The sequence below is a fragment of the Candidatus Erwinia haradaeae genome (assembly GCF_900698855.1).
Classification (GTDB): Bacteria; Pseudomonadota; Gammaproteobacteria; order Enterobacterales; family Enterobacteriaceae; genus Erwinia_E; species Erwinia_E haradaeae_F.
This window is the reverse complement of record NZ_LR217698.1, coordinates 884379-942049: the sequence shown is the minus strand read 5'-3', so window position 1 is coordinate 942049 and position 57671 is coordinate 884379. Positions and strand designations below refer to the sequence as shown.

Annotated in this window: 33 protein-coding genes, 5 tRNA genes, 1 other RNA gene and 2 pseudogenes; 18 read left to right on the top strand and 23 right to left on the bottom strand. The window is 28.6% G+C overall.

The window, feature by feature from the left end; genetic code table 11:
- The first annotated feature begins 262 nt into the window (after positions 1-262).
- The 3 genes from murI (at position 263) to HACICURT3053_RS02860 (ending at position 4159) form a co-directional block, all read left to right on the top strand.
- Positions 263-1087, top strand: coding sequence for a glutamate racemase (gene murI, locus HACICURT3053_RS02870; RefSeq protein ID WP_157992213.1), 825 nt, complete (start codon positions 263-265; stop codon positions 1085-1087).
- A gap of 448 nt (positions 1088-1535) precedes the next feature.
- Positions 1536-1611, top strand: a tRNA-Glu gene (locus HACICURT3053_RS02865).
- Between the two features lie 2472 nt (positions 1612-4083).
- Positions 4084-4159, top strand: a tRNA-Trp gene (locus HACICURT3053_RS02860).
- Positions 4160-4447: 288 nt separating this feature from the next.
- Here HACICURT3053_RS02860 and tsaB read toward each other — a convergent pair.
- Complete coding sequence (gene tsaB / locus HACICURT3053_RS02855; protein ID WP_157992212.1) at positions 4448-5143, bottom strand: tRNA (adenosine(37)-N6)-threonylcarbamoyltransferase complex dimerization subunit type 1 TsaB; 696 nt, start codon at positions 5141-5143, stop codon at positions 4448-4450.
- Between the two features lie 525 nt (positions 5144-5668).
- Between tsaB and msbA the strand changes: the two genes are divergently transcribed.
- On the top strand, positions 5669-7414 hold the full coding sequence (msbA, locus tag HACICURT3053_RS02850; RefSeq protein ID WP_157992211.1) for a lipid A ABC transporter ATP-binding protein/permease MsbA: 1746 nt from the start codon (positions 5669-5671) through the stop codon (positions 7412-7414).
- Positions 7383-8384, top strand: coding sequence for a tetraacyldisaccharide 4'-kinase (gene lpxK, locus HACICURT3053_RS02845; protein WP_157992210.1), 1002 nt, complete (start codon positions 7383-7385; stop codon positions 8382-8384). The genes msbA and lpxK overlap by 32 nt, the downstream gene beginning before the upstream one ends.
- A 2057-nt stretch (positions 8385-10441) precedes the next feature.
- Here lpxK and HACICURT3053_RS02840 read toward each other — a convergent pair.
- Positions 10442-10514, bottom strand: a tRNA-Ala gene (locus HACICURT3053_RS02840).
- Between the two features lie 1164 nt (positions 10515-11678).
- On the opposite strand from HACICURT3053_RS02840, the gene folA reads away from it, so the two are divergent.
- Positions 11679-12158, top strand: a complete 480-nt coding sequence (gene folA, locus HACICURT3053_RS02835; protein ID WP_232037564.1) for a type 3 dihydrofolate reductase — start codon at positions 11679-11681, stop codon at positions 12156-12158.
- An 839-nt stretch (positions 12159-12997) separates the two neighbouring features.
- On the opposite strand, the pseudogene metG reads toward folA, so the two are convergent.
- Positions 12998-14647, bottom strand: a pseudogene (gene metG / locus HACICURT3053_RS02830) (methionine--tRNA ligase); the annotation flags it as partial.
- Positions 14648-15742: 1095 nt separating this feature from the next.
- On the opposite strand from metG, the gene trpS reads away from it, so the two are divergent.
- The 4 genes from trpS to HACICURT3053_RS02810 all read left to right on the top strand — a co-directional run bounded on the left by trpS (position 15743) and on the right by HACICURT3053_RS02810 (position 19978).
- Complete coding sequence (gene trpS, locus HACICURT3053_RS02825) at positions 15743-16747, top strand: tryptophan--tRNA ligase (protein WP_157992207.1); 1005 nt, start codon at positions 15743-15745, stop codon at positions 16745-16747.
- 747 nt (positions 16748-17494) lie between these two features.
- Positions 17495-17731 (top strand): 50S ribosomal protein L28, encoded by a 237-nt coding sequence (gene rpmB, locus HACICURT3053_RS02820; protein WP_157992206.1) that lies wholly within the window; start codon positions 17495-17497, stop codon positions 17729-17731.
- A 14-nt stretch (positions 17732-17745) separates the two neighbouring features.
- Positions 17746-17913 carry a 50S ribosomal protein L33 gene (gene rpmG / locus HACICURT3053_RS02815; RefSeq protein WP_157992205.1) on the top strand — a complete coding sequence of 56 codons (168 nt, stop codon included), beginning with the start codon at positions 17746-17748 and terminating at the stop codon, positions 17911-17913.
- 1069 nt (positions 17914-18982) lie between these two features.
- Positions 18983-19978: a DNA polymerase III subunit delta' C-terminal domain-containing protein gene (locus tag HACICURT3053_RS02810; RefSeq protein ID WP_157992204.1), complete on the top strand. Its 996-nt coding sequence runs from the start codon at positions 18983-18985 to the stop codon at positions 19976-19978.
- A gap of 1636 nt (positions 19979-21614) precedes the next feature.
- On the opposite strand, the gene lptG is transcribed toward HACICURT3053_RS02810, so the two are convergent.
- From lptG to alaS, 4 genes are all read right to left on the bottom strand, one after another.
- A complete protein-coding gene (gene lptG / locus HACICURT3053_RS02805) occupies positions 21615-22694 on the bottom strand; it encodes an LPS export ABC transporter permease LptG (RefSeq protein ID WP_157992203.1) in 1080 nt (359 codons plus the stop codon).
- Positions 22695-22696: 2 nt separating this feature from the next.
- Positions 22697-23803 (bottom strand): LPS export ABC transporter permease LptF, encoded by a 1107-nt coding sequence (gene lptF / locus HACICURT3053_RS02800; protein WP_157992202.1) that lies wholly within the window; start codon positions 23801-23803, stop codon positions 22697-22699.
- Positions 23804-25075: 1272 nt separating this feature from the next.
- Positions 25076-25255 carry a carbon storage regulator CsrA gene (gene csrA, locus HACICURT3053_RS02795; RefSeq protein ID WP_157992201.1) on the bottom strand — a complete coding sequence of 60 codons (180 nt, stop codon included), beginning with the start codon at positions 25253-25255 and terminating at the stop codon, positions 25076-25078.
- Between the two features lie 440 nt (positions 25256-25695).
- A complete protein-coding gene (gene alaS, locus HACICURT3053_RS02790; RefSeq protein WP_157992200.1) occupies positions 25696-28326 on the bottom strand; it encodes an alanine--tRNA ligase in 2631 nt (876 codons plus the stop codon).
- Positions 28327-29902: 1576 nt separating this feature from the next.
- Between alaS and prfC the strand changes: the two genes are divergently transcribed.
- Complete coding sequence (prfC, locus tag HACICURT3053_RS02785; RefSeq protein WP_157992199.1) at positions 29903-31492, top strand: peptide chain release factor 3; 1590 nt, start codon at positions 29903-29905, stop codon at positions 31490-31492.
- 856 nt (positions 31493-32348) lie between these two features.
- On the opposite strand, the gene HACICURT3053_RS02780 is transcribed toward prfC, so the two are convergent.
- Together HACICURT3053_RS02780 and HACICURT3053_RS02775 are read right to left on the bottom strand one after the other, a co-directional pair.
- A complete protein-coding gene (locus HACICURT3053_RS02780; RefSeq protein ID WP_157992198.1) occupies positions 32349-32624 on the bottom strand; it encodes an RnfH family protein in 276 nt (91 codons plus the stop codon).
- Positions 32602-33048 carry an SRPBCC family protein gene (locus HACICURT3053_RS02775; protein WP_157992197.1) on the bottom strand — a complete coding sequence of 149 codons (447 nt, stop codon included), beginning with the start codon at positions 33046-33048 and terminating at the stop codon, positions 32602-32604. The genes HACICURT3053_RS02780 and HACICURT3053_RS02775 overlap by 23 nt, the downstream gene beginning before the upstream one ends.
- A gap of 968 nt (positions 33049-34016) precedes the next feature.
- Between HACICURT3053_RS02775 and smpB the strand changes: the two genes are divergently transcribed.
- From smpB to HACICURT3053_RS02750, 5 genes are all read left to right on the top strand, one after another.
- Positions 34017-34508: an SsrA-binding protein SmpB gene (gene smpB, locus HACICURT3053_RS02770; RefSeq protein ID WP_157992322.1), complete on the top strand. Its 492-nt coding sequence runs from the start codon at positions 34017-34019 to the stop codon at positions 34506-34508.
- 42 nt (positions 34509-34550) lie between these two features.
- Positions 34551-34931, top strand: a transfer-messenger RNA (tmRNA) gene (ssrA, locus tag HACICURT3053_RS02765).
- A 1860-nt stretch (positions 34932-36791) separates the two neighbouring features.
- Positions 36792-37640, top strand: coding sequence for a formyltetrahydrofolate deformylase (gene purU / locus HACICURT3053_RS02760; RefSeq protein WP_157992196.1), 849 nt, complete (start codon positions 36792-36794; stop codon positions 37638-37640).
- A 279-nt stretch (positions 37641-37919) separates the two neighbouring features.
- Positions 37920-37995: transfer RNA gene (locus HACICURT3053_RS02755), tRNA-Val, on the top strand.
- Positions 37996-38005: 10 nt separating this feature from the next.
- Positions 38006-38081 (top strand) — tRNA-Lys (locus HACICURT3053_RS02750).
- 1311 nt (positions 38082-39392) lie between these two features.
- Here HACICURT3053_RS02750 and HACICURT3053_RS02745 read toward each other — a convergent pair.
- From HACICURT3053_RS02745 to degP, 5 genes and pseudogenes are all read right to left on the bottom strand, one after another.
- Positions 39393-40555 (bottom strand): annotated as a pseudogene (locus HACICURT3053_RS02745) (glycosyltransferase family 4 protein).
- The gene (gene rfaC, locus HACICURT3053_RS02740; RefSeq protein WP_157992195.1) at positions 40552-41517 is read right to left on the bottom strand and encodes a lipopolysaccharide heptosyltransferase RfaC; all 966 of its coding nucleotides are present in this window, start codon (positions 41515-41517) and stop codon (positions 40552-40554) included. The pseudogene HACICURT3053_RS02745 and the gene rfaC overlap by 4 nt, the downstream one beginning before the upstream one ends.
- A 10-nt stretch (positions 41518-41527) precedes the next feature.
- A complete protein-coding gene (waaF, locus tag HACICURT3053_RS02735; protein WP_157992194.1) occupies positions 41528-42565 on the bottom strand; it encodes a lipopolysaccharide heptosyltransferase II in 1038 nt (345 codons plus the stop codon).
- A 12-nt stretch (positions 42566-42577) separates the two neighbouring features.
- A complete protein-coding gene (gene rfaD, locus HACICURT3053_RS02730) occupies positions 42578-43519 on the bottom strand; it encodes an ADP-glyceromanno-heptose 6-epimerase (RefSeq protein WP_157992193.1) in 942 nt (313 codons plus the stop codon).
- Positions 43520-43717: 198 nt separating this feature from the next.
- The gene (gene degP / locus HACICURT3053_RS02725) at positions 43718-45157 is read right to left on the bottom strand and encodes a serine endoprotease DegP (protein WP_157992192.1); all 1440 of its coding nucleotides are present in this window, start codon (positions 45155-45157) and stop codon (positions 43718-43720) included.
- A 1175-nt stretch (positions 45158-46332) separates the two neighbouring features.
- Here degP and queC point away from each other — a divergent pair.
- Positions 46333-47028 carry a 7-cyano-7-deazaguanine synthase QueC gene (gene queC / locus HACICURT3053_RS02720; protein WP_157992191.1) on the top strand — a complete coding sequence of 232 codons (696 nt, stop codon included), beginning with the start codon at positions 46333-46335 and terminating at the stop codon, positions 47026-47028.
- 536 nt (positions 47029-47564) lie between these two features.
- Here the strand turns inward: queC and HACICURT3053_RS02715 are convergent.
- Complete coding sequence (locus HACICURT3053_RS02715) at positions 47565-48344, bottom strand: inositol monophosphatase family protein (protein ID WP_157992190.1); 780 nt, start codon at positions 48342-48344, stop codon at positions 47565-47567.
- Between the two features lie 655 nt (positions 48345-48999).
- Between HACICURT3053_RS02715 and HACICURT3053_RS02710 the strand changes: the two genes are divergently transcribed.
- Entirely contained in the window at positions 49000-49218 is a 219-nt protein-coding gene (locus HACICURT3053_RS02710; protein ID WP_157992189.1) for a hypothetical protein, read from the top strand.
- A 351-nt stretch (positions 49219-49569) separates the two neighbouring features.
- Here HACICURT3053_RS02710 and kdsB read toward each other — a convergent pair whose 3' ends face one another.
- The 8 genes from kdsB to cyoB form a co-directional block, all read right to left on the bottom strand.
- Positions 49570-50316 carry a 3-deoxy-manno-octulosonate cytidylyltransferase gene (gene kdsB, locus HACICURT3053_RS02705; protein WP_157992188.1) on the bottom strand — a complete coding sequence of 249 codons (747 nt, stop codon included), beginning with the start codon at positions 50314-50316 and terminating at the stop codon, positions 49570-49572.
- Positions 50313-50498: a Trm112 family protein gene (locus HACICURT3053_RS02700; RefSeq protein ID WP_157992187.1), complete on the bottom strand. Its 186-nt coding sequence runs from the start codon at positions 50496-50498 to the stop codon at positions 50313-50315. The genes kdsB and HACICURT3053_RS02700 overlap by 4 nt, the downstream gene beginning before the upstream one ends.
- A gap of 132 nt (positions 50499-50630) precedes the next feature.
- Positions 50631-51569: a malate dehydrogenase gene (gene mdh, locus HACICURT3053_RS02695; protein WP_157992186.1), complete on the bottom strand. Its 939-nt coding sequence runs from the start codon at positions 51567-51569 to the stop codon at positions 50631-50633.
- 550 nt (positions 51570-52119) lie between these two features.
- Entirely contained in the window at positions 52120-53499 is a 1380-nt protein-coding gene (locus HACICURT3053_RS02690) for an MFS transporter (RefSeq protein WP_157992185.1), read from the bottom strand.
- Between the two features lie 170 nt (positions 53500-53669).
- The gene (gene cyoE / locus HACICURT3053_RS02685) at positions 53670-54521 is read right to left on the bottom strand and encodes a heme o synthase (protein WP_157992184.1); all 852 of its coding nucleotides are present in this window, start codon (positions 54519-54521) and stop codon (positions 53670-53672) included.
- 12 nt (positions 54522-54533) lie between these two features.
- A complete protein-coding gene (gene cyoD, locus HACICURT3053_RS02680) occupies positions 54534-54869 on the bottom strand; it encodes a cytochrome o ubiquinol oxidase subunit IV (RefSeq protein WP_157992183.1) in 336 nt (111 codons plus the stop codon).
- Complete coding sequence (gene cyoC / locus HACICURT3053_RS02675) at positions 54869-55456, bottom strand: cytochrome o ubiquinol oxidase subunit III (protein WP_157992182.1); 588 nt, start codon at positions 55454-55456, stop codon at positions 54869-54871. The genes cyoD and cyoC overlap by 1 nt, the downstream gene beginning before the upstream one ends.
- Entirely contained in the window at positions 55446-57437 is a 1992-nt protein-coding gene (cyoB, locus tag HACICURT3053_RS02670; protein WP_157992321.1) for a cytochrome o ubiquinol oxidase subunit I, read from the bottom strand. Before cyoB ends, cyoC begins: the two co-directional genes overlap by 11 nt.
- Between the last annotated feature and the right edge of the window lie 234 nt (positions 57438-57671).

Genomic DNA, 57671 nt, shown 5'->3' with positions numbered 1-57671 from the left:
GTTTTATCTTAATATAAATATATAAGATTAATATCTTTATAATAAATTATATGAATTATATGATGATCTTAATAGAATATGCAATAGCGGTACTTTTCATCGTGAGCAATGTTTGTTAGATTCGGTAATGAGAATCCTTTGATTCTGAGCGAATGTAGACAAGTTGATTTATTCTTTTTTCTTGTTTTAGGTTAGAGGTACATGATGAATATCATGCATAATATTAGGAGGTGATTCATAAGAATATTTTTGGTTACATATTATGAAACAAGATCAAATACCTTCTTTTAAAGAAGGTTCGACCGTTTTAATATTAGATTCCGGGGTAGGTGGTCTATCTATTTATAACGAAATTCGTATATTACTTCCAAATCTGCACTATATTTATTTTTTTGATAATATGGGGTTTCCTTATGGTGAAAAATCAGAACAGTTTATTATTGATCGTATTTTATCTATTGTTTTAGCAATAACCAATATATATTCTATAGCTTTGGTCGTGATTGCATGCAATTCGGCTAGTATTGTGACTTTACCTTCCATACGTTCTCGTTTTTTATTTCCAGTTGTCGGAGTAGTTCCCGCAATAAAGCCTGCTGTACAATTAAGTCGAAATAGTATTATTGGTTTACTAGCTACTCGCGGGACCATTGAGTGTAGTTATACGCATCAGTTAGTATCTCGATTTTCTGGAGAATGTCGTATTGAAATGTTAGCTGCTATGGAGTTAGTAGATTTAGTGGAAAATAAATTGCATGGTTTTCCGATTTCAATAGAAAAAATTAGATTGACTTTACAACCATGGCTGTCCATGTCTGAGTTACCTGATACGATAGTATTAGGATGTACGCATTTTGCTTTTATTTTAATGGAATTGAAACAAGTATTGCCTCAGGGAACGGTTTTTATTGATTCTGCGATGGCTGTAGCTCGTCGTACTGCGTGGTTTTTGGAGAACGGTTTATCTATACCAATTTCAGGAGCTCAGAATGTAGCTTTGTGTATGAAAATTACTTCTAAGAGTACCAGGTTGATACCTATTTTAAGAGATTTTGGATTTAAGACCCTTGGGACGCTGAAGATTTAGAGTTGGGTGTTTGGTACGAATGTAGTATGTAGAACATAGTTTTTTTAATTTTTTTAGATGTATTATTTATGGTAATAAGTTGATATCAAGAAAGACATCTGATATAGTTAGAATTTATAAAATTTTATGTATTATTTTAATACAAGAAGTAAATTGAATCTTTTAGATGGTAATAATGATTTTTTTCTAAAATAATTAATTATTATAAGAGATTAATTTTTAACTATGTGTTAAAATGATTGAATAAAGTAGAAGATTAGTGTTATAATGAATTATGATATTTATTTTTATATTTTTTGAGATTGTTAGGATAAGTTTAATATATAGAATATCATATATTATATTATATAAATAATATTATTAGTTATTTATTAGTTATAATGATGATTTATAGATGATGTACATCATATATTAATGAAGTTTTAAATCTATAATTAAGATAAAAAGAGTCCCCATCGTCTAGAGGTCTAGGACACTGCCCTTTCACGGCAGTAACAGGGGTTCAAATCCCCTTGGGGACACCAAGAACATAATTAGTAATACGTTATATTTTTGTGTTTAGAGGTAAAATCTAAACTAAGATTATAGTAGGTATTGGAAATAATGGTTATACTCTAATTTTTACGAAATGTCAGTAAAGTTGATTATTTTATTATAAAATAATGAGTTTATATATTCTTCTATCAATTTAATCATGAAATACTACATAAGTGAAATTTTGGATAAAGTTATATTTAAAATGATAAATGGCAGATTATGTACAATATTTATTTGATGTTGTAATTTTAGTTAAATTTTTTATATAAAATTACTATCAGATATTACGTATGAATAATATATAATATATTATTATATAATATAATACATCATTATAGTTTTAATTTTTTTAGAGCGGAGGTTAGAATTTCGTAGAGAAGTTCATTTTATGTAAGATTGTTATATTAATCATTTAAACATAAAATAATTAATCTATAAATATAGTCAAAGCTTATCTATTGTCTATAAAATTAGATTTTGGTCCGAAAGGTTCTTAAGTAATATTTGCTATTATTTTTATTTCATTTTTACTTCCTTTTTATAAATAAAATTTTGATCAAGTATTAATTGAAATACAATTAATAGGAATAAAATACATATATAGTTTAGATTTTAACTAATATGATTAATTATAAATCAAATCTTTATTTAAATTACTATTTATAGGATTTTTTTAAAAAAATTTATATATCAAATTGTATTGATTTTATTTGTTTTTAAAATATGTAAAATTGGTAAAATATATTATATATTAATTAGAATAATGAAAAATCTTGATCTATATTGGTTAATTTTATTTACAAATAAAAGGAAGAATAATTTTATAATAAAATATTAAAAATTAATTTATTTAAGTTTTTTTATTTAAAATCGCTATATAGCATAACTGCACTTTAATTTTGATATTTTAAATAATAAATAATTTATATTACATAATATAAATATAAGAATAAGTAATTAATTAAGATTATATAATGATGTTAATTATGAGAAAAAAAGTAGTTATTTTTTAATACAATATATTGAATTAATATGTTATTTTTAATTTAAAGTATTAGTGAATGCATCATAGTAGAATATCATGCTATAATTTAGTATTTATTTTTTATTTTGTAATATAATTTCACTTAGAAATACCTTAATTCATCTAACTACTAGATACACTATTTATATTCGATATGAAATGATATTTGAGATAAAAATTTCTTAATTATTATAGATTTTTATTAAAATATATATGATTTTTTAATAAGTAATAAATTTTACTATAGATACAAGGAGTTATTAGATGAGTGATAATTAACTATAGATATTAGTTTTTCGTATGATTTTCTAGTTTATTCGGTATTTTACGAAAAAAGAATATTAATAAATTTATACTATTCTAGTAGTATCTAAACAAGAATCGATTATATAGAAAGCACTGATTATTTTGATGTATTTATTTATTATTTTGTTGTATAATTCGTTATTTATGAACTTTAAAAGTTCATAACTTATCATATGATGCTATATAGATCTACAATAGATGTATTGGGTGTGAAAATATATTAATATCATTTTATTATAGTATATAGATTGTTTTATAGAATTAGTTTCATCTACCTATGTTAATGAGTATTTAATAGGTGTTTATTTTTTATATGAGAAGTTATAGTGACTATTAGAATGAATAGTGATGATAGTATATTTTAGTTTTATATAATCTTTATTTTTCTTCTAAAGAAGCGGTTCAATACATAAATTAAGATTTTTGATATCTTTTTTATTTATTGTTCAAAAATATTTTATTTCTTATTGTTTTGTTTATGATCTTATATTAACTAAGCGTTAAGATAATCTGGATATGTATTACTAACAAAAGTGGAAGATTTTTTTGAATTTTTTCCATTTTCCTAAATTACATTTATTTCTAGATGATTTTGATATAGAAATAAACAATAGGTTTAATTTATATTTTTATATAATATTTATTATATTATATTTTAGTATTATATTTGAATATACCTAAGAATTTAGGTGATTTCTTTTTAAGTTTGTATGTATATTAAATACATTAATAGCATATATTACATGTAATCTGGTATACGACTTTTATATTATTTTATCTTAATTTAAGATAAACTAAATCAGTTTGCATATTACTCTCTAGATAAGAGTACTCTTAATACCATTAGAGCATGATGAATTTTATGTCAATATACAAGGATTGGTCATAAAATTATTGATCATATTGTCAATTCATATTGAAAGATCTTGCTTAGATTAAAGATCTAAGATATATCACTTAATTTGATATGATTATATATCAGTATTAATACGCTGTTTTCAAAAAAAGGATATGATAATAATCATATTTTAGTACAATCTAATTTGTATTAGGAGAGTAAAATGTCTTTCTATTGTTTAGTGTCTAGAATGGATTAAATTTTGTTTATTAATTTAGCTGTTTGCGTTATAGGGGCGTAGTTCAATTGGCAGAGCATCGGTCTCCAAAACCGGAAGTTGGGAGTTCGAGTCTCCCCGCCCCTGCCATACTAAACTATACTAACTTGAAAGAATAAATTCTGTAATTATGTTTGGGAGATAGCCCTTTTCTTAACTAGAAGATATTTAAAATAAAATAGAGTAAATTATTTTCTATATTGGATTTATATACTTGTTTCAAAATAATATATTTCAGTTTATATGAAAGTTAGTTCATATTGTTTTTATTTTAGAGGCGGTATAGATTTGTATATGAAAATATATTGTATTGAATCTTAAGATAAAAATTAGTAATATTAATATTGATTGATATAGTAATGCGAATGCTTATTTTAATTAAGGAATTCTTATCATTTTATTATAGATCTCAGTGCTGCGTAAATATGTTGGAGCTACATCTTCTACTTTAGTATGGATACCTTTTGATAATATTTTCAGAGCTAGCGGTAAAATGTCTTTTGCATGTGGTAAAACAATTGTCGTTTTTATGAGATTGATTAATGAAAGTTGTGTTAACTCTGATCGCTGTATCCACTCTGAGCCTACACAGATCCATTTTTCAGTAAGGTTAGTTATCCGATTCAATATGGTTTCTATATTTAATATAGATTCAGTTTCTTTTCCGAGCCAAGAACCATGAAGGTTTCTTTGATATTCTGCCCAATAAATTTCACCTAGCTTTGCGTTCATGGCAACTAGAACGCGTTGAGCACCTAGTTCCCTCCAAGCTTGTTCTGCCATAATTTTAAGAGTTGAAATTCCTATTAATGGTATTTCAGAACCTAATGCTAGACCTTGCGCAATGCTTGTTCCAACACGTACACCAGTAAAGTTACCAGGTCCACAACTAAAAGCAATAGCGTCTATTTGTTTTAAAGTAATTTTTTCATGTTGTAATAGTTTCTGTATTAATGGAAGAATACGTTGTGCATGTTTTTCAGAACTTTGTTCAAAATAAAAACGCTCATTCTTGTTATTGAGTAGTGCAACTGAACAGGCTTCTACTGTTGTCTCAAGTGCTAATATACGCATTAATATGTTACCTTTTACCCTAAAATAGGTTTTTGTATTACGTCAATCAAGTTGTGTTATCTACTGATATCTCTGTATTGATTGGCTATGTTGCAGTGAGTTTTAGTATTTGATTAAATAGTTATACAAAGTTCTATCAATTTAATTTAATCTCGTAACAATAGCTATAAAAAATATATAATTCATATTAGCATGTCTTAAATCTTTAGGACTTATCTCATTTGTTATAATGCCCATAGTACTAATAACTTCCTTTTATAGGAAGTTAGAAGGAGTAATTATGTTAATAGACTGGTATTTGTAATCAGACCCTGTGTATAGAAATACGGTAAGATTTTTGAAGGATCAAGGATCTATCCTTTTCTTTTTTGGGTGTAAGGAGCAAGATGTTTAGGAAATAACTGTACCTTAATTATGTCCTTAGCCTAACAGAAATAATAACTTGCTAGTATCAGAAATAGTTTTGTATGACTAGAGATGCTGGTTAGAATAATTAGTTCTGTTTCAACTAACACTGGTTACATTATGTATCTAGATCAAAACTTTTCTACCTGGAGAACATTCCATCGGTTATGGCCGATCATTACACCATATAAATTAGGATTAATTGTTGCTTCTATTTCACTGATCTTTAATGCTGTGGGTGATACTTTAATGCTTTCGTTGTTAAAACCTTTACTTGATGATGGTTTTGGAAAAACAGGGCATAAAGTATTATCGTGGATGCCTTTAGTGATTATCGCCTTAATGTTATTACGAGGTGTAACTAGCTATATCTCTAGCTATTGTATTTCATGGGTTTCTGGTAATGTGGTTATGAAGATACGTCGTAGTTTGTTTAATCATATGATGGGCATGCCTGTATCTTTTTTTGATCAACAGTCTACTGGCGCTCTATTATCTCGTATTACTTATGATTCGGAGCATGTTGCTTCTTCTTCTTCTAGTGCTTTGGTTACGATAGTACGTGAAGGGGCCTCAATCATTGGGTTGTTCATACTTATGTTTTACTATAGTTGGCAGCTGTCTTTAATTCTGATTGTATTAGCGCCTATGGTATCATTGGCTATTCGTACTGTGTCTAAGCGTTTTCGTATTATTAGTAAAAATATGCAAAATATGATGGGTCAGGTCACAACAAGTGCTGAACAAATGCTAAAAGGTCATAAAGAAGTATTAATTTTTGGGGGTCAGGACATTGAAAATGAATGTTTTAATCGTGTTAGTAATTGTATGAGACAACAGGGTATGAAGATGGTTTCTGCTTCTTCTATCTCTGATCCAATTATTCAATTGATTGCTTCACTGGCATTGGCATTTGTTCTTTTTGTGGCTAGCTTTCCTAGTGTAACAGAGACTTTGACTGCTGGAACCATTACTGTAGTTTTTTCTTCAATGATAGGTTTAATGAGGCCTTTAAAGTCTTTAACAAATGTCAATTCTCATTTTCAGCGTGGTATGGCGGCTTGTCAAACTTTATTTTCGATTCTTGATAGTCAAAAAGAAATAGATCAGGGTCAATATAGTGTAGAGCGTGTTGTTGGTAGAATTGAATTTCGTAATGTGACTTTTAGTTATCCAGGTCGAGAATTTCCTGCATTAAAGAATATTAATTTTACTATTCCAGAAGGAAAAACTGTGGCCTTGGTAGGTCGTTCTGGGTCTGGAAAATCAACAATAGCAAGTTTACTTACTCGATTTTATGATATTCAGTTTGGTAATATTTTTTTAGATGGTTATGATTTACGTGAGTATAGATTAGGTTCATTACGTAGCCAGGTGGCTCTAGTATCACAAAATGTGCATTTATTTAATGATACAGTAGCCAATAATATCGCCTATGCTTGTCAAGAGAAATATAGTCGAAATGACATTGAGAGAGCAGCTATTATAGCACATGCGATGGAGTTTATTAGTAAAATGGATCATGGGCTTGATACATTAATTGGAGATAATGGCGTAGTGCTTTCTGGAGGACAACGTCAGAGAATTGCTATTGCGCGTGCTATGTTACGTGATTGTCCAATTCTTATTTTAGATGAAGCGACTTCAGCACTTGATACTGAGTCTGAGCGTTCTATTCAGGCGGCATTAGAAGAGTTACAAAAAAATCGAACTTCTCTTGTAATTGCTCACCGTCTTTCTAGCATTGAGAATGCTGATGAAATCATTGTTGTTGAAGATGGGGAGATTGTGGAGCGTGGTACTCATCACAATTTATTATCTGCACCTGGTGTATATGCGCAACTTTATAAAATGCAATTTGGTTAATAAGTTTATTTATTGTGAATATGGGATTTTTCGCTACTTATTATTACCATTAAGCTTAATATATGGATTAATAACTAATTTCATACGCTTAAGTTATCTTTTAGGTTGGAGAAAAGCGTGGCGTTCTTCTGTGCCTATAGTAGTAGTAGGAAATTTAACTTCCGGTGGAACTGGAAAAACTCCATTAGTTATTTGGTTGGTTCTTTCTTTACAAGATTTAGGTTTTTCTGTTGGTGTTGTTTCTCGTGGCTACGGTGGAAAGTCAGGATCTAATCCATTGATAGTCGGGCCACAAACCACTACATACGAAGCTGGAGATGAAGCGATATTAATTTATCAGAGAACAAAAGCAATAGTAGTAGTATCACCTGTAAGACGAAATGCAGTTGAGTCGTTATTAATTCAGTCTTCAGTGGATGTAATTATTAGTGATGATGGATTACAGCACTATGCCCTAGCTCGTGATGTTGAGATTGTAGTTATTGATGGTGAGAGACGATTTGGTAATGGATGGTGGCTTCCAGCGGGTCCCATGCGTGAACGAGAAAGTCGATTGCGTAATGTGACAGCAAAAATAACTAATGGTGGTACAGTTTTACCAGGTGAATTCAGTATGTTTTTACAACCTGATTTAGCGGTGAACTTACGCTCTGGAAAGCGTGCTCCAGCTGTATGCCTAAAGAATGTGGTAGCGATGGCTGGTATTGGATATCCGCAGAGATTTTTTAATACACTGGAAAAGCAAGGAGTGATAATACTCAAGAAAGTATCTTTTTCTGATCATCAGTTCTATACTGAAAAAATGTTATATTCTCTAGTCTCAAGAGAACAGTCTTTGCTTATGACTGAAAAGGATGCAGTTAAAGTTCGTAATTTTGCTCAGGATAATTGGTGGTATTTGCCAGTGAATGTCGTTCTATCACCGCTGGAAGCAAATGCGTTACTTTCGTTAATTATTGTTTTAATTTAGATTCGAATAATAAGTATTATGAAGATTTAGATATTCAAAAATGTTATTATCTTATCAGATAGTCCTTAATCGTTATTATTAAGTGAATTGATATTTACTAAAATATTTTTTCTTTTGATATTTTTTATAATTTTATTATAAGATTAGTAATTTATTGTTATAATTTAAGTTTTTATTAAGAGAGAATAAGAGAGAATAAAAGATGTTAAAATATAACTTAATTTTACATAAGACATGAAAATTAATATTATTTACTGATTATTAAATCAGAATAATTTTTTTTAGATTATCAAATATAATTAGTGTTATGGTTAGACATAAAAGAAAGTTGATTGGGCTATTTTTTCAATTAAATAGCTATGTAATTTAATCAGATTATCTGATAGATAATATTACTTTTTCTTGGTTTTATCATATTTTCATCATTATCTTATTCTAGTAAGATTTATAGAATGTGAAAGATTTATTTATGAACTTTCATATTGATCTGAATATTTTATTTATCTTAGGTAATGCTTGTTGAGTGTTATATTATACAGTTAGTTAAGAGCTTAGATATTTAGTTAGATTAGATATTTGTGAGTATACATTAAGTCTGATGCAGTGATTTATTGAAAAGAATTATTGTTATCTATTAAAGTTTATGTGTATTGATAATTTCAACTAAAAAGGATTGTAATATTATCACAAGATTTTAGATAGAATAAAGATAAATTATTTAACATAGATTAATTGAATCTAAATCTAGATGGTTATTTTTAAAGTGAAGATATGTTGTAATATTGCTTATCATATAAGCTATTACCATATTTTATCTTAAATTTTATCTGTATGATATAGATTTTGAGATGAGATAAGAGTAAGAGAATACTAGAATGAAACTATTATTTTGATTGATAAATTTATTATTTTTTTAATAATAGAGAAGAAAGAAGGCTGTAATTGTAAAACATATATATCTAATTTTTTATTAAAGTAGAATGAGTTTTTCAAAACTATAATGAAATATCTACTATATTCTTTTAATTTTTGAATAATATTTTTCATTTAATAGTCTTTTTATTATCTAGCTTTAGTAAGAGCAGAAGTAATATATAAGAAAAGATACTAAAATAATAAGACTAATAGAGCATGTATAATACATTATATAAAAGAATTTTATTCTTATTTACTAAATATTATGGCTTTTGTTAAACAAGTTTTATTTTTCTATCTTGATAGAAAATGTTTTTTCTATAAAACACTTTAAAAATTGATTAGATGTAATAACAATCTAATTTTTTTTAAAATAGATATTATGATTCTTTAGTTTCTCACTGTGTTTTTCTTGTCCAAAATTAGGATAACGAATAATGTAATGGGTTATTATGTTTGCTTATTCCATAAGCTTTTTTTAGAATTATGTCTTTAATTATTATCTAATATTTTAGATATTAAAATCGTGGATTTTGTTTTGTATATTTTTTTATTTTTTTATATTAAGTTTTTTTTAAACTTTGTTTATCTTCTATGAATATTGTTAAAATCTTATTATTGAATTTAGACTATTTTATTTAAATTATATTTTTTTATTTTTTATTTTTTATTTTTTAGATTATATATAGAATTTTATTGGAGAGGTAAGTATTATATTTTTTGAAATTTGACTATGTGAATATGGTATTCTATTAGAATACAATAAACTATAAATTGTATATAGGTAAGCATTGTTATAGATTATTTTATTTTAAAACTGATTGAGTTAAGAATGTATAGTACGTAAGATAAGAATTATGCTTTTAATCTAGAAGATTTTTTATTAGTGGTCAGTTTATAAAATAATTTAGACTTCATTTAGATATTGTAATATACTCGTGCAGCATCTGATTTATCTTTGATATTATTGAATAATAGAAAGATATTTTAGGACATATAATGTTATAATTTCCAATTAGTTTAGAAGATCTGAATTTTTCTCTTCTTTAGATATATACATAATAAGATTTAGTCAATAATAAAATATTGATAGAATATTAGAATATATGTCGATGTATTATATAATATCGATTTATATTTTGTGGAGATAAGCGGAATTGAACCGCTGGCCTCTTGCATGCCATGCAAGCGCTCTTCCGTCTGAGCTATATCCCCTTAATTTTAATAATATATTAAATTATCTCATTAATATGATCTTGCGTATTTAGTTATGTATTAAAAAATATTAATTTATTTTAGATAAAAAAATTATATCGTCAAGAATTTTTATCGTTTTGCCTTAAGGTATTTTTTAAGTTTATCGACATGTTAATTTTAGTTGAGATATTTATCTTTAAAGATTTTTATGTTTTTTAACTAGTCAGAATTTCATATTTAGATTGTGAATTTATGATTAATAAAAGTATTTTTAAATAAAATGACTAGGAATCATATGTAATATTAATGTAATTTTTTATTTTATTTCTACCATTATTCGTATTTTTTTTTGGATTCTTTCTTTTAAAGCTCAATTTCTCAGGGATGAGAAATGGATGGAAAGAATTGGAGTTTAAGACAGAGTTGTTTAAGATATTTAATAAGACTTCATCATTAATGAAGATCAATAAAGGTTTAATTTTTTTTAAAAATAGATTTATTTAGTTTGTCTAATAATTTATAAATAACTATTTCTAATTGGTTTTTGTTGAAGTTTAAATTAATAGTAGTAATAAAAATTATGTTAAAATACTTTAATAAGATAGGTAATATTTCTTTAATTATATATTTCTAGTTTACTTATTGTTGTTCTTGATTTAGATATAGATTGATTCCTAAAGAATACTATAGATAAAATACATAAGATTTTTTGTTTTTTATATAATGTTCATATAAATTGATCGCTTTATGATTTAAACTTAATTATTATTTAATATATAGATATTCTTTTTATATGAATATGCGCATTAAATTTGATTTTTGTAATCTTTTATTATTATAAAACTAATATATAGTAATATATTAGTAATTATAGATTGTAGTTTAAGTATAGAGCTTAATTTTCATGGACGAAAATATACTGTTTCGTTGATCTGTGCTTGGATTATTAAATTAGTAGTAGGATAGGTTAAATTAGAATCTACTAAGGGTAAGGATGTAGAAATATCTATAAATCACACTAAAGCAGATTAGAAGATATTAAAACTAATGAAAGATTGGTTTTTTTTAGAGATAAATAGGTAGTCTAGATTAGGTTTCAATAAAAATGAGATCTAATGAGGTCGTCTTTGATAAGAAACTCTTTTGTGATATATTGGACTAATTATTGGATTTGATAGTATGATAATTAGTATTATTGTAGCTATTGCAAGTAATCGTGTAATCGGAGCGGGAAATAAGATTCCTTGGAATGTACCCGTTGATCGAAGTTGGTTTAAAATAATGACGTTACATAAGACTGTTCTTATGGGGCGTTATACCTGGGAATCTATTGCTTTTCCTCTAAAAGATCGATGTAATATTGTTGTTAGTAGAAAAAAATTAGATATTATAGGGGTGAGGTCGGTTTCTACTATTGACAAAGCATTGAGTCTGATTAGATCAGAAGAAGAGTTGATGGTTATTGGTGGTGGCAGTATTTACCAACAAATGTTACCAAAAGCAGAACGGTTATATCTTACTCACATTGATACAAAAGTAGAAGGAAACATTTATTTTCCGGACTATAATATAAAAAAATGGAAGGTGATCTTTAGTAAAGTTGTATATGCTGATGAGCAAAATCCTTATCAATTATTATTTGAAATTCTTATTCGCCGTTAATTTTTTTATTCATTAGGTTTAAGATTAATTAGCTTAATGAATGTATTTTTTAATAAATATTTTGATTTTAGCGCAAGAATTAAGATTAGTTTAATATGATAGTAGAAATTGATTTAATTGTGATATATCTTTTTCATATGAGAAATTGATGTTCATTGATGAATTTTTAAGGATGATTAATCCTATGAATATTGATTAACTAACACTAGATTCTTCTCTCTAAAGAAGAGAAAAATGTTTCTATGATTAATACTTATTATGTTTGCCTTTTCTTACGAGGGTTTTTCTATTTAGTTTTTAATTTTTAATTTCTTAAAAGTTGATTATGTTAAATGATGAATTTTTATTATTTAAGAATAATTTGATAGTTTTTACTATCATGTAGATCAAAATGGAATTTGAGTTAAGGGGAATAAATAAGTTTTTATTGAGTTAGAAGATTATATCTATGGTCAGAATGGGTAAGAAGGGATGATAAAATATGATCATAATATACTGTATCATTATATGAGAATAATTTTTTCATTTTTATTGGAACAAATTCCTTTTTATCAAAAAAGGAATAAGATTTTTATTTAAAATAATAGAGAAATAGAGCCTACTAATGTATATTAGTCAATATATTCTTATTTTTTGGCTATATTATAATGACTAACAAGAGATCATAATTGGTCTGAAGATGTGGAGAAGCTTGTTGGATAGATAGATAAGGATATTTTATGTAAGTAGATGATTTTAAAGATATAATCTGAAATAATTAATTATTCAGGTGAATAATAATATAGTTATTCTAAAGAATTGATGGCTTGTTACAATGTCTATTGTCTTTTTATTAAATTAGAATCTTCTGAAGAAGAAGCCATCAGGTCATGAATTTGAGTAATATTAATCCGTTCATATAAGGTTGTAAATATAGATATATGATGGTTTAGTAGTGGTTTGTCAATGTTAGACCAGGTTAACTTATGATTTAGAAATGATTCAGATCGTGTAGCTAGTGATGGCATGACTGGCTTAAGGCATGTTATTAGTATACGAAAAAAATTGATTCCCATTGAACAGATATCTTGAAGATCAGTAGATTTACTATTCACTCTAGCTATAAGCCATGGAGCCTTAGTATCAATATAGCGATTAGCAATGTCAGCTAATTCTATAATTTTACGTGTTGCATGGTGAAACTCACGAGTATGCCAAAAATCAGCAATATTGTGAGATGTATTAATAAATATTTGATATATTTTTGGGTCAAAAAGATTGTTCGATAATTTGCTTTCAAAATATTGGTTAATAAAAGAAGCAGTCCGTGAAGCAAGATTTACAATCTTATTAACGATATCACTATTAATACGCTTCATGAAATCTTCAAGATTTAAATCAATATCTTCAATACCTGAGGATAGTCGAGAAGCATAGTAGTATCGAAGGCTATCGGCATCTAAGTATTTAAGCCAGGTCCTAGCTTTGATAAATGTGCTACGTGATTTAGACATTTTTGTACCATTAATTGTGAGATAACCGTGCACAAAAATTTTAGTTGGTAAGCGGAGGTTACTACCTGAAAGAATAGCAGGCCAGAATAAACTGTGAAAATAGATGATATCTTTTCCAATAAAATGATAAAGATATGTATTAGATTTTTGTTTCCAAAATTCTTCAAAATTAATATTTTCATTTTTATTGCATAGGCTTTTGAATGTAGATATATATCCTATAGGCGCATCTAGCCAGACATAAAAATATTTTCCTGGTTCGTTAGGTATTTCAAAACCAAAATATGGTTTATCACGTGATATGTCCCATTGTTTTAACCCAGATTTAAACCATTCTGTGAGTTTATTGACAACTGACTTTTGCAATGTGCCAGAAGAAGTCCAGGTTTTTAGTAGGGGATAAAATTTTGGTAAATCAAAAAAGAAGTGTTTAGATTGACGAAGAACAGGAGTTATACCAGAGATGACTGATTTGACATTAAGTAACTCTGTTGCGGCATAAATTGATGCGCATACTGTGCAATTGTCACCATATTGATTTGGTGCTTTACAGTAAGGGCAGGTTCCTTGGACAAAGCGATCTGGTAAAAACATGTTAATTTTTTCGTCATAAAGTTGAGAAATAGTACGAGTAACGATTAATCCACGCTCTTTCAAGCGCAAAAAGAGCGTTTCAGATAACTCACGATTTTCCTTGCTATGGGTAGAAGAGTAATGATCATGGTGAATATAAAAATCAGAAAAATCATTCTTATGCTCTTGATTCATATTTGCAATCATTTCTTCTGGCGTTATTCCCATTTCTTTCGCTTTTAGCATAACTGGAGTTCCGTGTGCATCATCAGAACAGATGAAATGAACTTCATTTCCTTGTAGCTTCTGAAAACGAACCCATATGTCTGCTTGGATATGTTCAAGCATATGTCCGAGATGAATAGAGCCATTGGCATATGGCAAAGCGCACGTCACTAATATTTTTTTTGGGATTAGGGTCATAGTGATTTTTATTACACCTTTTAAAATATAAGATTTGATAATAGCTAACGATTATTTCTTTGTAAACTAAGATTTTTATAGCAAGAGAGAGTTGTATTCATAATCAATATTATTTTTTTAGATGTTAAAAATTCTAGCAAATAAGCTTTATTATAGTATTTATGTTACTTAACCTTTTAAAGGTTGGCTTGTTATAATAATTTATTACACTATAAAAATGTTTTTTTATATATAACTATTTTTACTAATAGATCGTTAATTATTTAATTAGCAAGGAGAGTTATGGCATTATTTAGTGGAGATACAGTTAGTATAGATAGTACGTTATATCTATATTTTAGTATCACTAGAATCATATTCTATTGTGATTTTTAAGAAAAAAGATCAAGATTTTAAGGAAAGAAAATTGTACTTACGAGATGATAAGATAATAAAAAATTTTTATAATCATGATGTTATGATCTTAATTTTAATACGTGTGAAACAGCGTTAGTTAATGTAATTGTGTATGATGTGATGATCAGGAATTATTGCATTTAGGATGTAGGTGACTTGAACTTCTTTATTTAGTAAAATTTAAGTAGTATTATTAGATGTCTCTAAAGAATATTATATCAAGGAATGATGAAATGAACGAATATTATAAGTTATTTTTGGAATTTAAAGTTGGATTAGTATCAGAATGATTTATTAAATGTATGATATTGATTTAATTTAGTTCTATTTTTATATTAAATACACTGCTTCTATAAGAGGTAGTGATTCTATTATTGTGTTTTAGTTACTTCTTTTAGTCATTTGAATATGAATTTATTTATATTGTTTCTTAAGGTTAATTTTTATTGATGACGTAAATAATATTTAGTCTCTTAGACCTAAGAGTACTACTATGCAATAGGGAATCATTGATATATAGTTTTTTTTAATAAATTAAGGTAGAGACGATATTATTGGTGCAATTACAGTATTATTATCAGAATATGTAGATTATTACTACATATATAATATATATAATATATATATCTTTTATATATCATTTGGGTTAAGGTAGGACCGTTTCTGTCTTTACAGATTACTTTTAAGTTAGATAAGACAATGAAAAAATCTATTGTGTTTAGTGGCGCTCAACCATCGGGTCAACTAACTATTGGAAATTATATTGGTGCAATAAGTCAGTGGGTGAAGATGCAGGATAGCCATGAGTGTATTTATTGTATTGTTGATTTACATGCCATGACTGTCCGACAAGATCCTAGTTCTTTGCGTAAAGCTACATTAGATACAATAGCACTTTATTTAGCTTGTGGAATAGATCCTGAGATAAGTATTATCTTTGTGCAGTCACAGGTAGCTGCGCATGCACAATTAGGTTGGATCCTTAGCTGTTATTCTTATTTTGGTGAACTACAACGTATGACACAGTTTAAGGATAAATTAGCTACTCATAAAGACACTATGAATGTTGGTTTTTTTACTTACCCAGTGTTAATGACAGCAGATATTCTTTTGTATCAGACTCAAAAAGTTCCAGTTGGGGAAGATCAAAAACAGCATTTAGAGTTTAGTCGTAATATAGTTTTGCGTTTTAATGCGCGATATGGTGATATATTTACACTACCAGAACCATATATTCTTCAGTCTGGTGGTCGTATTATGTCTTTACTGGATCCCACTAAAAAAATGTCGAAATCTGATAATAACTGTAATAATATTATTAGTTTATTAGAAGATCGGAGGTCCTTAGTGACCAAGATCAAAAAATCATTAACTGATAATGATCAGCCTCCTATTATTCGTTATGATTTACAAAATAAACCAGGTATTTCAAATCTGCTAAATATTTTATCAGCCATCAGCAATATTTCAGTAGATATGTTAGAAAGAGAGTTTTCTGGAAAGATGTATAGAGATTTAAAAGACATGGTAGTAGATAGACTATCTGGGTTTTTAATAGAATTGCAGAGCTCCTATGCTTATTACCGAAATGATGAAGTTTTTCTAAATCAAGTAATGGAAGAAGGGGCTAAGAAGGCGCGGCGTAAAGCTGATGAAACATTGAAAAAAGTTCATGAAGCTCTTGGTTTAATTTATGCACCATAATAAATATTATGGATCATTAGGTTCAAAAATATAATGGTAGAGATTTATATGCTTGATTTTAGAAATCTATTTTTAGATAGAAAAACGATATATTATAGTGTAAAATAAACTATTTAGTATTTGATAAGATATCAATCTTTTTGATTGTAGTTTAATTAGTAATTAGTAAGAATTAAAGTTTGTATTCAGTTTTCATAGTTTAGTTGATAATAATAGTTTCATAGATAAACTATTGAATACAAGATATTTTTGATTTTTCGATTGTAATGGTTTTTTAATTGTTTCTCATTTTATTTAACTCAAACTATAATCTAAATTAGATAGAACTTTAGTTTTATGTTAAGCATTGTATCTAAAAATTGTGATCAATAGTTCAGGAAAATATATAGATGATTTAATCATAGATAAGGTTTACTATAGTATTAAAATATACCAGGTTAAATATTGTTTATATTAGATGAGTGTAAGTATTTTAATACAGTAGGTTTACATATTATCTAGTAATAGAAAAATTAATTGATTGCTAATATTGAAAAACTTAGTCTTGGTTATAAATTAAACACTGAGTGTGAATACTAAAAATAGTTTAAATAAAATAATATTGTAGAAATTGCTATAGATCTTTATCTGTAAGCTAGTAAAATATTGACTTGAAAAGATTATATGTAGTTTTGATTTTTATATATTTAGCGTGATTTGTCAATTCATTTTAGTTATTAAAAAATAATTTATGTTTGGAGAATGTATATGTCACAGGTTTGTCAAGTTACGGGAAAACGTCCAATGATAGGAAATAATCGATCTCACGCAATGAATGCAACAAAGAGACGATTTTTTCCTAATTTACATTCCCATCGTTTTTGGGTTCAAAGTGAAAAACGCTTCGTTAAACTACGGATATCTATTCAAGGCATGCGTATTATTGATAAAAAAGGTATTGAGGTGGTTTTAGATGACTTGCGTGTATATCATCGGAATATTTAGATAAGGGGTATTTTATGGCAAAAGGGATGCGTGAGAAAATTAAATTAATTTCGTCTTCTGGGACGAGTCATTTTTACACAACAACAAAAAGCAAACGAAATAATTTAGAAAAGCTTACATTACGAAAATTCGATCCAATTATTCGAAAATATGTAATTTATAACGAACATAAGATTAAATAATCTATTTAACGTTCTCTAAAGATAGGTTTCCATAATTTTTTGAGATGATTGTGAATAGAAATTTTTATGTTTTAATTCCTTAATAAGGATGTATAATAATAATGATTTTATATAATTCTCTGATAGGAAGAAAGCATAGTTATTATTAAAACAAGGATAGAGTATAATGTTAATGTCAGGTAGTAAGTTAATAATTAGAATATTGTTTTTAAAATGGATTCATTTGGCCTCTTATCTTTAAGAGCTAATTTATATAGCTGATTACTATAATCATATTATTGTTTCTAAAATAGATTATTTTTAGTTAATGGTTTAACTTTTTCACATTCTTTAATAATAAAGAAGTTAAAAAAAATGCGCGATATTATCTATGAATACTGGTGCATAGGCCAGTAGAGTTATTTTGTATATTATGAGCATTTAAATATATTAGATTTTTTAGAAAAATTTATTCTATAGGATTATAGTTTTTAAAATTTTCATGCTCAATATCTTAAAGCATTAGGTAAGTATATATTTTGTTTTTTTAGTTATAAAGTATTTTTTCTTTTATTTATATAGAAGATTTTTTAGGAAATAAACATAATTGTTTTGATTTCTTATTCTAGGATAAGGTTGTTGATTATTGTAAATTAATATTAATTAATTATTAAGGATTAAGAATAATATATTTTTATATAAAAGATTTGATTAAATGATCAACACATTTGTAGGTAACATGACTTAACTTAGTAGAATTTTATATTGATAATTAGTTTGTTATGCTTGAGTGTTAGATGCAGTTGATTAATGATTTTTAGTATTTTTTAGTAAAAATACTCTAGAAGAAAAGTTATAGTTGTATTTTTATTTTTTATTTCTTTGAACTATTGATCTTAAGAGTAGTATTTTTTTTAAATTTTTCTTTAGAATTATTGGTTTAAATATTGTATCTATGGTTAGTTTTTTTAAATTATTCTGATTTATACAGTTTATCTTTTTGTTTATAAGAATATTACCTCTCTCCTAAGTGAGAGAAAGTGCTTTTCTTTTGGTTAGAATAGATAGTTATTTATTGTGTGAGAATAATATGCACAGATATCCTTGGTTAAGATTTAGTTATAAAAAGATTCTTACACAACATCTTCTTCAGAGAGGGCATCACGCTGTTCTCGTTCAAACAGTTCCAGGAATGGCTGCAGAGATACTTATTTTATCTATGGCTCGATGGTTGATGTGTCACAATCCCTTAGGTTTAAAAAGTTGTGGACAATGTCATTCTTGTCGGTTAATGCTAGCTACAAGTCATCCGGATTGGTATCAATTAGAGTCTGATAAAAATACAAATATTATTGGAGTAGATCTTATACGAAAATTAATAGAAAAAATTTATCATCATTCTAGATTAAATGGAGCCAAGGTGGTTTTTTTAGTAGATATTGAGAAGTTAACAGAGTCGGCATCCGGCGCGTTATTAAAAACATTAGAAGAACCACCTCCAAATACCTGGTTTTTTTTAATCAACTATGAGCCTTCCCCTTTTTTATCTTCATTGCGTAGTCGATGCCTTGTATGGTATTTACCAACCATGAATGAGACAGAGGGTTTGATATGGCTAAAAAAACAGATTTCAGAAGAACCCGAGAAACTTAGTACGGCATTGCGTTTATCCTCTGGTGCACCTCTAGCTGCTTTATCATTGTTAGATTTAAAATCTTGGGAGTCTCGACTTCAGGTTTGTCATGGTTTATTAGATAATTTGACAGGTGATCTATTAGAGTTGCTTCCTATATTAAATCACAGTGATGTATTAAATCGAATTTTTTGGCTTTGTTCTTTGCTTATAGATGCGGGAAAGTGGAATAGGGAAGCGGGAGAATTTATTAGTAATCTTGACCAGACGAAGTTAATTGTTCACTTATCTAATATATTAAGCCCCAGGGATCTGAGCATAAGTGCTTACGAATGGATGATCTGTCGTTCGCGATTATCAAGAGTAGCTGGCATTAATGTCGAGTTATTATTAACAGAACAATTATTATGTTGGGAGGCTCTTATAAAAAATCATGAAGAAATACGCATATAAACAGTATTGAGTGTTTGAGTAAAAGATCAATTTATATAATAAAGCTCAAATAAAATGGCCTTAATAGAAGAATTAAATATAATGAGATTGTAGTAATAATAGTTTATATTATGTGTCATAAGAAAATAGAGTACCTCTAAATCTATACTAGAGACATTCATTATAGAATAGCATTTATTATTTTATATAACGCATTCTATTGGTAATTAATATATAACTGAGTGTGTAATATTAGATATCAACAAGATTACAAATTTAGTTGTTCTGAAGTTGAAAGTAAGGATAATTAATCTTATAATATTAAATATACTGTGATGATCGTGTATATGCATATGTTGTATTGCTCAGGTTTTTAAGAATACTTTGTAATAATTTTTCATGAGTTATTCTGTTATTATTACATATATAGAAATCATTTTATATATTTTAATAATCTAAGATATTGAATTATTTTTAGATGAATTTTAATTTTGGTTAGTTGTAAAACATAGCTTATATTCAGTTATTATATCTACTAGATTTTTATTTTTAGATTTATATTTGAGTTATAAAATAGATTCGTTATTTAGTATGATCACTATATAGCTTAATTATTATGATGATAAGTAACTCTTCTTAAGACTAAGGATTATTCGGAGCCTGTTGATAATGAAAGTATAAGGGAAAATAAAATATTAAAGCAGAAGTACTCTAAATAACAATGATAGTAAAATATGGTGATTATAATGTTTCTAGTGCAGAAACTACTGAGTTATATTTAAACCTTTGGGTATTCTACAAAAATGTTATTGTATTTTAGAATTAACTATTCGTTAAGATAATATTAGTTGTGTGGATGTCTTGTGAATTTTATTTTATTTTTATATTTAGAGCTTCTTAAAGAAAATTACTTGCTCTGTCCTAAGATAGATATTTTTTAAAGATTTTCTTATATTTTTACATAGGACAAGAATAGATTTCATAGATATTTCTTTCTAAGATTATACTGTATTTTGGTATTTTGCATCTTTAATTGAAAGTTAATTTAGAATCTAAATGTAGAAGTAATTTTTTAGATATTTGGGATTATTCAGCAGATATTCAGTTATCATTGAATTACTTATTCCTTAATTTTGATAAAGAGTTTATATTATTATCTGTTTTTCTTTCTAAATATTAAAAAAATAAATTAATTTAAGATTATTTGTAGATAATATGTGTGTTTTGATTAGAAGAAAAAATTATGATTATCGAATGAATATTAGTAAAAAATAAAGTTTGAGATCTTATCGTCTGTAAGTTTTATGGATAGTAATTTCCATAAGTTTTATATTTAACAATAAAGGCATAAACTGCTAGAAGTTTATTCTATGCAAAACTACTGTTCTATTTATTTTTGTACAATATAATATTTAATAATTTTTATTTGATATTGTTTGCTAAAGTTATTTGAATACATTATCATTTGTATGATAATTATAAATAGTTAGATATTAACTATGGTTATGGTTATAATGTCGTTTTTTTTAATCAGACCATATAAAAATTTTTAATAACATATTTATCTGGAAGTATGAACTTAACAAGTATATATAATATAGTGATATAAAATATAGAAGCCAAAGATTCTAGACTTGAGTTTTTCGATAATTATTATTTACTGTTTCCATTTTTCTAACAATATTATACTAATACTAAAAAATATAGCACTTGGGAGCACTACTGTTGGGATTGGGGGTATATGGTAAATTAAGCTTAACGGTCTAAAGATTTGATTAATTAAGTAAAAAGCGCTACCCAAACCCCCCCCTATAACTATTTGTTTAGTGGTAGACATGTTTTTAAGAGGGCCAAATATAAATGATAACGCCATGATCATCATGGCTGCCACCGCAAGTGGCTGCGATATTTTTCCCCACATGTTAAGTTGGTATAGATTAGTGATTTGACCGCTTTGCTCTAAATATGATATATAGCGATACAATCCACTAATTGATAATGTTGCTGGGTCTAATGTAATAAAATCAAGTTTATCGGGTGTTAAAGATGTCTTCCATTCTTTATTTAATATTTGAATATTTTTTATTTGATTTGGATCAGATAGATTAGATTGAGAAACTTTTTTTAAATTCCATGCTTTTTTATTAATATTGTATATTGCAGACGATGCATAGCATATATTTTGTAGCTTATGGTTATATCCCAAGGAATAGATACTAACGCCAAGAAGTGTTTTATTATTGCAGATATGTTCAATAAAGATAAAGTCATTATTGTCTTTAGCCCATAACTCTGATTTAGTAGTTACGATGTTATGATTAGTTAGTTTATTGGCTCGATATGTTCGTGCAATCGCCTCTCCTTGGGGCGCAATAAATTCACCACCTGCTAGGGATAGCAACATAAGTGGAATCGCAGTTTTAATTACAGATCTAGTAATTTTTATACGTGTAAAGCCTGATGCTTGCATTACAACTATTTCTCGGTGTCGAACAAGCGACCCTAATCCTATCAAAACTCCAAGTAAAGTTGCCATTGGTAAAAATATTTCAATGTCTTTCGGTATAGTAAGTAATGTATATACAAAAGCACTTAGGGCTGTATACTCTCCTTTTCCAGTTTGTCTTAACTGGTCAAAAAATTTAATCATACTTGAGAGTGATACTAGTAAAAACAGTGTTGTCATAATCATTTTATACATAGTTTTACCAATATATTTATCAAGAATTCCAAACATATTTAGAGATCTCCTTGGTGAAACAACCAAGCACGTAAGCGACGTACTAGCAGTGTATTCCATGTATTAGACAGTATACTTACTGTCAGATAGGAAAAATTAATTATCCACATTGATAAAGCAGGGTTCATACGGTTTTGATTGCTTGCTGAATGCATCAAACTTTGAAGTAAGAAAAATATTAGATAAAGAAATATTGCGATAAGTATTGATGGTATGCGGCTTTTTTGAGGATTAGCTATACCTAGTGGTACTGCCATTAATCCCATAACTAATACTGAGAAAATTAGTGTCAGTCGCCAGTGTAATTCACTCCTTCTTACAGGAGAGCTAGAACTGGTCATCCAAAGAGTATTTAGATTAATTTGATCAACATTATATTTTTTAGTTACTGATTGATCATGAGTCAGTATTAATTGATAGTTTTTAAAACTGGTAATACGGAAGTTATGTAGTACTGGATGACCTTGAAAGCAAGTGCCTTGAGTAAGTGTAGTAATACTAGAATTATGATTATATTCTGATATTTTTCCATTTTTTGCGATAATTACATAAGGTAATGTATTATCTTTTTTTCTTAATTTAGCAAGAAAAATATTTTTTAATTGATTTCCTGTTCTTTCTTCAATAAATAGAGTGACTTGTCCATTTTCAAGTTTTTGAAATTTTTTAGGCCAAAGCATGGCTGAACCAGGATTAGATCGAATTTTTTGCAATATTCCATTTTCATAGTTAGTAGACCAAGGTTCTATCCAGCCATTATTCAGTATAGATACCAATGTAGTAAATGCAATCAAAATCATTGCAGATTTAATCAGTGAGCTATGACCCAATCCGCATGCTTGCATAACTGTGATCTCGCTATCTGTACAAAGGCGGCCAAAAGTGATGAGAATAGATAAAAATAGGCTCAACGGTAGGATTAGTTGTGCCATTTTTGGCATGCCTAGTCCTAAAATAGTTAATATTGTATTAATAGCGATCTCTCCTCCTTCTAGAGAGGAAAGGGTTTTTATTAATTTTTGAAAAAAGAAGATGAAAAGTAAGATAAAAAGAATAATTAACTGATTCTTAATGGTCTCCCATACTAGATATCTGGTAATAATCACACTTATATACGCCTGTAAAATCTTTTAGCAAATCTTGAATATAGTCTCTGATATCTGATTTTTCGTGTCAATGGTACATAGCATTAAAAATATTCTATATTAACTAGACAATCTGGCTAGGGAAATATTCTGAATTAGAGCGTAATTGTTTATAATTAATTAATATAGGTCTCTAGATAGATAGCTTGGATCTATCTAGATCAAATATAGACGAAGAGATACCATTATCTAATAAAAATACGAGATAGTATTTATATATGATAGTTTTATGATCTAAGTAGCTTTATTTTTTAGTTATTATATCTAAAGATATTATTATTTTATTAGTAATAGCTAAAAGTATATATTTTAATATAATGGATATATTGCAAATTTAATTTGCTATTTTGATGTGTTGTAAGAAATCCTTAATACTTATAAGTATATTAATTGATATAGTTTATTTTGTTGTAAATTCATTATTTTAACCAGAAAGAATGAATTACTATTTTAGTAACTAGGTATATAGTCATATTTAAAAAATAGAGATTGAATTGATTGTTATATCATTGATTGAACAATGGCATTGAGATTCTAAGTATTTAGAATATATTGCATGGACTGTTAAAAACATAGAGAGATCTCTCTTTAATATAGAGTCTCAAATTAGTAGTTTTAGTAATCAGTCTAATTTTTACAATATTTTAAATAAATTTTATTATTTTGTATGCATGTTAATAAGATAGGAATAATATTGATTCTTCATGTTATTTTCAATAACAATTGTTATTAGAATTATCATTATTCTAAGCTTTAACATGGTGTAAAGATGACAATATTGTGACATAAAATTATCAATATTTATTTATTTTTCTTAAATAAATACTTGTATTTTTATAAGATTAATAAATAACAAAAACAGATTCTTTTAACTCATAGTTTATTAGATTAAATTAAGATCAATTTAAAGTATTACAATTTAACTTAATTAGAGATTATTAATAAGTCTTTTATTTTTTAGAGTTTGCAAGATTATTTCTTATGTAGATAAAATACTAATTATAGTATTTAAGTAGATTATAATGTATTACTTCAAAAGTAAGAGATGTTTCTTGATTTTTTATTTAATATCGAGAGTTCTTTATATTTCATTATTCTTTCAATTTTTGATTTGTCTAATGATTATAGATGTTATCTCTATTATTAGAGAATAATTTTACATATTTCAAAAACGTGAACTCTCGATTTTTAAATAAGATTTTTAAGACTAGTCTATAATAAAGGAGTGTTAATTTATTCTTTTTTTGTATTTTTTTTATGTATACGCTGAAAGATCTCTTCACGATGTACTGCTATATCTTGTGGTGCAGCAATACCAATACGCACTTGATTACCTTTAACACCTAGTACCGTTACGGACACTGTTTCGCCAATCATTAGGGTTTCACCCACTCGACGAGTGAGAATAAGCATATTGTTCTCCCAGAGAGATTAAAAGATCTGATGTGATATCATGTATAAGATTAATTCACATATTCTGTAATTGTATCTCTTACATTGGAGATACTTTTTAAGTTGAAATCTTGTGTGTTTAGTAAGGCCGAATCACTATTTTAATTCAAGTACGGTGGATTGTAATATTTTGATTTCATAAGCGAAAGATCTTCAAAGGATATCACAAAATATTTTTATATTATTTTGTTTTTTATAGGATATTTAATCTTTATGGTTAAAATCTAACTTTAATCATTACCCTGTTCTATTACATAGAACAGGGTAATGATTTGTTAAAGATATTTATGGGTTATATAAATTTTTAGTAAATTCTTATTTACCCGAACAAGTATCTTTTCTATTAATTAGAACAGAACATTAGTTTTTTCTTTGAACATAGAGAAGTTTTAGATTAGATATTACAGGTGTTCCGATAGCCATTCTTTAATGTCAATTAAGGCTTTTGGTAGTGTGGTAATTTTTAAACCCATTGCTTGAGCTATATTAGGATGACCACCTCCCTTTCCATCAATTTTTTTGGCTAGGATTTCTATAATTTTACAAGCTTGGACTCGCCCTGTAAGATCAGAAGTCACGCTAGCAATTATAAAAACTTTTTCATCAATAATATTTGCTAAAACGATAATTCCTGATTTAATTTGGTTTTTTAATTTTTTTACTATTATATGTAATAGTTTGGGTTCAAGATCGTTGAAAGTATGTATCAAGATCTTAACTCCTTTTATTGTCATAAAATTGTTAGCCAGAAAATTTTTGGTTTCAAGAGCTTTCTGTTGATAGAGTTTTTTTACTTTTTCTTCTAAATTATGAGTATGATTTATTAAGGAGTTAATTTTTTCATATATATTGTAACGATTAGCCTTCAAAAGGTTAGTTATATTGAATAACTGTTCATTTTCTTTTTGTAGTACTAATAAAGCTCTATCTCCAGTAACTGCTTCGATACGACGAACTCCTGCTGCTACACTTGATTCAGAGATTAGGTGAAAAAGGCCAATATCACCTGTTCTTTTAGCGTGAGTCCCTCCACATAGCTCAATAGAGAAGTCATTTATCTGTAGAACTCGTACATAATCATTATATGTTTCGTTAAATAATGATATGGCTCCAGATGATTTTGCATCTTCTAGTTTCATCACATGAGTTTCAATCCGTGAATTTAATCGAATTTTAGAATTAATTATTTCTTCAACGGTATGTATTTCTTCTAATGTCATAGGTTGGTAATGAGAAAAATCAAAACGTAAAGAGGAGTCATTTACAAATGATCCTTTTTGTTCAACATGTTGTCCAAGCACTTGCCGTAAGGCTGCTTGTAAAAGATGGGTGCTTGAGTGATTTAAACAAATAGATTTTCGTCTTGTTTCATTTACTTCTATTATTACTGTATCACCTATATGTAATTCACCGGTGATCATCTGACCACTATGTCCAATAGCTTGAGAATATTTTTGTGTATCATGAATAGAAAAATGAGAATTTTTTTTACCATAGAGGTTGCCGCTATCACCTATTTGTCCGCCAGCTTCCGCATAGAAAGGCGTACTTTCAAGAAAGATTATTCCATTTTTATCAGGGTTAATAGTTTCTACGGTTTTTCCGTTGATATTAATAGAAGTAATTACTGTTTGTAATTGTAAATGTTCGTATCCTTTAAATACGGAAGATTGAGTCATGTAAATTGCGGTTTGATTTTTAGTATGAAAACGACTGGAATTACGTGCTTGTTGGCGTTGTTGTGTCATTGCATATTCAAATCCAATTTTATCAATTTCTATATTATGTTGTTTGCATATGTTTTCAGTCCATTCTAGAGGAAGCCCGAATGTATCATACAAACGGAATGCAATATCACCGCCTAAGGTGCGATCTTGTAGTTGTGTGATTTCTGTATTTAAAAGCAATATTCCTCTCTCTATATTTTTGGTATACTGTTCTTCTTCATTTTGTAGAATCATTTCTATTTTTTTCTTTTTTTTGGTAAAATTATCATCATTTATATCCATGATTGCAATTAAAGGATCTACAAGTTTAAAGAAAAAGGTTTTTTTGGCTCCTAGCATTTTTCCATGATGCACTGCGCGTCGAATTAGACGTCGTAATACATACGCTTGGTTATCATTTGATGGAATTACTCCATCTGCAATTAAAAATACGCAGGATCGAATATGATCTGCGATAACATGTAAAGATTTATTATTTAAATCTGTCGTACCTATGGTTTCGGCGACTGATTGGATTAGTTTGGTAAAGATGTCAATCTTGTAGTTTGAGTGTACATTTTGTAGGATTGCTGTAATTCTTTCTAATCCCATTCCAGTATCCACGCATGACTGAGGTAATGGTAACATAGTGCCATTTAATTGGCGATTAAATTGCATAAATACAATATTCCAGATTTCAATATATCTGTCACCATTCTCACCTAAGGTGCCAGGGGGGTTACCAAAAATTTTGGGTCCATGATCAAAAAAAATTTCAGAAGAAGGTCCACATGGACCGGTTTCGCCCATGCTCCAGAAGTTATCGGAATCATATAGTGTGTTTTTCTTATCACCTATGCGAATAATTTGATTTGGTGCCACTCCGATATCTTTTTTCCAAATATTAAAGGTTTCATTATCGTCTTCATAGACAGTAACCCATAATTTTTCTTTTGGAAGATTAAACCAATGAGGGCTAGTTAATAATTCCCAAGAAAAAGCAATTGCTTCGTGTTTGAAGTAATCACCGAAGCTAAAGTTTCCCAGCATTTCAAAAAAAGTATGATGTTTGGCAGTAAAACCTACTTTTTCTAAGTCGTTATGTTTTCCGCCAGCGCGCACACATCTTTGAGAACTAGTGGCTCGAGAGTAGTTTCGTTTATCTTTACCAAGAAAAATATTTTTGAATTGGTTCATTCCAGCGTTAGTAAATAATATTGTTGGGTCATTTTTTGGAATTAGGGAACTGCTAGGTACAATTTTATGCCCTTTTTTTTGAAAGAAATTAAGAAACATTTGACGAACTTCTGAAGTGCTTGGTTTCATATTTTTACCTTTACTGTTTTCATGTATTTTTTGTAATTATTCTTTATATTCTAAAAAAATAAATTGTTATAGATTTAGTCAATTTTTATAAAAATAAAATGAGTTAGTTTGCAAATTACTAACTGGAATTAAATTTTGTTAAACGTAATTAAATATGATTTAGAAATTAGATTTTTCTTCTAAGTATTGTGTTTATTTTTAAGAATTTTATTTAATATATGTGTAGAAATGTTACAAGAATAATTTAGTAGATTATGTCTTTTTTAATTTAAGTGCGTAATCGTTCCATTTTTATTTAGATACTTGTATCAATTAGAATATAGATATTTTATAGATTCGTTCGATAAAAAAAAGAAATTATTATGAAGCTTTGGTTTGATCATAATATGAATATTGAATTAAATAGTAAGTTTTGTACCAGAGAGTCGATTGAATTAGTAGTATTAGGGTACTTAGATAGTAAATATTAGTTATGATCATAGATATTAAGTTAGGTTTATGTATGATCTTTGTCTAAGATATAACGTTTTCACTGTTAGATACAACTTTGAATTATGGCATATCACACTGATTATAATATTATATTAAACAAGCTCTATGAGTAGTTTCAGATATTCTGAGCGCAGTTTATACAGTATGTATTCTAATAGATTGATAGAATGTATTTTAAATTTAGTCTTAAATTAAATTTTTACATACATAGGTCATCGAATTGTATTTCGATCTGATATTTATAAGTTATTAAATATATTTAAGGATATTAGTGTTTGAATAATCATTGAATGTAGTCATGGTTCTAGAAGTGTTTTGGTCATATGTAGTGCTGTATCCCGTATTACGGGAACAGATATATATTTTTTTAATATCACTTAGGTATAAATCAGGCTCATATTTATTGGAATCTTAATTCTATCTAGTAACTTTCTCTTATCATCTTATTTTTTATATTATGATATGTTATCTGTGAAATGACTGGTGGGATTACTTTTAGATTAGATTATGGAAAGCGAAGGATTTATGAGTATAATATAGTCTGTAATACACTGTTTAAGTATTTGAATATTTTGATTTTAATTTTTTATATAATTTTCAAGTTATTATCAAAGAGATTGATTGACGAGCTAAGTTGATATTGCTTTATATACTAGATTATTTTCAGTCTATACTGTTTGCATAAACATCTCTGCTTTTGTGTATCATATTTTTATGATACTTAAATGTTCGTGAGAAATTATTCATTGAAATGATATGAATTGAAGTTTTTCCTATAGATTGAAATGGATATTTCGTTGCGTTGTATGTTACATGACGGTAATTTTTTTAAAAGTTAACTTAAATAAGGAAAGTTATGAACTAAATTTAGTGACTAAATGATTTAATTTCAATTCTATAGTGTATTATTTTTGTAAAATAACAAGATCGTTTATATGGTTTATCAATATAGTTTAAAATTAATGTTTTTATTTTTATACTTATTGTTGGGTTTTATAGATACTAATAACCATATTAGGTTAATTTTTAATACATTACTTTATGCGATTTATATAAGATTGCATGCTAAATTAGAAGAATCTTTATGTCAGATATATCTTTTTCTAAAGAAGTGGCACGACGACGTACTTTTGCTATTATTTCTCACCCGGATGCTGGGAAAACTACAATTACGGAAAAAGTATTGCTTTTGGGGCGGGTTATTCAGATTGCTGGTTCAGTCAAAGGTTCTTTTTTTAATAGATCCGTTAGATCGGATTGGATGAATATGGAGAGAGAGCGCGGTATTTCTATCAGTACCTCGGTTATGCAGTTTCCTTATCGTGGGAGTTTAATTAATTTACTTGACACTCCGGGTCATGCAGATTTTTCGGAAGATACTTATCGAACATTAACCGCTGTGGATTGTTGTCTTATGTTAATTGATGCAGTAAAAGGTGTAGAGAATCGTACGTGTCAGTTGATGCATGTTACTCGTCTACATCGTACCCCTGTTTTGACTTTTATGAATAAAATGGATCGTGAGATTCGTGATCCTATTACAGTTATGGATGAGGTGCAGAGTAAGTTAAAGCTTATCTGTTCTCCAATTACCTGGCCTATTGGTTTTGGTAAGTTATTTAAGGGTGTTTATCATTTATACAGACATGAGGCCTATTTATATCAGTCTGGAAAGGGGCATATGATTCAAGAAGTTCGTGTAGTCAAGGGTTTAAATAACCCAGAGTTAGAGATAGCTATTGGCGAAGTTCTTGCTAAGCAGTTACGAGAAGAAGTTGAGTTAATAGAAAGTGCCTTATCAGTTTTTGATCGTCATCAGTTTCTTCAGGGTACTATGACGCCAGTATTTTTTGGTACTGCATTGGGTAACTTTGGTGTTGATCATGTACTTGATGGCATAGTGGACTGGGGGCCTTCACCATTACCTCGTTATAGCAATGAGCGGATTGTGACTGCAATGGATCAGGATTTTAGTGGTTTTATTTTTAAAATCCAGGCTAACATGGATCGAAAGCATCGTGATCGCGTAGCATTCATGCGCATAGTTTCTGGAAAATATAAAAAAGGTATAAAATTATATCACGTGCGTACTGGAAAAAATCTTGTTGTTACTTCTGCGTTAACTTTTATGGCCGGTGATCGTTATCAGACTGAAGAAGCCTATCCAGGAGATATTATTGGATTGCACAATTATGGCAAGATCCAAATTGGTGATACTTTTACACAAGGTGAAAAGATAAAATTTTTTGGTATTCCAAATTTTGCACCAGAGCTTTTTCGTCGTATTCGCCTCTGTGACCCATTAAAACAAAAACAGCTTCTTAAGGGTTTGGTTCAGCTTTCAGAAGAGGGTGCGATACAGATATTTCGACCATTAAATAATCATGATTTGATTGTTGGAGCGTTAGGTGTTTTACAATTTGATGTGGTAGTTTCACGTTTAAAAAATGAATATAATGTGATAGCAGCTTATGAAGAAATGAAAATTGTTGCTGCACGATGGGTTACATGCAATAATACGAGTAAACTTCAGGAGTTTCAAAGAAAAAATGCAACTTACTTAGCGTTAGATGGTAGTGAAAATCTCACGTATATTGCTCCAACCATGGTTCATCTAAGTATGATTCAAGAACGATATCCGGAAATAGTTTTTTGGAAAATGCGTGAACATTAATTTTAATATGGTTTCTTAATTAATTAGAAATTTAGTTTTTTATTTGATATGGGCACTTTTTAAGAAAATTAAAATTTTTTATGATATTTTTAATATGTAATTTGTCATACTTTAGATTGTATATCTACACAATATAGATAAGGATGGTCAATTAAGAGTTTCGATATTGAATTTACATACTAGTACGTAGTCATGATCAAGTATTTTATTGTATATAATAAGTGATTTATGAAGTTGTAATCATGTTTCTTGTTTTTTATTGGTGATAAAAAATAAATTGAGATTTATGGTTACTAGGGTTATCCATCTCTAAGGGATAAGATAGTTTTTCTTATTGTACCAACAAATATAGTTATTGGGCTTGTTGTAGGAACCATTATTGATGGTTAGTGTGTAATTTATTGAGGCAATCTAAATGATTAATTAATTTATACTTGTACTATATTAATCTATGTTATTTTAAGATAATGTTTTCGTAAAAATTTTATGTTTCCATAAATATGGACACAGGTTATATGTGTTATTTATAATTAATTAATTAAAGCTTAATAAAGTTTATGCATATTATATAAAATATAGTTTTTAATTTATGAACCGTAGTTAGTTTGTATCGATAAAAAATCGTTACTAGCGAGTTTTTATATTTTATTCCTAAGATCTAATTATAAATTTTATTTTTTATTTTTCTGTATAATTCCTATCTATTTTACTGTTGTTTACTTCTGGATTCTCTGAGTTATTTTAGTGTGATTTATGTTGAATTTTTACTTCATACATTTTAAGTATATAAATATATATTAGAATTTTATGTATGTATAACAATGGGTGGAATAGGTTTTTATTTTTTATATGTTGGTTAGTTTTTTTGTTGATGTAATAAATTTCTATAGTTTTTTTCTAAAGGGCGATATATTTCTACTCGATCACCATTATGCACTTGTGTGGATAACTTAACTAATTTACCAAAAATACCAAATTTATTTTTTTGAAGAATAATATCTTTTCGAGTTGTCATTATTCCGGATTTAATAATAGTTTGCTCAACCGTGCTTCCTTCCTCCATGGTTAGGTGATAATAGTATTGTTTATAAGGCAGTGCATAAACAACATCAACCATAATTTTTATTGTCATATATTTTTTTTGCACGGTAAATAAAGGAATAAATAATCTTTTTATTTATTTTCTGAAACAGATTTTTAAATGTAATAGCGATTAGTCTATCGGTAAACTTTAAATTCAATATTAGTCTAACCTGACAGGAGTTTTCACTTATTGGTATAAAATACCAGCTGCCACTCAGTTGAGAGAATGGGCCTTCTAGTAACTGCATATGAATGCTTTTATTGGAGACAAGAGTATTGCGGGTAATAATGGTCATTTTTATTCCGGATTTCTCAATATCCATAGAAGCAGTCATTTGCGAAGAATTACAATTTATTATTCGACTACTAATACATCCAGATAGGAACTGTGGATAACATTCGATGTCATTTACGAGAATATACATTTTTTTAGAACTGAATGGCACCCATGATGAACAAATGATATTAGACATATTAATTCCAGTATTTTTTAGACAGTTATTTCACTTGTTACAATTATATAGATGGATTTTGTTTGACTAATTTTATGTTAGCATAATAAATTTACTCATAGTATATAGAACGCATGATTTGAAGTGTGTATAATATGGTAATTTAATTCATATTTTTTATTATCATTGCGCTTCTGTGCTAACCAGAAGTATTAGTTTTTTTGTAAAATATATTTATGTGTATTTCTAGCTATTTTTATCAAAAATTAATTTAAAGCATGGCCAAATATAATTTCAAATATTGTTATTTATTTAGATAAATATCATAGTATTATGATTTTTCTACAGTATTTTAATAGATAAAAGATTGATAATATTAGGTATAATTAATAGTGTTTTATTTTATTTTTTATAAATTAGTGTATTTCAATGATATTTTTTTAGAAGAGGCAGATTGGATTTATTTTATTGCTATGTATTATCTTCATATGATTATATTTTTATTATAAGATAAAATCATATAAGACGAGCTGTGATGGTTTTTTTGTGTAAATTTATTTACTAATAGGAAGCGGATTGGCATATTGTTATGTTATATTTTTATAATACATTTCACTAGTGATTGATAAGAAGATATTATATAATTTTTATATGAGTTTTGTAAGTAGAGTTAGGTATTAGAATTACTATGAATTTATACTAGTTAGTAGTCATTTTTTTATTTAGAAGAAAAAAATAACAATATATGTATGTTGTTTTTGATTATTTTTGAATGAACTATTTACCTTAGAACCTATATATTGATAACTGTAGTAATGTTGTGCATTTTTACTTTTTAAATTTAATTTTAAACAGATAACTTGAGAGCGACATTAGATGGGTAGCTAGAGAATATATTTTACGAATTTTATGCAAAAAATTGAATATTTTTCATCTAGAGTCAATAGTTTAGCATTAATAAGTTGGAGGTATTGAGTAAAATTTAGATGATGAATAAAAAACAGAATTTAATGCCTGCTATTATTGCAATGAATAAGCATGCTCGTTATAATTACTTCATTAATGAAGTAATGGACGCTGGATTACTTTTAGATGGGTGGGAAGTAAAATCTTTGCGTGCAAAGCAAGTAAATATTAATGATAGTTATATTATCTTCAGAGACGGTGAAGCTTATTTATTTGGGTCCATATTTCAGCCACTTAGTCTTGTGTCATCACATATTACGTGTTTACCTAATAAAAAACGTAAGTTACTTTTAAAAAAAAGTGAATTAGATTGTCTTATTCGAAAAGTCAATCATGATGGATGTACAGTAATAGCTTTATCAATTTATTGGAAAAGCGCTTGGGCTAAGCTTAAGATTGGGATTGCACAAGGGAAAAAGAAGTATGATAAGCGTAATGATTTAAAAGATCGTGAGTGGAAATTAAATAAAGAGCGTATAGTAAAAAATATTAATTGTGCATTTATTAGAAAATAGTATAATGTATTTTTTATCAGTAGTAACTATTACTTAGAATATGGGGCTGATTATGGATTTGACAGGATGTGTAAAGCGGGAGGTGCATGCCGAGGGGCGGTTGGCCTCGTTAAAAGCCGTATAAATAGTCGCAAATGATAAAAACTTTGCACCTGTTGCGTTAGCAGCTTAATTCGTTTAATAAACTGAAGGTGCCCTCTCTCTTTATATTCTCTTCTCTTAGAATAGAAGAATAGAGAGGTCAAAATTAAAAGAGATCGCATGGATATCTTGCTTGGGATTGATATGTTAAATTAAATTAAGCTAGTTTTTTAGTTGCGTGTCCATTCGCGGCTAATAAATAAATCTAATAATAGGACTAAGCATGTAGTGCCAATTGTATAGCCATTCTGGACGCGGGTTCAACTCCCGCCAGCTCCACCAATTATTAAAAATATCAAGGTAAGTCATAGTAGTTTTTATTTTAGTTAAATGGATTAACGGTGGTTTTGATTTATTACATAATAACTATGCATGGTTGTTGATTGAAAACAAAGGTAGTGTCATACTAATTGATTTTATGGTTTTTGTTAATATTTTTTATATACATAAAAATATTATATGAAGTTAAAAAAATAGAGATAAGATCTGTACTTTGATACAAGTTAAGAAAAGAAGTAAATATACTGAAATATTTTAAAGGAGAAGGATTATATTTAATATTATTTATTTAGTAGATAAATTATAATTTAATATATCTAATATATATTTATACATATAAGAATATATATCTTTTAATTAGAAAAGGACGATTTTAATATAAATGTCATTATTTTGAGAACTATTTATTGAACAGTTGATTTTCTTTCAAGGATTATTTCAAAGTTAAGATAAATGGATATAAGAAAATATTATATTTTTATTAAATTTTTTATCAGAATTATAGAATGTTCTATTCGATGTCTTAGAAAAAAAATAATTTTTAATAAGAAATAAGGTACTAAATAGTAATACAGTTTCTCAAATGTGATTGCATAAATTATAGAGATTTATCTAGTTTTCTATAGTTAGAATAACGTAATTAAGATTTTTAATAAAATGTTTTATGGATCAATTATTTTTTTTTGATTTTGAGATGTCCAGAGATTTTTTATATAGAGAATATTTTTTATAGATTGACATCTTTATGTCAGGATTGGATTTTAAATATCCAGAAATTATGTAATTAGAAAAAGAATAGAGTTATGATGTAAAAGTCATTTATGGGTTGTTTATTAAGATTAGAGATATAGTGATAAGTAGTAGTCAAAGTAGATTTAGGGTGAGTTTATCATCTTCTTTAAGAGATTTAATAATTATATTATAATAATTTTATGCGTATTTGAATGCGTTTTAGTATTAAATTAGATCTAATTAGATTATTTTTCGAGTAATTTAACATATTTTGTATTAAAAATAATATTTTTATTTGATATGTAATACAGTCATCTATTAATCATTGCTTTGGTTTTGAAGGTATTGTATATATTCAAAAGATGGTTTTTCTACTTATTAAGGAAAATGTAGGGAGATATAAAATTTATTATTAATTTATGAAGTAAGATACATTGTTTTTTTGATTTTAATTTACTATGTAAATATGGTGTTTTATTTTTAATTTTAGCTCTATTTTTTATTTAGTAATAACTATTTATATAGAGAGTGATAATTTTTTATTCAATTTTAAGAAAAAATTATAACATGATATCGTTATCTATTCTTGGAAGATGCGAAAAGACCTATGGTCAAAGAAATATTTTTTGTAAAAACTATTTCTTTTTCTCTAATATTTCGGATATTATCAGAATTCTTTGATATTAATAAACATATAATACATGAGGTTTTAATTTCGTTGAATTGTTTTTAGATTATGACATTGATTTCTATCATTATTATTTTTATCTGAGAGTGTAATAGTTTTATAGAGAAATAATCGTGCATTTATCTATATTTCAATAATTAACGGTGAATTAATTTTGGTAGATGGTTCATAGTTTTTTACAATACACTATAATAATATTATTGTTTCGTTATAATAATAGTGTGTATTTATTAGCGAAATTTCATTCTAGCTTATATTTATTCACAAGTTATGTGAATATTCATAAATATAAATGTTTGAATAGGTAAAGGATGTTAAAATACGTGTTCGTATCATTAAATGCAATCATCACATTAATATTGATCTTTCTGATTTAAGAGTTATATGAGCTAACATGGTATATATACTACGAATATATATCATATAAACAGGATATGTTTAGAATGATTAAACCAAGCCTGCAACGAAGAATATTACATGTTGTTTCTTCGGATTCAAAGGGATTGCTTTCAAAAATTACTAATATGTGTTATCGGAATGAACTTAATATTTTAGAAAATAATCAATTTGTTGATGATGATACCAATTTATTTTTTATGCGTACAGATTTAGAAGGTTATTTTGATAATAATAAATTTCTTAAAGATTTGGATTATGTTTTACCGATAGGATCCAGATCTGAATTACACTCTCTTAGACGCCAGAGAATTGTGATTTTAGCTAGCCAAGAAACTCATTGTGTAGGTGAGTTGTTAATGAAAAGTGCTTATAACGAATTAGACTTGGATATTGCTGTAGTCATTAGTAATCATGAAACGTTGCGTTCATTAGTAACATGTTTTAACATACCATTTATTTTTTCTAACCACAAAAGTTTTACACGCGTTCAACATGATAATAATATAGCGGATAAGATTGATTTTTATTGTCCTGATTACATAGTTTTAGCAAAATATATGCGTGTACTCACAGAAGATTTTGTTCATCGTTATAAAAATAAAATTATTAATATTCATCATTCTTTTTTACCTGCATTTATTGGATCTCGTCCTTATCATCAAGCATATAATCGTGGTGTAAAGATGATTGGCGCTACAGCGCATTATGTAAATGAAGATCTTGATGGGGGGGCTATTATTATTCAGGATGTTATACCTATTGATCACAGTTATAATCCAGAAGATATGAGGAGAGCTTGTCGTGATGTTGAAAAAAATGTACTTACTCGAGCGTTATATCAAATTGTAACACAGCGTGTTTTTTTAAATGGAAATCGTACCATTTTGCTGTAATCAGTAAGTGATTTTTGATCTGAATGAAATTCAGTGATATTTGTATTATTTTTAATCTTCTGTATTGTATAATACAAGAACATTCTTGTTACAATGTTCATTAGTACTTGTTAATTTATTTAGTTTTGAAAATTTATTCGTTTTAATAGAACTTAAGTTAAGAATATGAAAAGATTAATATAGCTTATGTGGAAGAATAGAAAGAAAATAGTGTATTTTAATATTTAAATTTATTGACTCTTTGTTTATATATTCTCTATAATCTAAAGAAGAGAATAAGGGTGATTAGCTCAGTTGGTAGAGCACCTCCTTTACACGGAGGGGGTCGGCGGTTCGAGTCCGTCATTACCCACCATATTTAGATTGGGTCGTTAGCTCAGTTGGTAGAGCAGTTGACTTTTAATCAATTGGTCGCAGGTTCGAATCTTGCACGACCCACCATATTAAAATTTTTAATTAAAAAGATTGAATAATGTTGCATATATTATAATAATTTATTAGAAAATTATAATAAGAATTGTAATGATATGATTCAATAATATTGAATATGTTCTTATAACTAAGAATTAATAATATTGAACAAGAAGATGAGAGAAGAATAGATATTAGTGGGTGTATTTATAAAATATCATGATATAGATAAGTTTCTATGATTTAAATACTTTTTATTATAAATAAAATTCTTATAGATTGGATGAGTTCAAGAATGTTGATTTGAATAATATAAATAACATCTAGTGCATTGGAATACATTTCATTAAATTTTTTCATGAAAATAAAATGTACATCACTTATTAAAAATAAATTAAGTGTAATTTATTTTTTTATTTATTTATATAAAGTATAAATATTTATTTTGAATATTCTAGTATTTTGATTCATAGGTTTTTAATATGAGAAATAATTTAGCTGCAAGTTAATATTAGATTAATAGAAATATTTTATTATCAAAAATTTAGTGATATTTTGTAATTTTTAGTACGAAAAAAAAATATTATTTAGTTTTAATTATTATAATAATACAATAGTTGTATTGGTAAAATATTATTATTATTAATAATACCTTGCTTTTAATAAAGAAGAAGTTTTATATATTTCTAATCTAGAAATTAGAAGATGAATGGAGCTTCTAATTGTGAGTAATTAGAAGTACTATATTTATTACTTTTTAGCATGATTTAGCTTGTTTTTTTTATTAAAACAGACACTATCATTCTGAACATATAAAAGTAATGTAGAATGTAGTCTAAATTTATAGAGACTCATTAGTTGATTTTTAATACACCTCAATAGATACAGATTATCTATTCTATCTGTAATCTATATTTTATTATAGGTTCTGGTAAGTAATATACTATTGATAAAATTTGATTGATATGTCTCATCTCTTATGAGATGAATTGTGTATTTTATTATACACTATAACTATCTATAGAATTACTTAGTATAAAATACACAAAAATTGTGAAAAACAGTTTTTTAAAAGTCGATTATATAAATTAACTATAGTATTCAATTTATATAATATCAGAGTAAGTAAAAATTATTAATTATTTATTAATTAAAATTAATAAGAAGATGTCTATCTATTTTCTATTTTTTTTAAAAATTGTAAATAAATTTATCGAGATAAAACATTGATTTAGCTCAGTAATGGTATATAAAAAATTAATAATTAAATCTTCGACATCTAAGATGCTTGAAACATTATTATAATGTTACAGTATTGTCTAGTATATATAGATAATAATATTATTTTTTTAAAAAGAAGAACAATGTATTTTGAAGTTGTTGTTCACAAATATCGAATGTAAATTTATCTCTGATACAGCGTTGCGCATTCAGGCTAAATCGACTATAAGTATCATTGACCATTAACATTTCTACTGCATTAGAACAGTCTATATGTGAGAGAAGCTTTGGTCTTATCAAAGTATCGGAGATTGGATCATATACTTCATGGGGATAATTAATTTTTATTCCTGTAATGTATTCATGTTCTTCTACTGATACCTTCGGGACTAGTCCTAGTCCACATATACGGTTACTAACTATTTCAGGCTGACCATCAATAAGAGGGAAAATTACTGGAACTCCATAGTAGAGGGCTTCTAGACAAGATAGGCCGAATGATTCTGTAATTGGAGTGCTCATATAAATATCAATGCGATTAAAAAAATCAGACAATTCATTTTGAAAAGGTGAAAATATAACTTGATCATTTAAATTTAATTTTTGTGTTAATATTTCTAATTGCTTTTTATATGGTCCTTGTCCAACAATTTCAATTGTTACGTTATGACCACGTAATAATAATTCATGTAGCGTTAGAAGAGATACGCTAATCCCCTTAAGATTGACTAAACGTGATGCTGTTCCTAGTCGGAGTGGAAAAGGGGATAATTTATTTTTAACCTTTATATTTATTGGTTTTTTAATCCCATTATGTACTACTACATGGGGGCATGGAAGTTGAAATCGTAATTCCATGATTCTTTTTGATGCATGTGAAACTGAAATTACACCATCAATCATTGAAAAAAAAATTATTGTTTTTTTATTCAAAGTTAAGCGTGAAGAAGCTCCATGATCATAGTAGATCATTTTTTTATTTTTTGGTTTAGAAGATAGTCTAATGACAAGATCCCATATAATGATAATATCAGAAGAAGTTTTTTCAATTTTCCATTTAAGCCAAAATTTACGAATAAATTGTGGACATCGAAGAGCTAGATTATTACATAATCGACTAGAAAAAATTACTTTTTTTTCAATTTTTCTGTAATATTACTGCTAACTTTAGGACTGATACAAATAACTACATCATTTTCATGATCAATATGGTTAATATATTGCAGAAACATGCGCTCTACACCACCTAATTCATATAAATTAATGATATGAAGTGTTTTCATTTAATCACCTTTTCTAATTCTTTTTGCACCATAGCAGAAGTAAGTGTATCCATATGTTTATCTAATGAGCATAGTGAAATTTGATTATAACCATATTTGCCAATTAATTCGTGGTTAGTTGGTCCATACAGTGTTATATTTGGTTGGTCAAGTGCAGCGGCTAGATGGCTCAGTCCTGTGTCAACTGACACTACGGCACGAGAATTGGTCAATATATGTGCTAATTCTTCTAAAGACATCTTGGGTAACACCTCAACATAGTTGAATCCCCTTGCTAACCTCTTGGCGCGTTGCCATTCATCATTTGTGCCCCATGGTAATTTTATATGTAGACCGTTACCATCAATAGAATTAATTAATTTACGCCAATTTTTTTCTGGCCAATGTTTATTTTTTCGGGTTGTTGCATGTAAAAATACAAGATATTTTTTAGAATCTTGAGAGGCCTTTTTTGCAAAGAAATCTATAATAGCATAGTTAGCATTTATTTGTGGCATGATATAATTGAGACTTTTAGAAAAGAGAATTCTCATTCGTTTCACGGCATGTTGTTTTTTGTGAATTATATGACGTTTGTCATACACTAGACTGGATAATGATTCTTTGGCACTGAGGAAATCACTTCCATGTCGTATTCCTCGTGTTAGGCGAGTAATAAACCAAGCGCTTTTTATTAAACCTTGAGCATCAATTATAGCGTCATATTTATTTAATTGAACTGCATGTTTAAATTTCTCTCTTTCCTGTCGTATTTGATGACTAAACCAATTTTTTCGCCAACGACGCAATGCTACTGGAATTACTTTATCCACTGCTGGATGCCAACCAGGAATCTCAGAAAAGTCTTCTTCTACTACCCAATCAAAACGAATATTAGGGAGTGTTAGCATCGAATCAGTTAATGCGGGTAGAGTCTGGATTACATCTCCCATTGAAGATGTCTTAATGATTAAAATCCGCATTGAAACGCCTTTAAATAAGGTTGAGTGTTTTTAGTTCAGTAATTACCTTTTCTGGCGTAATCCTAATAAGACTTGGATGATAACCAGTGTATATATCGTTTTTTTTTATTTTTTCTTTATTACTCATCAAATGAATAATTCGTGCATTCTTGGAAAGGGGAGGAGTAAAGCTTGGGTTACTGGGACCGTACAGTGCAATTAATGGTTGATTTAATGCAGAAGCAACATGCATTAATCCAGAATCATTGCTAATCATAACACGAGAGCAAGAGATAAGGATAACAGCTTCTTCTAAGTTTGTTTTACCAATAAAATTATAGCAATATTTTCGGTTTTTTTTTGGAATGCCCTTTAAAATTGCTGTTCCAATATATTTTTCATTAGTAGATCCAAGTAATAAAATTTGATAACCAAGATTAATTAAGTGTTTGGTTAGTTCTGAATAATGATAAAATGGCCAGCATTTAGATAGTCCATGAGCTGTTCCAGGGCATAAACTGATAATTGGTTTCTTGTAATCGATTTTAAATGTATTAAGGGTAGTTTTTTTTTCTTCATCATTTACTGTAAGTTGAGGTAAACAAAGGGGTTTTGGTAGGTCGTTTATGCTATGTATACGTGTTTTTTCGTATCCTAATGCTATATATCGGTGCACCATTAGTGGAAAATTTATATGGTTTAATACACGTAGATCATTTAGTAATCCATAACGCATTTCTCCACGCCATCCAGTACGACGTGGAATAGATGCTAAAAAAGGGATTAGAGCAGATTTAAATGAACCAGGTAAAACAAAAGCTTGATCATAACATGATGGGCGTAACATTTTACTGAAACGCCAACGTTCTTTTAAGTTAAGTATTCCATGATTTAATGGCATAGTTAATGCTTTGCGTACTTCTGGCATGCGCGATATTAATGGTTGACACCACTTAGGTGCGATTACATCAATGATCGTTTTAGGATTGTTTGTTTTTAAAGTACGATAAAGACTGTGCGACATCATCATATCGCCAATCCAAGAAGGCCCTATAACTAGAATTTTCATTCTCTTATTTTTTCACCGTTTTATGGTAGGATTGAGTGATTTTATATATTCTAAAACCCCTATTTTAATGTGTTTAAATGATGGAATATAGCCTGTTTTTTTGAGTTTTGTAAGATTTGCTTTGGTGAATTTTTGATAAAATCCTTTAAGGTTTTCTGGAAAAGGAATGTATTGAATTTCATTTTTTTTATGAAATTCTAATATGATTTCAGCTACTTCTTGAAATGAAGTGGCAACGCCAGATCCGCAGTTAAAAATTCCAGATATGGTGTTTTCCCATAACCAAAGTTTTATTGATACTGCGTCTTTTACGTAAATAAAATCACGTTTAAAATTATGACTACCTATAAATAATTGAGGGTCTTTTCCAGTTTGTATTTGTTTGTTTAAGTGAAATATTATACTGGCCATATTATTTTTATGGGTTTCTTTTTCTCCATAGACATTAAAGTAACGACATCCACAAATTGGTGATTTTGCTTTTTTTAAAGCTTTTCGAACATAATGATCAAAAAGCATTTTTGAATAGCTGTAAATATTGAGTGGAGATTCGTATTTAGATTCTTCAAGACATTCAGTTTTACAGTGACCATAAACAGAAGCAGAGGAAGCATAAAGAAATGGAATATTTTGTGTAATACACCAGTTCAGCAGGTCTTTAGAATACTGATAATTATTATCCATCATGTATTTTCCATTCCATTCAGTTGTATCTGTACAAGCCCCTTCATGAAATACAGCCTCGACGTTTCTAAAGAAATGCTTATTCGTTAGAATAGATATTCGAAAACTTTCTTTATCTATATAATCAGAAATATGTAGATTTGAAATATTAGAAAATTTAATACCGTTGTTAAGGTTGTCTACTACTAGTATATCAGTATAATTTTTTTCATTTAAGGAGTGAATAATATTACTACCAATAAATCCAGCTCCTCCGGTAACAATTACCATAAGTTTAAATCCTTAATAGAACGTTTTTCACTAGGTGGGGTGCTATGTTATATTTTTTGTAGGGTTACAAAGAAAAAAATCATTATTTTAATAAAGAATCTTCTTTTATTTAGAAAAGTTGGTTTTAAGGAATAGATAAACTCTTTCTTATAAAGACAGAGTTATGAATATATGATTAATAGATATTTTCTCTTATTTTTACTGCATAAGAAGATAGATTGAGTTTTCACCACGTTGAATGTTAAGTGCAAGAACCGCAGGTTTTCTATCAAGGATTTTTCGTAGTTCATCTAAATTAGTAATTGGTTGTTGATTAATTCCCAAAATAACATCGTTCTTTTTAAGACCAATTTTCGCTGCTGCCGAGCCCTCTTTTAGGCTATCAATTTTAACTCCCTTTATACCTTGTGCATCGTAATTTTTAAGATCTGCGCCCTCAATGCCACCATATATACTACCAGATTCTACTTTATCTGTACTACTTGGTTCTAAAGAAAGAGTAATACTTATTGGTGTTCCAGAACGTATTATACCTAATTTCATTGTCGTTCCTACTGGTAATGAACCTATTTGAGCGCGTAAGGCAGCAAAACTGGAGATTGGTTTATTATTAATTGAAACGATTACATCACCTGCTCGTATGCCAGCCCGTGCTGCTGAAGATTTTGGTAAAACTTGGCTAATAAACGCACCTCGCTGAACATCAACTTTAATTGCTTTAGCTAGTTCTGAGTTGAGCTCGATTCCAATAATTCCTAATTCCCCTCTTTTTACTTGGCCATAGGTAATCATTTGAGCGCATAGGTTTTTTACCATATTTGATGGAATGGCAAATCCAATACCGATATTACCTCCATCTGGTGCAAGAATAGCAGTATTAATACCAATGAGCTCACCACTTAAATTAATTAATGCACCACCTGAGTTTCCCCGATTAATCGCAGCATCGGTTTGGATAAAGTTTTCATAGTGATCTGTATTTAGTCCGCTTCGTCCTAAAGCGGAAATAATACCTGAAGTTACAGTTTCTCCAAGACCATAAGGATTGCCAATGGCAACAGTATAGTCGCCTACACGTAGGTTTTCTGAATCAGCAATCTTAATAGCTATAAGGTTTTTGACTTCTGATATTTGAATTAAAGCAATATCTGATCGAGGATCTTTACCGATAATTTTGGCGTCATATTTTCTTCCATCACTTAATTGTACTTGAATTTTTGTTGCATTATCAACAACGTGGTTGTTGGTTACTACATATCCTTTTATGGCATCGATTACTACTCCGGAGCCTAGTGCTCGAAATTTCTGTTGCTGTCCATCTGAGCCATAGTTATCGCTTGGTGGGCCTGATGGGCATAGTGGTGAGCCAAGGAACGGGGAGCCTTCTTGGCAAAATGGTGAATTACCACCAAAGAAAGGTTGGAATTGTGAAAATTGTTCTGTTTTACGTAGTACTGTTCCCTCAACATTGATGCTCACTACTGATGGCATCACAGTTTCTAACATGGGAGCTAGGCTATTAGATTGTGGTGACTGTTTAGATGGTACAGTGCTCTCACTAGAGATTACAGGAAAGGATTGAAGAGTTAAACCCAAGCTTAATGCTAATGCATTTAATATTAATATGTTTTGTTTCATTAGGAAGATTCTCAAGTTATTCAATAAAATATCTAATAGTTTATTTATTAAATAATAAGATTTATATATTTACTAGTAGTTTTTTATTTCAGAAGGCTTTTTATGTAAATGAGTATTTATTGTTTATATTTATTAATTCATAAATTTTTTTAAATATATTTTGGATAATTTTTTATCTATTATTTATTAATATATAATATATAATTGGTTTATTAAGATTTTAAATTAAAGATTATAAATTTTTTATAAAAATACATTTAATGAGTAATAAGACTGAAATTCATTTCTTATCTTGAAGTTAATTAGCTATATGTTAATAGATATTGGATGGTGTAGTAATTAATGTTCTAGCTCTTTTTTTTATTTATTTTTCTGCTTAAATAATAATCATGATAGTTTTATAAGATATATGCTATTCTTTTTTTTAGAGAAAAAATAAGACTATTTTAATTTTGTATTTTTATAATAAGTTAGAGAATTTCTAGGTGTTATTGAGGACAAGCCTAGAGTTATTGGTATTTTTATTTTTTATAATTTCGTATAGCTTATATAGATAGATTCTTCTATGATAATTAAGAAGGGACTATGGCATTATAGTGTTTGTATGTTTTGTTCAATTAAGATTAATTTTTGATTATCTAATAGATCTTATTTTTTTGTCTATACGATTATTAAGTATGGTTATTAATAGTATTAACGGTGGTTTAAATAGCATTCAGTATATTATATAGTTTATAGATATATGTATTAATTTTTTGTTTTTTTAGGGGTTCACGCTTTTTAAGAGATAATTCATTGAAAATAAGGTTATTAGATAAGAGTAGGTAATTATTTTATCTAATTACTATTCTATGTGTCATTTGAATGATTCATCGAATATTGATTGATTTCATTATAATAGATTAGTTGTTTCATATGATTTCATAAGAATTTTACGTTTATATTGTTTTATGTTTTATATCGATTAATATTTTATCCTTCTTGTATTTTTCTAAGATTTAGATTTTTAATCTAATTATAAAATGTTCCTATAGTAGTATTATATCTGATATTATTTACCATAAAACCATTTTATGGTTATATAGATATTTATTTTCTTTAAATTAAAATTAACTAAAAATAATGTGATTGATATCTTAAGAAAGAATTAATCTTATTCCCGAGAGAGTTGATAGATGAAAAAGACAGCGGTTGTAGTCTTTAGTGGTGGGCAGGACTCAACTATATGTTTAATACAGGCTCTTAGGCAGTATAAATTTATTTATTGTTTGACATTTTATTATGGACAACGCCATAAGAAAGAGATTGATATTGCGAGAAATCTTGCTTTGAAATTAGGCGTTCAGTCTCATAAATTTATGGATATTTCGTTTTTATATGAACTTACATCTTCTAGTTTAATAACTAATAACTTATCAGATCTTGAGGTGAGAACCCATCAAGATAGGTCTATACCTAGTACTTTTGTTCCAGGTCGCAATATTTTGTTTCTAACATTAGCTTCAATGTATGCTTATCAGTTAAAATCTTCAGTTGTGATTATAGGGGTTTGTGAAACAGATTTTTCAGGTTATCCGGATTGCCGTAATGCCTTTATTCTTGCTATGAATCGTTCTATATCATTAGGAATGCACTTCGATATTGTTTTTAAAACCCCTTTAATGAGGTTTACTAAAGCTGAAATTTGGGCGTTAGCAGATTTTCTTGGAGTATTATACTTTGTGATTCATGAAACCATTACATGTTATAATGGTATAAAGAGTTATGGGTGTAGAAAATGCAGTGCTTGTGTCTTGCGTAACAACGGTTTAAGAGATTATTTAAATAATAAGTCTTCTGTAAGACAAAGCTTACAAGATAAGACAAATTGATTAAAAGTTATAAGTTGGTTTAGAAATATAAATATTTTGATCTTAAGAGTATTTCATAAAAGCTAGATAGTAAGTTTTAGATTTATTTCATCTTTATGAGTTATTGATTGTATATAGAAAAATTGAGAAAAAAGTGCATATCTATCTGTAATTTATACAGCGTGATAGATATTTTTATATCTTTGATCTACATTTAGAAAGAAATATTTTTTAATATAAGGGTAGATTGATGGTTTTTCATAAAATATTTATATATGTTATATTGAATGATTAAATAATAAGGAGAACGAATACGTTATAACCTTAATTAATTTTCATATTTATCATAAAGGTTGTATTGATGGTTGTTATGAAAGAGAATTTAGTATACTTATATTAAGTTTAAGTTATATAAGATTAAGATAGAGATCTATATAAAAATATACTTGAAAGTAAGTAAATCTATTTTTTTATTTGATGGTTTGAATGTGAACATACTATATCTTAGTATTTATTTGAAATTAATTTATAAGAGTATTAATATTTTATGATGATTCTTATAGTTTCTTTAAATGTGTGAGTATTGCTTTCACGATTCGTGCATTACCTGCTATAAGATTTCCGGATTCAAAATAATCATGTGCTCCAGAAAAGTCAGTTACTAGGCCACCTGCTTCTCGTATTAAGAGTTCACCAGCAGAAAAATCCAAGGGTTGTAATCCAATTTTACAGCAAGCATCAATGCGTCCGGATGCTATGTATGCTAGATCTAGTGATGATGAACCACTGCTGCGTATATGAGGACATTGGGTTAAGATTCTATTTATTATATGAGAATAGGTTTTATGATTTTGGTTGTTTACATAAGGAAAGCTTATTGCAATAATGGCGTTATTAATATCTCGGGAAAATCCACCCCTTATTCGATATCCATTTAATTGAGCACCCTGACCTCGGATAGCGTAAAATAATTCATTACGCATTGGGTCGTATACTACTGAGATCTCGCTGCGTCTTTTAATGCGAACGGTAATAGAAACACTAAAATGAGGTAATTTTTTTCTATAGTTAACAGTGCTATCTATAGGATTAATTAGCCATTGTGTGTTTAGGTTTTTTTCCATTTTAATGCTGTCTTCTGTAAGAATTAAGTGTTCTGGATAAGATTTTAGAATTAATGCGCTCATTTGACATAGTATTTCTTGTTTTATATTTCTATATAAGGTTTGATGATTAGTTTCATAGGTTTTGTGATACCCTGTCATTTCATAGTGCCTGGTCAGAATAATACCAGCTTTACGTACAGCGCGAATCGCAATGTTGAGAATAGGGTGCATAGGTGCTATAGTCTCGTTAAATACTTCAGAAAAGTGTATGGAATGTTATATAGAAAGATTAGCTATTAAATTTCTTGATTTATGACTAATAATTAATCACAGTGTTTTCTAAATTTGAGAATGTTATTATTTTATCATAAACAGATTAAAATAGTTCTCAGAATAGATGTAAACGATAGGTAGTTACTTGAATATATATCGTTTTTTAATCTATTAGATATCTTAATTAGACTATTTTGAAGATCGAGCAAATAGATTATCTAGGCAAGCTGATTTAGTGTTAGAGTATTTTGTTCATTTTATTTTGTTTTATCCTATTTATTTATTATTTTATTTATTGATTAATATAAGGCGTAGATGGAATATCGTTATTGTAAATATTCATTTACTAGGTTTAAAATTTTTTGTTAATTTATATCTCTGTAATGAATTTTTGAATGTGAACTGATATCTTACATGGATTCATTATATTTTAATCTTCTTCTACCTGTGGTAGAAGATCAAAGTATTTTTTATATTTTAGATAAAAAATTAGATATCAATCCTGTATCATAGTTATTATTCTTGAGTATAAGATATAAGATATCGCTATTTATTACTTGTCACTGTAGTAGACTGGGATCCAAAAAACATAAATTACACGTAGGAGTTGATGATGGATGAAGCAGATTTAGCTCAAAAGCGCGAACAGGATATGATTAAAGCAGCACTTTCATCCAGAGAGCGTAGCTTGCAAAGTCCTGATGGAAAATGTATATGGTGCAAAGATGAAATAATCGTTGTAGGTACAGCATTTTGTTCTGCCGAATGTGGTGATGACTATAATAAGTATCAACGAGAAATGAAACAACGTCTAGGTCGACAATATCAATAGAATTGGACAATTAAATTTCATGTTTTTATTTTTTATGTGCTAGAAATAAAGATTTTGGATTTGGATAAAGAAGAAGGTTTATTCGTAAGAGTTGAGGAATGTCAAAAGATTTGGAGAGTTCTTCTAAGAATTACAACGAATATTTCTGAAAAGATTAAGTCGCATGAATATTGATAGAATAAATAAGTAAGAAGAGTTTTTATAATAAGCATAAATTTTTTGTATATAAGATATAAGAAGATATGTGTAAAATGGATACTGAGTCAGTCAGACTGCTTAAGTAATTTCTATCTTTTATATCCTTTCTTCTTAAGGTGTGAGAATGGATAATGTAGTATACGTACGGATGAGTTATGGCTCAGCTGTACGTATACGCATAAGATCTTCTGGTGTATCTATGCTGTTACTTGTATTTACTGTTGTGATATCGACATGTATTTTTTCTCCATAGGATAAAATTCGTAGTTGTTCTAGAGATTCAATAGATTCTAATGGGCTTTTATTCCAGCGTATATATTTACGAATCAAACGAGCGTGATAACTATAGACTCCAATATGTCGCAAAAAATTTTTGGATATCATGGATGATTTAGTGCTTAATGGTTTATAGTGAAAAGGAATAGTAGCACGAGAAAAGTAAAGGGCGTAGCCATAGAGATCGCGTACTACTTTGACTATGTTTGGATTGAGTGCTTCGTCTATAGAGGTGATTGGTGCTGCCATTGTTGCTATATTTACGTCGTATAATTGAATATTAGTTGCAACCTGATTAATGATTTCAGGAGGAATCATAGGTTGATCTCCTTGGAGGTTAACAACAACTGTTTCATCAGAAAATTGATAGTGTTCGAGTACTTCAGATATTCTTTCAATACCGGAATTATGATTGGATCTAGTCATGCACACTTCTCCGTTTATCGCTTTAACTACGGATTCTATTGCGGGATGATCAGTAGCAACAATTACTCGTTTAGCATTAGATTTCCTGGCTTGTTCAATGACGTGAACTATCATTGGTTTTCCGTGTATAGTTAAAAGAGGTTTTCCAGGAAGGCGACTTGAAGAAAAGCGTGCTGGAATGATGGCAATAAAATTCATAAATGACTTTTTGGTGTAGAAATAATTCGAGCTCGATTTTTTATTAAAATCGGTATACCGTCTTTAATTGGATACGCTATACGATCAGTGATACAGACTAGTTCTGTCTGGTTTGTAGTATAAAAAAATAGCCGTCCATGGCAGATTGGACAAGCAATAATTTCAATTAACTTTGGATTCATAGCATCTTAGGATTATAATGGTAATATTATATGGATTTGATCAATATTTAAGATCTACTTATTTAAAGATATAAAAGTTTCTGAAAACATTTTTTATTCTAGAATAATTTCTATAATAATATTATAGATTGTTTATTCAATGAATTTCTCCCCGAGACTAATATCATTATTTAGGGTTTGTAGCATATTATTTATCATATTTTTTTCAAAATTACTTAGATAGCCGATAGATCGATATTCGATAATTCCACTTTTACCCAATAACAATGGTTGTGAAAAAAAGCGTGCATATTCTTCATTTCCTTCTACATAGGCATATTCTATAATATTTTTTTCTCCTTCTAAACCTCGTATTAACGATAGAGTAAAGCGTGTAGCAGCTACGCTCATAGCCAGAGTGGCAGATCCTCCACCTGCTTTAGCCTCTAGAACTGCGTTACCTGCGTTTTGTATTTGTTTAGTTAGATCGTAAATTTCTTTTTCACTAAAACAATAATCTTGAGTTAATTGGGATAGCAGGGGAAGTATAGTGATACCGGAGTGGCCTCCAATTACTGGGGTATTAATTTTTTCTGGATTTTTTTGTTTTAATTTTGCTACAAATGTATTAGATCGGATGATATCTAGTGTAGTTATTCCAAATAACTTACTTCTATTATAAACTCCAGCTTTTTTTAGAACCGAAGCGGCAACGGGAATGATTGAATTAATAGGATTTGTGATAATACCGATTAATGCGTTAGGGGTGTATGTTGCAATTTCTTCGATAAGGCTTTGTATAATTTTTGCGTTATAGATAAAGAGATCAGAGCGATCCATTCCTGGTTTTCGTGCAAAACCAGCTGAAATGAGAACTATATTAGAATTACTAAGAGCTTCTTCAATTTGGACACTATGAAATCCGTTTATTTTTACAGAAGTCGGGATATGGCTTAAATCTAGCGCAATACCTGGAGTAGCAGTGGATACATCATAAAGAGAGAGGTCTGAGTTATTCGGTAGATTCATCTTAAGAAGTAGAGAAAGAGATTGTCCAATAGCTCCTGCTGCACCAAGCACTGTAACCTTCATATTTTACTCCTTATACGATTTTATTAGGATTTTAGTTTATGAATGAGTTTATATGATGTAGATATAAAATATTGATTATTTTAATATATTGCGCATCATATGTGTTATTAATGATTTGTAACAATTTGAAAGTAATCATTCGAATTTAGAGACTCGATTTTATTCTTTTATTACAGTTCTCTTTGTAAAGTAACGAGCACTATATATAAAACTCTATTTATATTCAAGTATGAGATTAATGTTATGCGTTAGATTTTATTATCCATAAAAGAAGTTTGTGGTAATCAAAGTAATTATTTATTTAGATTGGGGGAGTTAATTATATTTTATAATAGTATGGATACCTATGATGATACATTTATTACAGGGAGATATGATAATGTAATTAGTTTTAGCAATTAATTCTAAACAGATTATTATGCATGGTCGATTTCTATAAATCTTATAGAATATATAAGTATGCCATATAGGGTGAATATTGAACTTGATAATGGTAATAAGAGATTACGTTTGTGACAAAGGCATTGGTCTAGATTTTTATTATTTCGTTTTATTCTTGAGGGATCGTGTGATCTGAAATAATTTCTTCTATTGAAGAACGAGAGGTAATTTTCTTATCGATTTTAATATAAATATTTTTTTCTTTCGGTAGTAATAGGACATCAAAAACCCCTTTATGAGTTCTTAGAGATTGCTCAAGTTTAATCGTATCGATAAAAGGAGATGAAAGTGTTAGTCGTAAACTGCTTAGATAAGGTGGCTCTCTCATATTCATAGTTAATAACAACCATGCTAGAGAAAGAAGAGAACCAAAAAGAAATACATGATTGACGCCAAAATGATCTAGTAACCAGCCATTGACACTGCCACCAATTGCTACGCCAAGAAATTGACTGGTAGAGTATAATCCCATAGCCGTCCCCTTGTAGCCTACTGGGCATTCTTTATTAATTAGTGAGGGTAATATTGCTTCCATAATGTTAAAACTGATGAAAAATATTTGTAATCCTATGAATAGTTTATAAAATATATGATCAGAATTCCATAATAGGATTTCGGAACCTAACATTAATACTGTGCAAGAAATAACAAATGATTTCATTTGTTTATTAATTTCAGCATAGAGAACAGATGGTATTGTAGTGACAAAAGAAATGAATATGGTGCACAAGTAAATTTTCCAGTGATCCTTAGAAGGAAATCCTGCTAGTGAAAATTGTGTAGGCAAGCTAATAAAGTTAGACATTAGTAATACATGTAGAAAGAAGATACTAAGATTTAACTTAATTAAATGCTTATTGGTTATAATAGTTTTGATACCACTTCGTACAGTCACTACATCGCGATTTAGTATCTGTATTGATGATGATGGAACTATAATTACTGTAATTATAATAGCGATAACAGAAAGTAAAGCAGTAATAGAAAACAATTCATGGATGTTTAGTATATTAGCAATAATAGGTCCTATTATGATGGCAATAGAAAAGGTGATTCCGAATCCCATTCCAATAAATGTTATTGCTTTAGTATAGTTTTGTTCACAGGTAAGATCAGATAATAAAGCCATAATAACAGATGATATTGCACCAGAACCTTGTAATGCACGCCCAAGAATAATACCCCATATGGACTCAGTTATAGTGGCTACTAAGCTTCCTGCAGTGAAAAGCAATAGACCTATTACAATTAATGGTTTTCGTCCGAATCTATCTGATAATAGACCAAAGGGGATTTGAAAAATTGCTTGAGTTGCACCATATATTCCAATAGCAAGTCCGATAAGTGTTTCGCTGGCTTTTGGAATCTGTATCCCATAAACAGTTAGGATTGGTAGTACCATGCACATACCTAACATGCGTAAGAAAAATACTGCACTTAGTCCCCAGGTAGCGCGTAGTTCAATTCTGCTCATTTTGTTATAATTCATAACTATCTCCAGATTGTGAATTGTATCTTATGATTGCAGAGTACATTTTTTAAACATTATTAAAAGTGTTACGATTTGTTAAAAGCGGTTCTGTAGGTTTTATTTATTGGTTTTAGTTAAGTGTTTTTATCGATTTTAAATCGAAAAGAGGGTGGTTTATTACAGGATTATTATGTAATATCTATTGATATCATAATGCTAAAAGCGGTGATTACTACAAGGGATAAGAGAAAAATTTTTTTAGCCCAAAGCGGGCTGTTGTAGGTTCTGTAACCAATAACAGCGACACTTAGCCACCAGATACCTACTGTACTCATTACGATAAGATACTTATATCCAGTATATCCTGCTATGAACAACATCATTGTAGAGGAAATAAATGCAATAATATATATTATGATATGTTTTTTAGCTTCTATAATTCCAAGTTTTACTGGTAAAACTGGAATGTTAGTAATTTGATAATCTTTTAAATATAAAATAGAAATAGCATAAGAGTGTGGTATTTGCCAAAGGCTAAATATAGATAATAATATTAGAGCGGCAGAGTCAAACTTCCCAGAGGCTGAGCAGTAGCCTATTAAAGGAGGGGTGGAGCCTGATAGGCTTCCTATTAGGGTGCCATAGATAGAATGACGTTTCATATACAGACTATAGACGCCAACGTAAATTATAAACCCTATTGTTGCAAATAGGGTTGCTAAAGGATTTGTTCCATAAAGAAGTATTATAAAACCGGAGACACCTAATATAGTTGCGTAAACAAGAACGGTTCGTAAAGAAATTAGAGTGGATGATAGAATTCTATTTTTTGTTCTTTCAGCTTTTTTATCAATATCTCGGTCTATGTAGTTGTTATAAACACAACTAGATGCAATGATTAGAATCGTTCCTATTATGGTGAAAAAAAAATGATAATAGTCGATTTTATATTTAGAAGCAAGTAAAAAACCGCCGATTAAAGCGATTAAATTGCCAGCAATAATTCCCGGTTTTGTTAGTTGCAGATAGTGTTTAATCATTAGATTATCTATTTAATCATGTACCATATTTTGATTTAAATTCGACATGATCCATAAAGAACCAACAATGATAATTAAGACTATTATTGCTACAAATATGCTAGAGATTAAAGTCCATCCACCTTCAGATTGGCGATTAAGGTGCAGAAAATATATTAGATGTACTAGTATTTGGCATACCGCGCATATTAAAACTATAGATAATATGCTGGTTCGAGATATTTGACCGTTTAAAACTACCAGAAAGGGTACGACTGTGAGAAGAATTGAAAAAGATAAACCGGTAATATAAGACTTGATAGCGGTTTTTGAAAAATTATCTTTAGACTTAATTGGAATCCGGTACATTATATTTTTCCTATTAAGTAGACAATGGTAAATACACATATCCATATTATATCTAGAAAATGCCAAAATAGGCTTAAACACATGATTCGTATACAATTAATAGTGGTTAAACCTCTTTGAGCTATTTGGATCATGAGTAAGATCATCCAAATTAATCCAGCGGTCACATGTAGTGCATGAGCCCCAAGTAGTGTAAAGAAAGCAGATAAAAAACCACTTAGACTAGGTCCCATTCCTTTAGTGATTAGATGTAATAGTTCATACCCTTCCATTCCAATAAAAGAAAGACCGAAGATAATAGTCAGTCCAAACCATAATATAACTGCGTTTTTTTTCTCTTGATGCATTCGAATTAAGACAAGACCACAGGTTCCTGAGCTTATCAAAAGACAGATAGTTTCTAATAGAACAAATGGTAAATTGAAGATATCTTTTCCTGTCGGGCCACTGGCAGTGCTTGTTACCATTACGCCATAGGTAGCAAATAAAGTAGCGAAAATAATGCAGTCACTCATCAGATATAACCAAAATCCAAAGATTTTGTTAGTACTTATATGATGATTGGGAGAGATAGTTTTAGTTAACATAATTAATCTCTGATTTTTTGCTTTCATTGATGTGATGATTTTCAATAATCATAATATCGTGAATAGGGACATAGTAATCAATATCTTCATCAAAACTCTTTGTCATCCATGATATAAGTATTGCTAGCAATGACATACAAACTAACCACCAAATATGCCAGATCATCGAAAAACCGAATAAGAGACTAAAGAAAGCTATGATAATTCCAACACTACTATTTTTTGGCATATGAATGGCAGTGTATTTCGGGATATCTTGGAACATTTTTTCTTTTTTTTTCATTTGCCAAAAAGCATCGCGTTCGTTTATTTTAGGTAAAATAGCAAAATTATAGAATGGTGGCGGCGAGGAGGTTGACCACTCTAATGTGCGTCCTCCCCAAGGATCACCAGTTAGGTCACGGTTATTTTTACGGTCACGGATGGTGACGTATAGCTGAATGAATTGGCAGATAATCCCACAACTAATCAATATAGTTCCTCCGGCTGCAATTACTAGCATAGTATGGAATTCTGGATTGATTTCTTGACTGAGACGCCGTGTCATTCCCATAAATCCCAAAACATATAACGGAATAAATGCAGTAAAAAAACCAAGAATCCAAAACCAGAATGAACGTATTCCCCATTTTTCATTTAAAATAACGCCGAATATTTTGGGGAACCAATATGTTATTCCTGCAAAACAGCCAAAGACGACTCCCCCGATAATAACATTATGGAAGTGAGCAATAAGAAATAAGCTATTATGTAAAACAAAATCTGCGCCCGGGATAGCAAGTAGTACTCCACTCATGCCGCCTACAGAAAATGTAACTAAGAAACCGATAGTCCATAACATGGAAGAATGTAATCGGATTCTTCCTTGATACATTGTAAATAGCCAGTTAAATATTTTCACGCCGGTAGGAATGGCAATAATCATTGTCATTATACCAAAAAAGGCGTTGACATCCGCTCCAGCACCCATTGTAAAAAAATGATGCAGCCAGACAAGGAATGATAGAATGGTAATAACTACTGTTGCTCCAATTAGTGAGGTATAGCCGAATAAGCTTTTACGTGAAAAGGTAGCAACAACTTCTGAAAATACACCAAAGATTGGTAGAATCAGGATATAGACTTCTGGATGACCCCAAATCCAGATTAAATTAACATACATCATCATATTTCCCCCCATTTCGTTGCTAAAGAAATGAAAATCTAGGTAACGATCTAGGGTTAGAAGGCTTAAAGTGGTTGCTAGAACAGGAAACGAAGCGATTATAAGTACATTAGTGCACAATGCAGTCCAAGTGAATACTGGCATCTTAAGCATACTCATACCATGGGTGCGCATCTTAAGGATAGTAACTATAAAGTTAATACCTGTCAAAGTTGTTCCAATACCAGAAAGTTGCAGACTCCATATCCAGTAATCTACTCCTACGCCAGGACTATATTGCGGCCCAGAGAGGGGTGGGTAAGCTAGCCAACCTGTTTGTGCAAACTCACCAATTCCTAGTGAGAGATTGATTAAAATTGCTCCTATAACAGTGAACCAAAAGCTTAGGTTGTTTAAAAATGGAAACGCTACATCGCGAGTGCCAATTTGTAATGGCACAATGATATTCATTAACCCTACTACTAGTGGCATAGCTACAAAAAAGATCATAATTACACCATGAGCAGTAAAAATCTGATCGTAGTGATGTGGCGGTAAGAAGCCGGGCTTACCTGCAGAGGCAAGGACTTGTTGGCTTCGCATCATGATAGCGTCGGCAAAACCTCGGAGTAACATCACAAAGGCCATCACAAGATACATAATTCCTATTTTTTTATGATCTAGAGAGGTTAACCATTCACACCAAAGGTATTTCCATTTATTATAATATGTAATAGCTGCAGCAATACTGATGCCAAGAATCATAATAGTAAAAATGGTTATCATGATAATTGGTTCATGGAATGGGATAGAATTGAGAGTTAATTTGCCTAAAATCATGTGACGCCTCGGTTCCTCTTTGGGGAAGGAGTTTATGTATAAATTGTACAAAATAACTGAATTAAGGTTGATAATACTTGATTAAAACTAATGAGAGACTAACTATATTATAGCAGTTGATATTATTATAGCAGTTGATATTGCTATTTATTAAATATATTTTTTTTAAATGAATATTTAATAATTATTTTTTAAATTTTCGGTACATATTTAAGATTATATGTCATTAAT

What these genes read in the sequence shown, in the direction of transcription:
- murI (WP_157992213.1), top strand. Translation starts at nt 263, where the DNA reads ATGAAACAAGATCAAATACCTTCTTTTAAAGAAGGTTCGACCGTTTTA.
- tsaB (WP_157992212.1), bottom strand. Translation starts at nt 5,143, where the DNA reads ATGCGTATATTAGCACTTGAGACAACAGTAGAAGCCTGTTCAGTTGCA.
- msbA (WP_157992211.1), top strand. Translation starts at nt 5,669, where the DNA reads ATGTATCTAGATCAAAACTTTTCTACCTGGAGAACATTCCATCGGTTA.
- lpxK (WP_157992210.1), top strand. Translation starts at nt 7,383, where the DNA reads ATGCGCAACTTTATAAAATGCAATTTGGTTAATAAGTTTATTTATTGT.
- trpS (WP_157992207.1), top strand. Translation starts at nt 15,743, where the DNA reads ATGAAAAAATCTATTGTGTTTAGTGGCGCTCAACCATCGGGTCAACTA.
- rpmB (WP_157992206.1), top strand. Translation starts at nt 17,495, where the DNA reads ATGTCACAGGTTTGTCAAGTTACGGGAAAACGTCCAATGATAGGAAAT.
- rpmG (WP_157992205.1), top strand. Translation starts at nt 17,746, where the DNA reads ATGGCAAAAGGGATGCGTGAGAAAATTAAATTAATTTCGTCTTCTGGG.
- HACICURT3053_RS02810 (WP_157992204.1), top strand. Translation starts at nt 18,983, where the DNA reads ATGCACAGATATCCTTGGTTAAGATTTAGTTATAAAAAGATTCTTACA.
- lptG (WP_157992203.1), bottom strand. Translation starts at nt 22,694, where the DNA reads ATGTTTGGAATTCTTGATAAATATATTGGTAAAACTATGTATAAAATG.
- csrA (WP_157992201.1), bottom strand. Translation starts at nt 25,255, where the DNA reads ATGCTTATTCTCACTCGTCGAGTGGGTGAAACCCTAATGATTGGCGAA.
- alaS (WP_157992200.1), bottom strand. Translation starts at nt 28,326, where the DNA reads ATGAAACCAAGCACTTCAGAAGTTCGTCAAATGTTTCTTAATTTCTTT.
- prfC (WP_157992199.1), top strand. Translation starts at nt 29,903, where the DNA reads ATGTCAGATATATCTTTTTCTAAAGAAGTGGCACGACGACGTACTTTT.
- HACICURT3053_RS02780 (WP_157992198.1), bottom strand. Translation starts at nt 32,624, where the DNA reads ATGACAATAAAAATTATGGTTGATGTTGTTTATGCACTGCCTTATAAA.
- HACICURT3053_RS02775 (WP_157992197.1), bottom strand. Translation starts at nt 33,048, where the DNA reads ATGTCTAATATCATTTGTTCATCATGGGTGCCATTCAGTTCTAAAAAA.
- smpB (WP_157992322.1), top strand. Translation starts at nt 34,017, where the DNA reads ATGAATAAAAAACAGAATTTAATGCCTGCTATTATTGCAATGAATAAG.
- purU (WP_157992196.1), top strand. Translation starts at nt 36,792, where the DNA reads ATGATTAAACCAAGCCTGCAACGAAGAATATTACATGTTGTTTCTTCG.
- rfaC (WP_157992195.1), bottom strand. Translation starts at nt 41,517, where the DNA reads ATGCGGATTTTAATCATTAAGACATCTTCAATGGGAGATGTAATCCAG.
- waaF (WP_157992194.1), bottom strand. Translation starts at nt 42,565, where the DNA reads ATGAAAATTCTAGTTATAGGGCCTTCTTGGATTGGCGATATGATGATG.
- rfaD (WP_157992193.1), bottom strand. Translation starts at nt 43,519, where the DNA reads ATGGTAATTGTTACCGGAGGAGCTGGATTTATTGGTAGTAATATTATT.
- degP (WP_157992192.1), bottom strand. Translation starts at nt 45,157, where the DNA reads ATGAAACAAAACATATTAATATTAAATGCATTAGCATTAAGCTTGGGT.
- queC (WP_157992191.1), top strand. Translation starts at nt 46,333, where the DNA reads ATGAAAAAGACAGCGGTTGTAGTCTTTAGTGGTGGGCAGGACTCAACT.
- HACICURT3053_RS02715 (WP_157992190.1), bottom strand. Translation starts at nt 48,344, where the DNA reads ATGCACCCTATTCTCAACATTGCGATTCGCGCTGTACGTAAAGCTGGT.
- HACICURT3053_RS02710 (WP_157992189.1), top strand. Translation starts at nt 49,000, where the DNA reads ATGGATGAAGCAGATTTAGCTCAAAAGCGCGAACAGGATATGATTAAA.
- kdsB (WP_157992188.1), bottom strand. Translation starts at nt 50,316, where the DNA reads ATGAATTTTATTGCCATCATTCCAGCACGCTTTTCTTCAAGTCGCCTT.
- HACICURT3053_RS02700 (WP_157992187.1), bottom strand. Translation starts at nt 50,498, where the DNA reads ATGAATCCAAAGTTAATTGAAATTATTGCTTGTCCAATCTGCCATGGA.
- mdh (WP_157992186.1), bottom strand. Translation starts at nt 51,569, where the DNA reads ATGAAGGTTACAGTGCTTGGTGCAGCAGGAGCTATTGGACAATCTCTT.
- HACICURT3053_RS02690 (WP_157992185.1), bottom strand. Translation starts at nt 53,499, where the DNA reads ATGAATTATAACAAAATGAGCAGAATTGAACTACGCGCTACCTGGGGA.
- cyoE (WP_157992184.1), bottom strand. Translation starts at nt 54,521, where the DNA reads ATGATTAAACACTATCTGCAACTAACAAAACCGGGAATTATTGCTGGC.
- cyoD (WP_157992183.1), bottom strand. Translation starts at nt 54,869, where the DNA reads ATGTACCGGATTCCAATTAAGTCTAAAGATAATTTTTCAAAAACCGCT.
- cyoC (WP_157992182.1), bottom strand. Translation starts at nt 55,456, where the DNA reads ATGTTAACTAAAACTATCTCTCCCAATCATCATATAAGTACTAACAAA.